The following is a 55,107-nucleotide window of genomic DNA, read 5'->3' as shown; positions in this document are numbered from 1 at the left end:
TTCGCGGCGAGCGCGGCCATATCGGCAACGCGTCTGAGTTCGCGCGCCATGCGCTCGCTGTCTCCGTCTAGATGAGCGTGCGCATACTCGCCGGTATGAAACTCGACCACCGGAGCCTTGAGCCGCAAGGCGGCATCGAGCTGACGCTCGCTGGCTTCGATGAACAGCGAGACGCGGATGCCCTCGTCGGTCAGCCGTGCGACGATCGGTGCGAGGTGATTGTGCTGTCCCGCTGCGTCGAGCCCGCCCTCGGTCGTGCGCTCCTCGCGCTTTTCCGGCACGATGCAGGCGGCATGCGGCTTGTGGCGCAGCGCAATCTCCAGCATTTCCTCGGTCGCGGCCATTTCGAGGTTCAGCGGCAGGTCGGTTGCTTCCTGAATGCGCTTGAGGTCGTCATCGCGGATATGCCGCCGGTCTTCGCGCAGATGCGCGGTGATCCCGTCGCCGCCCACCTGCGCAACGATTTCGGCCGCCCGCACGGGATCGGGGTGGTCGCCGCCGCGCGCGTTACGGATGGTGGCGACGTGATCGATGTTGACGCCTAGGCGCAGCGCCCCGCTCAAAGTTTCCGGCTCCCGGGCTTGGTCACAGGTATCGCAGCCAGGTCGCTCGGCACTTCATCCTCCGCATAGCTTGGGAAATTGATGTCGATCAGGGCGTGAAAGGGCACGCCCAGATCGGCGGAACCGTGAGAGCGGTCGACGAGCGCGCATTCGGCGATAACCTCGCCGCCTTCGGCTTCCGCTGCCGCAATCGCTTCGCGGCTGGAGAGCCCGGTAGTGACGACATCCTCTACCATCAGCAGTTTCTCGCCAGGTTCGATGGTGAAGCCGCGGCGCAGTTCGAACGTGCCGGAGGGGCGCTCGAGGAAGACCGCGTCCTTGCCGAGCACGCGCCCCATCTCGTGAGCGATGATGAGGCCGCCCATCGCAGGCGAGACTACCTTGTCGATCTTTTGCCGTAGATCGCGTGGCAATCTTGCTGCCAGCGCGATCGCTAGGCGGCCCGCCCGGTCGGGGTTCATCAGGACCCGCGCGCACTGCAGGTAATGGCCGCTATGCCTGCCGCTCGACAGCAGGAAATGTCCTTCCAGCAGCGCCCCGGCATCGCGAAATTCTTTGAGCAGGTCTTCGTCGGTCATCGCCAGTCTTTTCATCCATCGGAAATTTCAGCTGCGTCACGCTACGGAAACTTGACGCGGCGCCGCATGCGGCAGAAAATTCTCCTAGAAGCGCTTGAGGCTGCGGGCAAGCGGGCGTATAGGCGCCTTGAATTGCACCCGCATCATACGGCATCGTCCGCGCATTCTGCGCCGTAATCGCCGTGCGATCGGGACGCCAATACGCCTTTCGGCAAGCGGAATCGATCGAGCACAGGATATTTCGAGCCAATGAATTCGTCCAAGTCCATCGCCAGTTTCTTTGCGGCCTTGTTACTCATGCTCGCGCCGCAAGCGGTGTTCGCGCAGGCCAATCCGGCGAATATCGAGCCGATGGCTCCCGAAGCTGCGACCCCGCAGAACGACGTGTCGCCGCTGGTCGGTGCAGGCGAGCGGGGCGATGCGGCCGCGGGTGCCGATGCCTATGTTCCGATGGGCCCGGAAATGATCAAAGGACAGCCGGAATCGGGTGCCTTTGGTTTCCAGGAACAGTATTCGAAGGACGGCCAGTACGCGCTGTGGATGCACAACGCGATCCTGCTGCCGATCATTACCGTTATTAGCCTGTTCGTTCTGGCTCTGCTGCTGTGGGTCATCGTGCGTTACAATCGCAAGTCGCACCCGAAGCCTTCGCGCACGACGCACAATACGCTGATCGAAGTCATCTGGACGGTCGTGCCGGCGCTGATCCTGCTGGTTATCGCTGTTCCCTCGATCCGGTTGCTCGCGAGCCAGTACGAGGCTCCGCCGGCCGACGCGGTCACGATCAAGGCGACCGGCTACCAGTGGTACTGGACCTACACTTACCCCGACAACGGCGATTTCGAGATCATCTCGAACATGATGCCGGAAGACGAGGCGGAAGCTAAGGGCTTCCCGGCGCAGCTCGAAGTGGACAACCGGATGGTCGTTCCCGTCAACACGCCGATCCGCCTGCAGACGACTGCGGCCGACGTGATTCATTCATTCGCGGTTCCGTCCTTGTGGTTCAAGCTCGACGCTGTTCCGGGACGGATTAACGAGCGCATCTTCCAAGTTGAGGAACCGGGCATATATTATGGCCAGTGCTCCGAACTGTGCGGCGCACGTCACGCCTATATGCCGATCGCCGTCGAAGCATTGCCGCGCGACCGGTTCGAGGCATGGGTTCGCGCCCAGGGCGGGACCGTCGGTGATGAGCCTGCGGGCGAAACGGTCGAACTCGGCGAAGGCGCTGAAGCGGCCGACGGTGCAGGCGAAGATGCTGCGGACGGTACCGAAAGCGAAGCCGAAGGTGCCGAGAACGATACAGTAGCAGTTGGAGCGCGCGGCACCGGCCGCCGTTCCTGATAGAGATTAGTTGAAGAGACAGAACCGATGGCCACTACCGCTGACAGTTTCCAGGCTCATACCGAAGACCACGGGCACGCGCATGATGCGGACCACAAGCCGGGCTTCTTCGCCCGGTGGTTCATGTCGACGAACCACAAGGACATCGGTACGCTCTACCTGATCTTCGCGATCTGCGCCGGCATCATCGGCGGCGCGATCTCGGGCGTGATGCGCGCCGAGCTTGCCGAACCGGGCATCCAGGTCCTGAATTCGGTCACGCCGTTCATTGGCGTCGGCGATGCCGATCTCAACGCGGCGCTGCATCACTGGAACGTGTTGATCACGGCGCACGGCCTGATCATGGTTTTCTTCATGGTCATGCCGGCGATGATCGGCGGCTTCGGCAACTGGTTCGTACCGCTGATGATCGGCGCGCCGGACATGGCGTTCCCGCGCATGAACAACATCTCGTTCTGGCTGACGGTCGCCGGCTTCCTGAGCCTGATGTTCTCCATGTTCGTACCCGGCGGGCCGAGCGGCCTCGGCGCAGGTACAGGCTGGACGGTCTACGCACCGCTGTCGACCGACGTCGGCTCGCCAGGACCCGCAGTCGATTTCGCGATCTTCTCGCTTCACCTTGCTGGTGCTGGCTCGATCCTCGGCGCGACGAACTTCATCACCACCATCTTCAACATGCGCGCACCGGGCATGACGCTGCACAAGATGCCGCTGTTCGTGTGGTCGGTGCTCGTCACGGCGTTCCTGCTGCTGCTCGCTCTGCCGGTACTGGCGGCTGCGATCACCATGCTGCTGACCGACCGCAACTTCGGCACGACGTTCTTCAACGCTTCGGGCGGCGGCGATCCGATCCTGTACCAACACCTGTTCTGGTTCTTCGGTCACCCGGAAGTCTACATCATGATTCTGCCGGGCTTCGGCATGATCAGTCAGATCGTGGCGACCTTCAGCCGCAAGCCCGTGTTCGGCTATCTAGGCATGGCCTACGCCATGGTCGCGATCGGCGTGGTCGGCTTCGTCGTCTGGGCGCACCACATGTTCACCGTCGGCCTCGACGTGAACACGAAGATGTACTTCACCGCCGCGACGATGGTCATCGCCGTGCCGACCGGCGTGAAGATCTTCAGCTGGGTCGCGACGATGTGGGGCGGCAGCCTCGAGTTCAAGTCGCCGATGGTCTGGGCGCTGGGCTTCATCTTTCTGTTCACCGTGGGCGGCGTGACCGGCGTCGTGCTCGCCAACGGCGGGATCGACGACAACCTCCACGACACCTATTACGTGGTGGCGCACTTCCACTACGTGCTGTCGATGGGCGCGGTCTTCTCGCTGTTCGCGGGTTGGTACTACTGGTTCCCGAAGATCAGTGGCAAGATGCACAGCGAATTCCTCGCGCACCTGCACTTCTGGGTGTTCTTCGTCGGCGTGAACGTGATCTTCTTCCCGCAGCACTTCCTCGGAATGCAGGGGATGCCGCGCCGTTATCCGGACTACGCTGAAGCGTTCACCTACTGGAACGAGATTTCGTCCTACGGCTACATCATCATGGCTGCGTCGATGGTGATCTTCTTCGTCAACGTGTTCTACGCGCTGGCCGCAGGCAAGAAGGCGCCGGCGAACTACTGGGGCGAAGGCGCGACGACGCTCGAATGGACGCTGTCGAGCCCGCCGCCGTATCACCAGTTCGAAACGCTGCCCGTGATCGAGGAGCATCACGACTACCATAACCACCTGCCGCGTTCGGACGAACCGGCACGGGCTTGACCGAAGCGCCGGGGGATCGGGCGGCCCGCGCGGCCTTCTGTATCCCTCTCCCGCGGGGGTGGTGGCAGCCAAGCGCGACCGGGCTGCGGCATTCGATGATGCGGCAGCCGGCGCAATGAAGGAACCCAGGAACCGGCCGAGCGCCGGAGACAATGCAATGTTGACCGCGATTTCTCCCACGCTACCGGCCGACTGGCGCGATTTCTTCGCGCTGACGAAACCACGCGTGATGACGCTGGTGATCTTCACCGGCATTTGCGGGATGATTGCCGCGCCCGGCACCATCCACCCGGTCCTCGGATTTACCGCCATCCTGTGCATCGCGCTCGGCGCAGGCGGTGCAGCTGCACTCAACCAGTGGTGGGAAGCCGATCTCGACCGCGGAATGAAGCGCACGGCGAAGCGCCCGCTACCCGAAGGGCGCCTGCGCCGCGAGGATGCGCGCGACTTCGGCATTCTGCTTTCCGCAACGTCCGTCGGGGTAATGGGCCTCGCGATCGGGTGGCTTGCCGCTGCCATCCTGGCGCTGTCGATCGTCTATTACGCGGTTGTCTACACCATTTGGCTGAAGCCGCGGACGCCGCAGAACATCGTCATCGGCGGCGGCGCGGGAGCATTCCCGCCCCTGATCGGCTGGATCGCCGTCACCGGCGAGATAACGGCAATGCCGATCCTGCTGTTCGCGATCATCTTCTTTTGGACGCCGCCACACTTCTGGGCGCTCGCGCTGTTCGTGAAGAGCGACTACGCGAAAGTCGGCATTCCCATGATGCCGGTCGTACGCGGCGAGGCTTCTACCCGTCGGCAGATCGTTCTCTATGCCGCTCTGCTGGTACCGATTGCGGCTGCCCCTTGGTTCATCGGCGGGACCGGCGTGATCTACGGCGGCGCGGCCCTTGTCCTGTCGCTCGCGTTCCTGGCCCTGTCCATACCGGTGGGGCTGCGAACATCGGGCGAAGGCGATACGATGCGGCCCGAGAAGCGCCTGTTCGCCTTCAGCATCGTTTACCTCTTCGCCCTGTTCGCGGCGCTGGTTCTCGACCGCGTCGCGGCCAACCACGGATTACTGTCATGACGCCTGAGGAAGAGCGCGAATACAAGCGGCGCCGCAAGAGCCGGAACCTCGTGGTCGGGGTGGTTCTGCTCGCCTTCGTCGTGCTGTTCTACGCGATCACCATCGTGCGGATGGGGGACTGAACGGCCATGGACGCTAATATCCGCACGGGTTTGATGGCCGCGGGCATGGCGGCAGGGATGCTTGGCCTCGGCTATGCCGCAGTGCCGCTCTACGACATGTTCTGCCGCGTCACCGGGTTCGGCGGGACGACGCAGGTCGCCAGCGAGGCAGATGCGGACCTCGCCGCCGCGTTCGCGAAGTCGAGCGGCACGCGCACTATTTCGATCCGCTTTGACGGGAATGTCGCGCGGGACGTGCCTTGGCGCTTCAAGCCCGAGTATCCGACCGATACGGTCCAGATCGGCGAGCGCGACATGGCGTTCTATACCGCGCGCAACGACAGCGACATCCCGATCACAGGCACGGCCAGCTTCAACGTCGAACCCGAGTATACCGGCAAATACTTCAACAAGGTGCAGTGCTTCTGCTTCACCGAGCAGACGCTTCAACCGGGGCAGGAAGTCCGCATGCCGGTGCTGTTCTACGTCGATCCCGCGATCCTCGAGGACGAGAACGCGAAGGACGTCGAACAGATCACTCTGAGCTACACCTTTCACCGCACCGAGGATGCCGAGGCGGAAGCCGCCTCTTAACTTACTGGACCCCGCACGAAACGCTGTTTAAGGGCGGGGCGAACACCAACAGGACGCATGGACAATGGCTGGCAACGTCAATCACGAATATCACATTCTCCCGCCTGATATCTGGCCTTTTGTCGGATCGTTTTCCGCGCTGACGTTCACCACCGGCATGGTGTTCTACATGAACGAAATGGCCAATGCCTGGCTGATTCTCGGGCTCGGTGTCGCCGGTCTGATCGCGACGTTCTTCGCTTGGTTCTCGAACATCGTGAAGGAAGCCGAGCGCGGCGACCATACGCCAGTCGTGCAGCTTCACATGCGCTACGGCATGATCCTGTTCATCGCGTCCGAAGTGATGTTCTTCGTCGGATGGTTCTGGAGCTGGTTCGACTTTTCCCTGTTCCCGAGCGAGATCAACGAGATCATCGGCGGAACATTCCCGCCGGTCGCGATCGAGGCCGTGATCAATCCGTTCGAACTGCCGCTTCTCAACACGCTGATCCTGCTGTGTTCGGGCACCACGGTCACCTGGGCGCACCACTCGCTGATCCACGGCGACCGGGACGGCCTCAAGAAGGGCCTGTGGGCGACGGTCATCCTCGGCGCGGTATTCACCTGCATTCAGGCGTATGAATATGCGCATGCTCCGTTCGAGTTCGGCGGCAATACGTACAGCTCGGCCTTCTACATGGCGACGGGCTTCCACGGCTTCCACGTCCTCGTCGGTACGATCTTCCTGATCGTCTGCCTTGTGCGGACCTACAAGGGCCACTTTACGCCGCGCCAGCATTTCGGCTTCGAAGCGGCAGCGTGGTACTGGCACTTCGTCGACGTGGTATGGCTGTTCCTGTTCATCGTCGTCTACGTCTGGGGCAGCGCGGGCGTCGCTTACCACTGATGCCGGCAGGCGAAACACCGCCAGAACGCAAGGGGCAGCCATCCATCGCGGAGGCTGCCCTTTTCGGTTGCTGTCCGCGCTGCGAGGCTCGTACCCTCTTCGCGGGGCCGGTGAAGTTCTCGGAGAGATGCCGCGCCTGCGGGCTCGACTTCAGCCGTTTCAATGTCGGTGACGGACCGGCGGCATTCCTCACGCTCATCATCGGCGGCATTCTGATCGGGCTGGCGCTATGGCTCGATATCGCGGTTCGTCCGCCGCTATGGGTCCATGCGCTGATCTGGACGCCGCTCACCATCCTTTCGGTGCTCGGCGGGCTGCGGGTAGCGAAAGCGCTGCTGCTTATCAGCGAGTATCGCAACTCGGCGGGCGAAGCGGCCTCCCCGTCCTCGCGCTCGGACGATACGCCGTGAGCCGAAGCTTCCCCATCGGCGCGACCATCATCGTGGTCGCCGCGTGCCTCATCATGCTTGGCCTCGGCGTCTGGCAACTGGCGCGCGCGGAAGAGAAGGAGGCGCTTATCGCGACGGCGCTCGCAGCGCAGCAGATGCGCGAAGAGGCCGCATGGCCCGATACCGAGGAAGAGGCGGAAGCGGCGCTCTACCGCCGGACCTCGCTGACCTGTTCGCGCGTCGCCGCCTATGGTGCGGTTGCCGGCACGCGGGAAGACGGGGCGAAGGGTTGGGCGCAGAGAGCCACCTGTATCGATAATTCCGGGCGCGAGTTCATTGCCGATATCGGATGGTCGCGCGCGCCGCAGCAACCGGACTGGAACGGCGGGGCGCTGCTCGGCGTAATCGCACCGGGGCCGCGCCTCGTCGCCGATCCGCCGATCATCGGCCTTGAGCCGCTCGCGCTGCCCGATCCGCGCGAGCTTCCCAACAACCACGTCGCCTACGCGGTCCAGTGGTTCATCTTCGCTATCGTCGCTTTCGTGATCTACGTCATTTCGCTGCGCCGGCGGAACAGGTCAGATTGATACGCGCAAAGCCGCGCTCGCTTGCGGCAGGCATCCGGCGGGGCTAACCGCCTAGCCGCGATGGATTATATCTCGACCAGAGGCGGCGCGGAGCCGCTCGACTTCGAAGGCGTCACGCTGGCCGGGCTGGCGAGCGACGGCGGCCTGTTCCTGCCGCGTGAATGGCCGCAGTTCTCCGAAGGCGAGATCGCGGCGATGGCGGGCCTCCCCTACGCCGAACTCGCGGCGCTGGTCATGCAGCCCTTCGTCGGCACCAGCCTCACCGAAGACGAATTGCTCGAGCTATGCCGCGAAGCCTACGGCCGCTTCGCCCACGATGCGGTGACGCCGCTCGTGCAGTTAAATGAGCAGCACTGGCTGCTCGAACTGTTCCACGGACCGACGCTGGCGTTCAAGGACGTCGCGCTGCAACTGCTCGGCCTGCTGTTCGAGAAATTTCTTGCCCGCCGCGGAGAGAAACTGACCATCGTCGGTGCTACCAGCGGCGATACGGGGTCCGCGGCCATAGACGCCGTGGCAGGGCGGGAGGGCATCGATATCTTCATGCTGCATCCCTCGGGCCGGATCTCGGACGTCCAGCGGCGGCAGATGACGACGGTACGCGCGCCCAATGTCCACAACATCGCGATAGGTGGCAGCTTCGACGACGCGCAGGCGATGGTGAAGCGCATGTTCGGCGACGAGGAACTGACCGCGCGCTTCCGTATCGGCGCGGTCAATTCGATCAACTGGGCCCGGTTGATGGCGCAGGTCGTCTACTACTTCGCGGCCGCCTTGCAACTCGGGGCGCCGCACCGAAAGATCGCCTTTAGCGTACCGACCGGCAATTTCGGCGACGTTTTCGCGGGCTATGTCGCGGCGAAGATGGGCCTGCCGATCGAGCGGCTCGTGGTCGCGACCAACGTCAACGACATCCTGCACCGCGCTCTGTCCGACGGGGACTATTCCGCGGCGAGCGTAACTGCGACCACTGCGCCGTCGATGGATATCCAGGTCAGCAGCAATTTCGAGCGGCTGCTGTTCGACTGCGGCGGGCGCGACGGCGCTGCCATGGCCGAGCAGATGCGCGGCTTCGACACCACGAAAGCGATGCGGCTGACCGATCTCCAGCGCACCGGCGCGGCGGGTCTGCTCACGAGCGCGCGGGCCGACGAGGTGGAGATGGCGCAGGCGATGCGCTGGGCGTGCGAGAATACGGGCCAGGTTATCGACCCGCACACCGCCATCGGGCTTCACGCCGCGCGGCTGCAGGATTTGCCGCGGGCGGTTCCCATCGTGACGCTCGCCACCGCGCACCCATCGAAGTTCCGCGATCCGGTAGAACAGGCGACCGGGACGCGCCCCTCGCTTCCGCCGCGCGTCGGAGACCTCTTTGCGCGTGAGGAAAGCTGCGACGAGCTTCCCGGCGACTACGACGCGGTGAAGGCGCATATCATGGCCAACGCGACCCGGTCGGCAAGCTGATGGCGGAGCTGGTCCAGCAGCCTGCGTTGATGGTCGGCGAGGGGTGGGACGGCTACCGCTTGCTCGACAGCGGCGGCGGGCGCAAATGGGAATCGTTCGGCGGCCACCGCTTCATCCGTCCCGAACCGCAAGCGATGTGGAGCCCGCGCGAGGCGGACTGGGACGCAGCCAGCGAGTTCATCCCTGGCAGCGACGAAGACGGCGGCGGGCGCTGGACCGACGCGCCCTCGCTTCCGGCGGAGGGATGGCCGGTAAGCTGGAAAGACGTCACCTTCACCGCGCAGCCGACCCCCTTCCGGCACTTGCAGTTCTTCCCTGATATGGCGCCGGTGTGGGACTGGATGCGCGAGCGGCTTGCCGGTTTGAGCGAGGCGCAGACGCTCAACATGTTCGGCTACACCGGCGTCGGCTCGCTGGCGCTTAGCGAAAGCGGCCCGGTCGTCCATGTCGATGCCTCGAAGAAATCGGTGGCACAGGCGCGCGAGAATGCGGCGCTGTCGGACATGGAGGACCGTCCGATCCGCTGGCTCATCGACGATGCGGCGAAGTTCGCGGCGCGCGAGGTTCGGCGCGGGCGGCGCTACGACGGGATCATCCTCGACCCGCCCAAGTTCGGACGCGGTCCCAACGGCGAGACCTGGCGGATAGAAGAGGGTTTGCCCGGCCTTTTGCGCGATTGCCGCGCTCTGCTCGATAGCGAAAGCCGCTTCCTGTTCCTGACGGTCTACGCGGTGCGCCTGTCCTCGCTGGCGCTAGGCGGATTGCTCGAGGAAATCTGCGCCGATCTTCCCGGCACGATCGAGCATGGCGACCTCGCGGTGCGCGAGAGCGGCGAGGGCGGACGCCTGCTTCCGACCGCAATATTCGCACGCTGGTCGAATGACGGCTAGGACGGAGGCGATGAGCGATTCCCTAACCCTCACCGTCGCCGATCTGGAAACGAACGTGCTGACGGGCATCTATTCGGAAGAGACCGGCAAGCCGCAGCCGCTGCGGATCACCGTGTCCGCCGAACTGCGCGTGGCAAAACACTACGCGCCCGATACTCCGCTTGAGGAAAGCAAGAACTACATGGATCTCCGCGACGCGGCACTGAATTTGCCGGAAGGGGTGCATTTCAAGTTGATCGAGGCGGTGGGCGACCACATCTGCGATACGTTGATGGAACAAGACGACCGCATTTCCGCAGTCACGGTGAAGATCGTGAAGCTCGCCATTGCCGAGGCGAACGAGCAAATCGGCATGACGCTGCGGCGGGAACGCGGCTGAGGTGAAGCAGACGCGCCTCGATATTGGCGAACTGCCTGAAGCGCCGGTCGCTGCGACGGAGGCGTTCTACGCTGCGTGGCCTGCGCGCATATCGGACGCGCTCGATACTGCGGAGGCAGTAGTCCTCGTCCTGCCGCCTGCCGATCACACGCACCACGACTGGCGGCTTGGCGCAGTGCGCAGCCTTGCGCGGCAGCACGCGCCGAAGCGGGTCAACATGACCGCTGGGTCGGTTGCCGAAGCGGTCGACGGGATCGCCGACTACTTGGCAGCCGCACCGGGCGTCACCGGACAGTACCTGCCCGCGCGCGAAAACGAGGCCGCCGCGGCATGAGCGGAGAGACCGATCTCCAGACCCGCCCGATGGTCGACCAGTTCGCGCGGCGGATCACCTATCTGCGGCTGTCAGTCACCGACCGCTGCGACCTGCGCTGCACCTATTGCATGCCCGAAAAGATGCGCTTTCTGCCGAAGCGCGAGGTGCTTTCGCTCGAGGAACTGGAGCGGCTCGCCACCGCCTTCATCGCGCGCGGCGTTACCAAGATCCGCCTGACCGGCGGCGAACCGCTGGTGCGGCGCGACATGATGGAACTGGTTCGCCGGCTCGGCACGCGGATCGGCGACGAGCTCGACGAACTGACGCTGACGACCAACGCCACGCAGCTGGCCGATCATGCCGGCGCGCTGGCGGATGCGGGGGTGAAGCGTATCAACGTGTCGCTAGATACCCGCGATCCTGAGCTGTTCGCGAAGCTGACCCGGCGCGACGCCCTGCCGCGCGTGCTGCAAGGAATTGCCGCTGCCAAGGCTGCCGGGCTGAAGGTCAAGCTCAACACCGTCGCGCTGAAGGGCACGAACGAAGGCGAACTGCCCGAACTCATCCGCTGGGCGCATGGCGAGGGGCATTCGGTCACGCTGATCGAGGTGATGCCGCTGGGCGAAGTCGACGGCGACCGGCTCGATCACTACCTCCCGCTCGACGCGGTCCGCCGCGATCTGGAGCAGCGCTGGACACTGACGCCGAGCACGCACCGCACCGGCGGTCCGGCGCGCTATGTCGATATCACCGAGACCGGCGGACGGCTCGGCTTCATCACGCCGCTGACGAGCAATTTCTGCGCCGGCTGCAACCGGATGCGGGTCACTACGACGGGGCAGCTCTATCCCTGCCTGGGTGGCGGTGAGCAGGTCGATCTGCGCGCCGCGATGCGCTCCGAAACGCCTGACGCGGCACTCGAAGAGGCGATGAACCGCGCGCTGGCGATCAAGCCGGAGAAGCATCACTTCCGTATCGATGCGGCAGGGCAGGAACCGGCGCAGCCGCGCCACATGTCGGTAACGGGGGGCTGACGTGATCCGCCTCGTCTATCTGGGCAAGCTGGCCGATCTGGCGATGAACGACACGGCCGAAGTCGCGGGACCGCTCGACTGGAATAGCTTGCTCGCTGCCGTTCCGGAGGCGGTCGCCGCGCAGCTCGGCGAAGAAAGGGTCCACATTGCGGTCAACGGCGCGGTGCTGACCGACAGATGTTCGCTCACCGCACAGGACGGCGACGAGATCGCGCTGCTTCCGCCGGTCAGCGGTGGCTAGGCTCTCGCTTGATAACCCGCGCGACGTGCGGCTGCTGGACAAGGGCCTCTCCGTCGGGGAAGCGCTTGCCGCCTTTTCCGCGACCTACGAACGCGCGGGCGCTATCGCCAGCTTCCTTGGCAAGACACGCGACGACGGGGGGACGCAGGCGCTCGAACTAACGCATTACGAACCACTGACCCTGCCGGGCATGGAGCGGCTTGCAGACGAGGCACGCGCGCGGTTCGCGCTCGACGGCGTGCTCGTCTGGCACCGGGTCGGCGTGATGACGCCGCCGCAGCCGATCGTGCTGGTGGCCGCCGCCGCCCCGCATCGCCGCGCCGCCTTCGACGCGGTGGATTTCCTGATGGACCATCTCAAAAGCGCGAGCTGGCTGTGGAAGCGGGAGAAGCGCGGGGGCGAATGGCGCTGGATCGAACCGCGCGCCGACGATCACGACGCGCTCGCTCGCTGGAAGGCGGACTAGCGTAGTTCGGCGAGGATCGCGTCCTCTTCGGCCACCAGTGCCTCGACCTCTTGCCTCAACTCAGCAACAGCTTCGACCGGTTCGAGCGCGATCGCACGCTCGACCAGCAGCTTGTCGAGATCGACGAGCGAAACGGCGGTGGTGGACCGGGCCGATTCGAGGCTTGCCAGCGCAACTTCGGCTGCGGCGCCGGCGTTCGTCGCGATACTTGCGCTGCCGCCCGCACGAACGCGTTGCCGCGCAGCCGGAACCTCGGCCATGAAAGCCTGATGAGCGGCACGTGCCTGTTCGCCGATCTGCGCAAGGCGCTGGACGAAGTCAGCGGGCAGCGGCGGAGCGGGCGCGGGCGCTTCGTCTGCCGGGGCGGGGTCCATCGAGCCGCTGGCGCGCTCGGCGTCGCGAATCGCGAGGCTCGGATAATCGCCCGATGTGCTGGCGCAGGCCGAGGCGAGCAGCGCAAGGCAGGTTGCGGCGGCGAAATGAGGAAAACGGTAGATGCGCTTCATGGCCCGCCCGCCATAGCATTCCGCCGCTTTCCCGCTAGTGCCTTGCAAGGCACTAGCGCAAAAAAGGGCGGGGGCGCCGTTGACTTGAAGCTACGTATCGCTTAACGGCACCCTTCTTTCGAGGCGGCTGCGCATGCGCGGCATGGCTCGGCGCGTGGTTTCAGACCGAAGCCGCCAAACATTTTAGATTGAGAGTGAATTCAGCATGTTCGCAGTTGTGCGCACGGGTGGCAAGCAATACCGGGTTGCCGCCGGAGACAAGATCGCAATCGAGAGAATCGCAGGCGAAGCCGGCGACACGGTGAAGCTGGGCGACGTCCTGCTCGCAGGTGAGGGCGAAACGCTGTCCGATGCCGGCAAGGTTACGGTATCGGCAGAAATCATCGCGCAGGCGAAGAGCGAGAAGGTCACGGTCTTCAAGAAGCGCCGCCGTCACAACTACCGCCGCAAGGCCGGTCACCGGCAGCAGATGACGCTTCTGCGCATCACGCAGGTCGGCGACAGCAAGGCCGAGAAGAAGGCTGCACCGGCCAAGGAAGCCGCTCCGACCGAGACCAAGGCTGCCGATCAGAAGCCTGCCGAAACGAAGTCCGCTCCTGCGGCCGAGAAGAAGCCTGCTACGAAGAAGGCTCCGGCCAAGAAGGCAGAAGCTGGCGGCGACGAAGCGACCGCGAAGAAGGCAGCTCCGAAGAAGACCGCCGCCACGAAGAAGGCTGCGGACAAGACCGACGAAGCGAAGAAGTAAGGTAACGAACGATGGCACATAAAAAAGCAGGCGGTTCATCCCGCAACGGTCGCGATTCGGCAGGTCGCCGCCTTGGTGTGAAGAAGTTCGGCAGCCAGGAAGTCGTTCCGGGCAACATCATCGTGCGCCAGCGCGGCACGAAGTTCTATCCGGGCGTCAATGTCGGCATGGGCAAGGACCACACGCTCTTCGCTCTCGAAGGCGGCATCGTGCGATTCCATAAAGGCAAGCTCGGCCGTAAATTCGTGTCCGTGGACATGATGGCGGACGCAGCCGAATAACCGGACGACTCACGAACAGGGCCGTCCACCGGATGGCCCCGCCGAGCTAATGATTTCGGCGTTTCGAGGGAGAAGGGGCCACTCCGACAGAGGGGCCGCTTCTCCCTCGACGCATTTAAGACGCTCCCTCGCAATGAAACGGTCACTCGGCGACGCTACGGCGCGGCTGAAAAGAATGACCGGGAAGGAGTGCGAGATGTTTTACAAGAGCGAGCGGCTGTTCCTGCGGCCCGTCTTTGCCGAGGACTGGCAGGCGATCTACCGCGGCATCGCCGAGGAACAGGTCGTGCGCAACCTTGCGACCGCGCCGTGGCCCTACCGTGAGGAAGACGCGCAGGCCTTCGTGGCGCTGAAGCGCGATCCCATGCTTCCGAATTTTTCGGTACTGCTTCCCGGTAGCGGGCTGATCGGACAGGCCGGCCTCGGGATCGAGCCCGTCAGCGGCGACGTCCAGATCGGCTACTGGATCGCGCGGCCGTTCTGGGGACGGGGCTTCGCTGCGGAAGCCGCTCGCGGCGTGATCGAAGTGGCGCGCAGCATCGGCCATCGGCACCTGGTGGCCTCGCACTTTCTCGACAATCCAGCCTCGGGCAGGGTTCTCGAAAAGGCCGGCTTCACGAAGACCGGCACAATCCGGCCCGGCTTCAGCCTCGCGCGCGGGCGCGAAGACCCGGTCGCAGATTACGCGATCGACCTCGCCGCTGCTCATGCTTCGGAAGAGGACGTGCGACTTACACTCGAAGACTATCCCCGCGCCGCCTGAACCGGCGGCTCGGTAGAGATGCTCACTCCGCGGGCATTACCGCGTCGGGAAAGTCGCTTTCGTACTTCGCGATCAGCTTGCGGTCGTCGTGGTCCCACGGGTGGAAGCCCGGCTTGAAATAGGCGAGCCATGCGGGGAAGATGCGGCGCACGACGCCCGGCGACACGGTAAGGTATTTGAACATACCCCAGCGCGCGCGCCAGCCGGTGATGCCGTCCTGCCGCAGGAGCATCATCGCGTCGATCCAGCGGTTCTTGAAGAAACGCATCGTCACCATCAGCATCACGAGACTGCGTACGCGCCAGCGGCGCCACGCGCTCCAGTTCTTGGTCGCGTGCAGCCAGGTGTCGTATGCGACGCCCTTGTGCTCGATCTCCTCGACCGCGTGCCAGCGCCACATATCGCGCACTTCCGGATCCGAATCGGCGAAGTGCTGCGGGTTGGCGAGGAACTCGTGCGCCATCATGGCGGTGTAATGCTCAAGCGCCATGGTCACCGCGAGGTTCGCGATCGGCGGCCGGTTCTTGGTGAGGGCAAGAAGCTGCTCGGTACGCTTGTCGATCGCCTTGATGTCGTAGCCGCGTTCCTCCGCGAGCCGGTTGAAGGCGATGTGCTCGCGCGTGTGATTGATTTCCTGCTTCACGAAAGCGCGGATTTCCTCGGCCAGCTTGGGCGGTGCACCTTCGCGGTGCGCCTTCACCGCTTCGATGAAGAAAGCCTCGCCGCGCGGAAAGGTCGCGGACAGCGCATTATGCCATGCCGTGCCGAAGGGTTCGCCCGCCCACCAGCGTTCCGGCTGCGAATCGCGATTGAAGCGTTCGTCACGGATCGTGATGGTAAGATCGTCCGGCGTATGCGGCGACATCTTGCCGCTGCGGGGGTTTACCGAAAGGGTGTCCTGGTTGATCGGAGCGTTCATTTCTCTTCCTTACTGACATCTATGTAAGTAAAGTGTTAAGGCCCGATGTCAAGCATCTGCGCATTACCGGCGAAGGTCCGCGGCTTGCACAACCGCGCCGCGGAAACTACGCACGAAGCCAAGGAAGGAGCTGCCCGCAAACCGATGGCGACCCGTAAACGTCTGTCCCCCGAAGAATCGCGCACTGCCGCGCTTACGGCCGCGCGCGGTCTGCTGATGGAAGCGGGGCCGCAGGCGGTTACACTAAAGGCGGTCGCCGGGCGCATCGGGCGTACACACGCCAATCTCCTGCATCATTTCGGCTCGGCCGCGGGTCTGCAGAAGGCGCTCGCCGCGCATCTCGCCAAGGCCGTGTGCCACACGATCCGCGATGCCGTGACGGCGAGCCGGGCCGGGCTCGGCAGTCCGCGGGAAGTCGTGGACCTCGCCTTCGACGCGTTCGACCGAGAGGGGGCAGGCGCGCTCGCCAGCTGGATGCTGCTGACGGGGAACGAGGATGCGCTCGATCCCATCGTCGAGACGATCCATGAACTGGTCGACGAGATCGCGCCCGCAGAATCGGGCCATGAAGAGGTTTCACGCGTTCACGAGGAGACGCTGACGCTCGTGCTGCTGGCACTGGGCGATGCGCTGATGGGCGCGCAGCTTTCGCGCTCGCTAAAACTGCGCCGCGATACGGCGCGTGTCAGGGCGGAGCAGATGCTCGCCGATTCGATCCAGAAGGTCAATCCGCTGGCTTAGCCTGCAGCGACTTCGCCTGCCAATCGGGCAGCGCGTCGGGGTCGAGGTCGGCAACACGCAGGTGATCGACGGCCTTGTCCAACTCCGAATAGGCGACTTTCTGCCGCTTCTCTTCCGACTGCGCTAGCGGCACGACCACCAGCCGCCGGTTGACTTTCTGCCGCCAGTTCATGCGCGCGGTGTTTTCCTGCCCGACGTAGCAGCCCTTCTCGAAGCTGACCCCGCCGAGTTCGACCGCGTTCGTTTCCAACCACAAAATGTCGCCGAGTTCGGCGCGGCCTTCGGGCACGCCGAGCGACAACCGGTGCTTCAGCCATTCCGCGTCCGCCGCCTCGTCATTCTCGGAGACCGGCGACAGCCAGCGCTCACCGAGGCCCGGGTGCCGCGGATCGGGCGCACCGCCGTCGCCGAGTTGCTTCTGCCAGTAGACGCCGAGCTTCTCGTCCACCGCAATCTCGATCCCGCGCCGAAGCCGGTAGAGCGAGAGCTTCTTGACCAGTTCGTCCGCCGCGTCGGCTTCGCAATCGAGCAGCAGCTCGATCTCGCCCGCCGGCCAGACGATGAAATCGAACAGCGTCTTGCCCTGCGGCGAGAGCAGCCCGGCCCACACCGGCAGTCTTCCCTTCACGTCGCTCGTGACCAGGCCTTGCAGGAAATCGGCGACGTTTTCCTTCTCGTCTTTGGGCGAGAGGCGGATGATGGCGCGGCTAAACAGGCGGCTTTCGGTCATGCTTTCTCCAGTCGGCGGACGATGGCATCGGCGAGGCGGGGGCCGAGTTCCGGCCCTTGTACCGGGAAGAGATAGGGTTCGATCAGCTCGGCTTCCATGAGAAAGAGGCCGCCGTCTTCGCCGCGCACCATGTCGATGCGGGCGTAGAGGGGCGGATGGAAGGGCAGGGCGTTCACCACTTTCTCCGCGGATTCGGCGTCAGCATCGTTCGGGGAAGCCACGCTTTCCGTGCCGCCGTAAGACGACTGGATTCGGTAATCGCCCGCTGCCGCGCGTTTGACGAGCGTGTGCGACAGCACACCGTCGATGAAGATGAAGGAATATTCGCCTTCCTCGGCGATGGAGGGAAGGAACGGCTGGATGAGGGCGGGGCGGTCCATGGTGAAGTCGTGCGCGGCAGGGTCCGCCTTGTGGATGAGGCTCTGCCCTTCCCCGCCTGCGCCGATCCGCCGCTTCACCACGATCCGGTCGGTTTCGAAGTCCTCGAAAGCCGCGGCGAGGTCGTCCGGTCCGGCGTTGTCCGCCCAGTGCGTCGGGATGGTCGGCACGCCGCGTTCGGCCAGTTCGCGCAGATATCCCTTGTCCATGTTCCAGCGCACGACCGTCGCCGGGTTGAAGACGGCGGCTCCTGCTTCTTCCAGCGCTTCGAGGCGCTGCGCGAACTCGGCCGCATGGTCCTGGTAATCCCACGCCGTTCCAAGCAGGATCGCGTCCGCTCCGGCGAAATCCTCGATTGGCGCGCGCCAGTCCAGTTCCTCGGCCTTAAGGTCGTGTGCGGCCAGCCCCTCCTGCAAGGCTGCAAGCTGGTAGTCGTGCTCGAACGCATCGGGGCGGCGCTGCGGCGCGTCCGTCAACGTGTTGTGACAGGCGAGAAAGATGATCCGGGTCATGGCCCCGCCCTAACGCGGTGCGCGGGAAAAGGCCAAGCATGAGAGCGTTGGCGGCTGACATTCGTGCGCCTGCGCATTAGGACGCTGGGCATGGACACGATCACCATCCGCCGCCCCGACGACTGGCACCTGCATTTGCGCGACGGTGCGACAATGGCGGCCGTCTTGCCGTTTACCGCACGCCAGTTCGCCCGCGCGATCGTCATGCCCAACCTTGCGCCTCCGGTGACGAGCGTGGACGCGGCGCGCGCCTACCGCGAGCGGATCGTGGCCGCCTTGCCGGACGACGCGGAGTTCACGCCGCTCATGACCTGCTACCTTACCGACGACACCCAGCCGGGGGAAGTTGCGCGCGGGTTCGAGGAAGGCGTGTTCACCGCAGCGAAGCTCTATCCCGCCAATGCCACGACCAACTCCGCGCACGGCGTCAGCGAGGTCCGGCATCTCGATCCGGTCTTCGCCTGCATGGCAGAGATCGGAATGCCGCTGCTGGTGCACGGCGAGGTAACCGACAGCGACGTCGATATCTTCGACCGGGAAGCGGTCTTCATCGAGCGGGTGCTCGCACCGCTGGTCGAGCGGCATCCGGCGCTGAAGCTCGTGTTCGAGCATATCACGACCGAAGACGCGGTGTGCTTCGTCGAAAGCGCGGGCGTCAATGTTGGCGCGACCATCACGCCGCAGCATCTCGAAATCAACCGCAACGCGATCTTTGCCGGCGGCATCCGGCCGCACGCCTATTGCCTGCCGGTCGCCAAGCGGGAGAAGCACCGGCTGGCTCTGCGCAAGGCCGCGACCTCGGGCAGCCCGAAGTATTTCCTCGGCACCGACAGCGCGCCGCATCACCGGCATTTGAAGGAAACATCGTGCGGCTGCGCGGGCATCTTCAACGCGCCGCATGCGCTCGAAGTCTATGCGAGCGTCTTCGAAGAGGAAAACGCGCTGGACCGCCTCGAAGCCTTCGCGTCCGAAAACGGACCGCGCTTTTACGGACTGCCGCTCAACGAAGGCACAGCGACGCTGGTGCGCGAAGACGTCACGGTCGCGGAGGAGGTGTCGGGTGGCGAAGCGCCGATCGTGCCTTACCGGGCGGGCGAGACACTGCGCTGGCGGCTGAAGAACTGAAACCTCAGTCGGCGGGCGGCGGGATCGGGCGGGCCCGGCCGCGCGCGTAGAGGTCCCACATGAAGATTGCCGCCGCGCTCCAGATGCAGATGAAGCAGCCGAGCTGAACGGGGCGCAATTCCTCGCCGAATACCGTGAGGCCGAGCACGAAGACGATCGTGGGCGCAAGAAACTGGATGAAGCCGAGCGTCGAATAGGCCATGCGCCGCGCCGCGATGGCGAACATCAGCAGCGGGATCGCCGTGAGCACTCCGCCCGCCATGATCGCAAGCGACAGCCACGGGGCAATAGTGAAGGACGATCCGCTCGCCGACTGCGCATACCGCCACACGACACCGCCCGCGGGCAGGATGAGCAGCAGCGATTCGATCGTGAGGCCGGGCAGCGCGCCGACTGCCACCTGCTTGCGGACGACTCCGTAAGTTCCGAAGCTGAACGCGAGGCCAAGGCTGATCCATAGCGTCGTGATCGCGCCCGCGGCGAGGATGGCAACGCCGATCCCTGCCAGCGCGACCGCAGCCCATTGCAGCCGGCTCAGCCGCTCGCCCAAGAGGAGCGTGCCGAGCAGGACGTTCAGCAGCGGGTTGATGTAATAGCCGAGGCTCGCGGCATAGACCGCCTCGTTCTGGATCGCCCAGACGTAGATGAGCCAGTTCGCCGCGATCAGCGCCGCGCTCAGCACCAGCCAGCCGAGCACGCGCCAGTCGGCGAAGGCAGTTCGAACTTCCGCGCCCTGACCGCGAAACCAGACGATCGCGAGACAGATCGGCACGGTCCAGATGATTCGCCAGCCGACCAGTTCGAACGCCGGGACTGCGGCGACAAGCAGCAGGTATAGGGGAAGGAACCCCCAGGTGATGTAAGCCCCAAGCGCTGCGGGAAGGCCGCTCTTGGCGGGGGCTCGGTGCTCTTCGGGGTTCATTGAGGGCCCTTAGACCCCTCTTGTGTGCGCTTCAAAGTGCAATTCGCCGGGCGATTTCATTCGATTCGTCGCAAACTTCAAATCTGACATCGCAGTTGCGATCTGTTCAGCTTCATCGCTCTAAACATGAACGCACTGGATCGGTCGAGACCCGGATCATCCAGGGACCAGTACAAGGTTTCACCGGGTTCGATTGGAAAAGGAAGGAATAGAGCCATGAATATCAAGCCACTGAAAATCGCCGCCCTCACCGTCGCAGCGTCGGGCCTTACCGTTGCTCCGTCGGCGATGGCGGCCCCCGCTTCGCACAGCGCCGCGGTTTCGACCTCCGCCTACACCGAACTGGCACCGGCCTGGGCGGATACCACTGCCGAACACAAGAAGCGTGGCCGCGGCCATGGTCACGGACACGACCGTTACTACGACGACGATCGTTATGGCCGGAGCGATTACGGTGAGCCGATCCGCCGGGACACGCGCATCTGGCGCGCCCGCGATGGTCGCTACTACTGCAAGAAGGACGACGGTACGACCGGTCTCCTGATCGGTGCAGGCGTCGGCGGTCTCATCGGTCATGAAGTGGCCGGACGCGGCGACCGCACGCTCGGCGCAATCCTCGGCGCGGCCGGTGGCGCGCTACTCGGCCGCGAAATCGACCGCCGCAGCTCGCGCTGCCGCTAACCTATCAACGATCTTCGGCCGTGCCCACCCACGGCCGCGGACGTGACCTTCGGGTCGCAAAAACTAGGCGTCTTCTCGAGCGATCGGGAGGGCGCCTTTTTTGTCTTCGGGCAGGCCGGACAGGAAGCAGTCAAGCGTCTGCCAGTCCTACTCCGATGGTAGCGCGCGGCTGCTCCATTTCCGTGCTGCATACGGGATAAGCACAGTAATCCGCAGCGTAGAACGCAGCCGGACGGTGATTGCCGGACAGGCCGATGCCGCCGAACGGCGCGGCGGAGGATGCTCCGTTCGTCGGCCGGTTCCAGTTGACGATGCCGGCGTTGATCTTCGTCCAGAAGGTCTCGAACTGCGCGGGATTACCGCCGAGCAGCGAGGCGGACAGGCCGTAGCGCGTGTTGTTCGCTTCCCTGATGCCCGCTTCCATATCCGGCACCCTGATTACCTGCAGCAACGGCCCGAACAGCTCGATGTCGGGCCGTTCTTCGAGCTCGGTGGTGTCGATGATACTCGGGCTGAGGAAGGGAAGGTCGGCCTTCGGACGCTTCATATGCTTGATCGGCTTGCCGCCCCGGCTCATCAGCGCGAGGAAACTTTCTCCGAGGAGCTCGGCCGTCGCGTTGTCGATTACCGGCCCCAGGAATGGTGCCGGATCGGCAAACGGTTCGTCGAGGATGAGGCGGTCCGCCAATGCCTTCACCGCAGGGATCAGTTCGTCGTAGAAATCTTCGGTCACGATCAGGCGGCGGGCGGCGGTGCAACGCTGTCCGGCGGTCGTGAAGGCCGACTGGATCACGGTCGCCGCGGCATCGTCCACCTTGGGCGTTTTCAGTGCGAGGATCGGATTGTTGCCGCCCATTTCGAGGGCCACGATCTTGGCCGGATTGGTCGCAAGCGAGCGATTGATGGCGATACCGGCACGGGCCGAACCGGTGAACAGCACGCCGTTCACATCGTCATGCTTGACCAGCGCCTTGCCTTCCTCAGGTCCGCCGTGAAGGCACTGCACGATGTCTTCGCCGATGCCCGCCTCGTGAAAACAGCGCACGAGAAATTCGCCGACCACCGGGGTTTTCTCGCTCGGCTTGAACACGATCGTGTTGCCCGCGATCAGCGCCGGGACGATGTGGCCGTTGGGCAGGTGCGCTGGGAAGTTGTAGGGGCCGAGGACCACCATGACACCGTGCGGCTTGTGGCGCAGCGATGCCTTGCCCTGAAGCGCGCTGTCGAGCTTCTTCTGCCCCGTCCGCTCGGCATAGGCGGTCACCGAAATGTCCACCTTGGCGATGACCGCCTGCACTTCGGTCTGCGCTTCCCACAGCGGCTTGCCGGTTTCGCGGGCGATGAGTTCGGCGAAATCGTCCGCGTGTTTGCGCACGACGTTGGCGAACCGCCGGGTGAGCTCGATCCGCCGCGCGACGGGCTGCGTCGCCCAATCGGGGAACGCCTCGCGGGCACGGGCGACGGCGCGGTCCACGTCACCGGCCTCTCCGCGCCAGAATTCCTTGCCGGTTGCCGGCTCGTGAGATGTCAGTTGTTCGCTCAAACCGCCTCGTTCCTATTCTTCGTATTAGCCGGAGCTTCCCTCAACCGGGGCATCTGGCATACCCCCGCGCGGTTTCCAAATGGAAAGCGGCGCCCCCGGTGTCCCGCGGCAGGGCAGGTTTCAGCGGGAAAGTCGTCACCGCCGATGTCCGGCCGGTTCGGGCGCTGTGCCGAGCGCTTCCTTCAAGCGGGCAATGTGATCGAGCTTGTCCCACAGCGGCTGCCAGTCGTCGTCCGATGCGATCGCGGCCCAGATGCGCTCGACCTCGCTATGGACGAGCGTGGGCGGAGCGTCCTTTTCCCACACCGCATGGTTGCCGTTCGTGCTCTCGTAGCCGCGCATGGCTTCGGCGAGGGGACCGTCGGCATCGCGGCCGCCGCGATGGCGGTGGAAGAAGAGGTCGGGCGCCATTCCCTGCTCGCGCATATGCCGTTCGCTTGCGGCGATGAGCGCACCGTCCGCTTCGGCTCCGCGCGACTTCAGACCGAGCCGCCAGCACCAGCGCCGTCCGGCGGCCTTTATGTAAAGAGGACCGAAGCGTTCGAGCGCGGCGATCAGCGGTTCGGAATCGGCCAGCGCCCGCAACGACACGGCGAGCTGGCCGCAGTTCCAGTGGATCGATTCGGGCTGGCGGGCGAAGGCGTAGAGACCGGCGTGATCGAAATAGGCCGCGGTGAAGCCGCCGTTCCATTCGGGCAGGAAGCGCCACGGCCCATAGTCGAAGCTCTCGCCGGATACGTTCATGTTGTCCGTATTGAGAACGCCGTGAACGAAGCCGCTGGCGATATAGCTGGCGGCGAGGTCGGCCATGCGTTCGACCACCTGGTGCATCAGGATGACGGCTGGCTGGTCTCGTCCCGGCGCATCTTCGGGCGGGAGGGGGCCGGGAAACTGTTCGAGGCAGTAGTGGACCAACTCTTCCATATGCTCGGTTTGCTCAAGCGCGAGCAGACGCTGGAATGTGCCGATGCGGATATGTCCGTGGCTCAGGCGAGTCAGCACGGCCGAGCGGGTGGGCGAGGGTTCGTCGCCGCGGGTCAGCGCTTCTCCGGTCTCGATGATCGAAAAGGTGCGGGAGGTGTTCACGCCCAGCGCGCCGAGCATTTCGGTCGCCAGCAGCTCGCGCACCGCACCTTGAAGCGTCAGCCGGCCGTCGCCCTGCCGGCTATAGGGGGTCTGGCCCGATCCTTTCGTACCGAGATCGAGCAAGCGTCCCTCACTGTCGCGCATCTGCGCGAACAGGAAGCCGCGCCCGTCGCCGATGTCGGGATTGTACACCCGGAACTGATGCCCGTGGTATTTGAGCGCGAGCGGCTCGGGCAAGTTATCGGGTAGCGGCTTGAACCGACCGAAATGCGCGGTCCACTCCTCGTCGCCTAGGTCGGCGAGGCCCACGTCTGCTGCCGCGTCCTTCGCCCGGTAGCGCAGCCGCGTCTCGGGAAAGTCGGCGGCTTCGACCGGATCGGCCAGCCACGAGGCGAGCTCGCTGATCGGCGTGTCGGGCCGGTAGGAGGAGCCGAGCGGGCGGGCGGGTTGTTGACTGTCCATCGCCTTGTGACGTGGCGCTTGGCGGGACGGGCTGCAACCCCGCGATTGCGCACGGGCGGGCTTGGGGCTAGCGCATCTGCCATGACGGACCGGCCCTATCAGAACCGACACTGGACCAGCGAAGACGGCCTCACGCTGCATTTCCGCGACTACACGGGCGTAGAGGCGGCGCAGGACCGGCCGCCGGTATTGTGCCTCCACGGCCTCACGCGAAACGCGCGCGACTTTTCTCATTTGGCGGAGCGTCTTGCGCCCGAATGGCGGGTGTTGGTACCCGAGATGCGCGGGCGGGGCGACAGCAACTATGCGCCCGATCCGCAGACCTACGCGGTTCCGCAGTATGTCGCCGACCTTACCGCGTTGCTGGAGCAGGAAAAGATCGACCGCTACGTCGCCATAGCCACGTCGATGGGCGGCATCATGACGATGGCGCAGGCGGCGCAGGATGCCTCGCGCATCGCGGCGGCGGCGCTCAACGACATCGGACCGGTCGTGGAGCCGGAAGGGCTGGAGAAAATCCGCACCTACGTCGGGCAGGGGCGCAGCTTTCCCACATGGATGCACGCGGCGCGTTCGCTTGCCGATACGCACGGAGAGGCGCATCCCGCCTTCGCGCTCGACGACTGGCTGGCGATGGCAAAGCGCAATCTCGTGATCGGCAGCAACGGCAGAATCGTGTTCGATTACGACATGAAGCTGGCGGAGCCGATGCTGGAAGCGGACGACAGCGCCGTTCCGCCCGATCTGTGGCCGGGTTTCGATGCACTGAGCGACCGACCCTTGCTCCTCATCCGCGGCGCCTTGTCGAACCTGCTGTCGGAAGAGACGTTCGCGGAGATGCAGCGCCGAGCGAGCGACGTGGAAGCGATCACGATCGACAATACCGGACACGCGCCGACCCTGATGGAGCCCGAGGTACTGGCCGCGATCGACCGCCTGCTCGCGAAGGTTCGTTAGGCACCTATGCCGAAGTTCGCCGTTCGCAGTCCCCGCCTTCTGCATGTCGCCGGGCGGTTCGGAGACCCCGAGGCCGATGCGCGCGTCATGCAGGTAATCGAGGCTTTGGGACCGAAGCTCGACCATACCTTTGTCCGAGCCGATGGATCGGCTGATGGCGACGCGCAAGCTCGACCTCCCAGTACGAAATTCGTCTACCGGACTGATTTTCCGCAGGTTACGGGAAAGCCAACCCCCGGCAAGCTCGCGCGGCTGGCGAGCGCGATGACGGATTACGACCTCGTGCTGACTTATGGCTGGGCGGCGACGAATGCGGCCATGGCCCATACGCTGTTCAAGGATGCGAAGAGCCTCCCGCCGCTTGTCCACCACGAATACGCTTTCGCAGCCGACGAGCGTAGCGGATTGAAAACGCGGCGAAATTGGCTGAGGCGGCTTGCTTTCGGGAAGTCGGCTGGACTGGTAGTTGCGACGGAGGCTCTGGAAGAGGCGGCGCTCGTCGCGTGGCAACAGCCGATGGGCCGAGTGAAGCACATTCCGGGCGGTATCGCGGTGCGCGACTATTCCGTCCGCCCTAAGCCCGACAGCCTGCTCGCGCTTATCAAGCACAGCGGCGAGAGATGGCTGGGCTGCTTCTCGGCGGATGAAGGGGATGACGATCTGACGGCGCTTGTGCAGGCCTGCGCCAAGCTCGGCGAGGAATGGAACCTTGTCGTCGCCGGTGAGGTGCGCGACCCCGACCCCTACCGGGCTGAGGCCGACCGGCTTCACATCAACGACCGCGTGCATTTTATCGGCACCGTGCGCGACACGCCGAAATTCCTGGGACTGTGCGATATCTACGTATTTCCCTCTTCGGAACCGCCTCATCTGCGCGAAGCGATGGCCGCGGCACTGCCGGTAGCGGGCATCGGCAGCGAGCCAATCCGCGCACTGCTGGCGGAAGAGAACCTGCCCTTCGTCGCCGGCGGTACGGCAGGCGTGGAAGAGGCGTTGAGCAGGCTGGCCCACGACAAGCGGCTGCGCAAATCCGTGGGCGAGGCGAACCGGCAGCGCGCTCTGGCCGAGTTCGATGCGAAGCGCATGATCGACCGGCACCGCCAGCTTTATGCGAGCGCGATGCGCCGCGACGACTGGTAATCGGCGGGGGCAATTTCCTTAAGCCGCTATTCACGCTGCGGGGGACAGGAAATGCGGCGAAAGCGGCAGGCATTGCCCTTGCCGCGCGGTGTCCGTAAGGACGCAGCCGATCAGAAACCATAGCAGACGGAATGCGCCCGAAAGTGGCTACCACACCTCCGAATAACCCTCCGCCAGCGAAATCGCGTCCCCTCGACGAAAAGCGCGCCAAGAAGCAGGCCGCCACCGACGACGCGTTGCTGCGCGAAATCGACGACGCTGTCCGGCAGGACGATCTCAGCCGCTTCGGCCGCAAGTACGGGATCGTCGTCGGGCTCGGCCTTCTCGCGGCGCTTATCGCCTTCGGTGCTTTCCTGTTCTGGCAGAACAACCGGGAACGCGCGATGGAGCGCGATTCCGAAGTCCTCGTGACCGCGATGGACCAACTCGAAGCCGGCAATCTCGCGACCGCATCGCAGAACGTCGAGGCGCTCGCGCAAGGCGACCGGCCGGGCGTGCGTTCGCTCGCGCGGATGATGCAGGCGGGTATCGCGCTCGAAGAAGGCAAGGCGCAGCAGGCGTCGGAACTCTTCGCAGCGGTCGCCGAAGACGGCGATGCTCCGGCTGAAATGCGCGATCTCGCGCGGATCAGGCAGGTCGCCGCAGTCTACGACAGCATGGAGCCGGCTGAAGTCGTACGGATCCTGAGCGGCGTCGCGAACCCCGACAGCCCGTTTTTCGGCAGCGCCGGCGAAATGGTCGCCATGGCACAGCTCAAACTGGGCAACCGCGACGAAGCCGGCCAGTTGTTCTCGCAGATCGCCAAGGCGGAGGACGTACCGGAAACGCTACGCTCGCGCTCGCGCCAGATGGCCGGATTGCTGGGCGTCGACGCGATCGCCAATCCGCAAGATATTCTCGACGCGCAGGAAGCCGCGACTTCCGCGCCGTAATGACCTTCAGAACAAGGGCCGATTGTCAGTGAACTCTCTCAAGCAGACCATTTTCCGCGCGGGCGTGGCCTCGACGCTCGCCCTCGGCGTTGCCGCATGCAGCGGCGGCCTGTTCGGCGGCGGTGACGGCGCGAAGAAGACGCCGACCATCGGCGAGCGGATGCCGGTACTCTCGCGCATCGAAAGCGGCGCGCAGGTCGATCCGGCGCTGGCCGGAACGCCAGTGACGCTGCCCGCACCGCGCGTGAACGCCGATTGGGCGCAGACCAGCGGCGGCGCCAGCAAGGCTAACGGGCACCTCGCCCTCGCCGAAACGCCGACGCTCGCATGGACCGCGAACATCACCGGATCGAGCAACCGGCGGCGCCTCGCATCCGCGCCGGTCGTGGGCGGCGGGAAGCTGTTCGCTGCCGATACTGACGGTACGATCCATGCGTTCGATGCGCAGACAGGCGGGAAGCTATGGCAGTACCAGGGCGATGTCGGCGGCAATCTCGCCAACTCGGCCTTCGGCGGCGGCGCGGCGTTCGACAACGGACGGGTCTATGCGACCAACGGTACCGGCGAAGTTACCGCGCTCGACGCGAACGACGGGAGCGTGATCTGGACCGTCAAACCTTCGGGTCCGCTGCGCGGCGCGCCGACGATCGCTTTCGGCAGCGTCTTCGTCATGACGCAGGACAACCAGATTTTCGCGCTCGATGCCGCCACCGGCGAGCAGCAGTGGCAGGAATCGGGTTCCAGCACGCAGGCCGGCGTGTTCGGCGTGGCCGCTCCCTCCGTGGGCCAAGGCACCGTGATTGCCGGCTACAGCTCGGGCGAACTCGCCGCCTACCGCTACGAGAACGGACGCACCCTGTGGTCGGACGCACTTGCGCGGACCTCGATCTCGACCGAGGTCGGCTCCCTGACCGACATCGACGCCGACCCGATCATCGACAATGGCCGGGTTTATGCGCTGGGGCAGGGCGGCCGTATGGCAGCCTACGAACTCGTCACCGGGCAGCGGCTGTGGGAACTTAACATCGCGGGTATTTCGACCCCGGCGATTGCCGGCGACTGGATCTTCGCGCTCTCGAACGAAGCGGAACTGCTCGCCATGGCGCGCGCGACGGGCAAGGTGCGCTGGATCGCCGATCTGCCCGCCTACCGCGACGAGGAAGACAGGAAGGGTCCGATCTTCTGGTCGGGTCCGGTGCTGGCCGGCGGTCAGTTGTGGATCACAAACTCCGAAGGGCAGATTTACCGCGTAAGCCCCGGCGAAGGCTCGGCCTCGGTGTTTACCGAGCTCAAGGCGCCGATCAGCCATGCGCCGATCGTCGCGAACCAGACACTGTATGTGCTCGACGATAGCGGGAAGATTTCAGCTTTCCGTTAGGAATACCGCGCCGGACTAGAAGCTGTACTTGTAGACCCGGCTGATATCGCCGTTCCACTCGCCGTAATACTTGTCGAGCAGGCGCTGGGCCGGGACCTTGCCGCTCGCCACGATTTCGTCGAGCGTTTCGAGGAATCCAGTTTCGTTGTCGCCGCTCGCGCCTAGCCGCGCGCGGTTGGACAGGCCCTTGCGCGCAATCGCGAGCGCGTCCTTCGCTACGTCCTGTAGCCGCCCGCCGCCCGGCACGGGTGCGCCCAGCGCCAGCTTCGGCACGGCGTTCCTCAGCGCCTCGCGCTCTTCCATCGACCAGTCCTTGACGAGATCCCAGGCGGCATCGAGCGCTTCTTCGTCGTAAAGCAGGCCTACCCAGAGCGCGGGCAGGGCGCAGATGCGGCTCCATGGCCCACCGTCGGCTCCGCGCATTTCGAGGAAGCTCTTGAGGCGCACTTCTGGGAAGGCGGTCGACAGATGGTCCCACCAATCGCTCTGCGTCGGCTTTTCGCCCGGAAGCACTTCGAGTTTGCCTTCGAGGAAGTCGCGAAAACTGAGCCCGGCGGCGTCGATGTATTTTCCGTCGCGGAAGACGAAATACATCGGCACGTCGAGCATGTAGTCGGTCCAGCGCTCATAGCCGAAGCCGTCTTCGAAGACGAAGGGCAGCATGCCGGTGCGGTGGGGGTCGGTATCGGACCAGATGTGGCTGCGGTAGCTCAGATAGCCGTTCGGCTTGCCTTCGGTGAAAGGCGAATTGGCGAAAAGGGCAGTCGCGAGCGGTTGCAGCGCAAGGCCGGTGCGGAACTTCTTCACCATGTCCGCCTCGGACCCGTAGTCGAGATTGACCTGGATGGTGCAGGTGCGCAGCATCATGTCGAGGCCCAGATTGCCGACCCGCGGCATATGCCGCATCATGATGGCATAGCGCCCCTTGGGCATGATCGGTAGCTCTTCGCGCGTCTTGTCAGGCCACATGCCGAGCCCGAGGAAACCGACTCCGTGCTCGCTGCCGACAGCCTTCACTTGCGCCAGATGGCGGCCCGTCTCGTTGCAGGTTTCATGCAGGTTCTCGAGCGGCGCGCCCGACAGTTCGAGCTGGCCCGCAGGCTCTAGGCTGACCGTCCCGTCCTTGCCGCGCATGGCGATGATCTCGCCGCCCTCTTCGACCGGCTCCCAACCGAACTGCTTCAGCGACAGGAGGATGTCGCGAATTCCGCCGGGTTCTCCGTGGCTCGGCGCGGCATGGTCCTTCGTCCTAAAAACGAGCTTCTCATGCTCGGTCCCGATGCGCCAGTCCGCCTTCGGCTTCTCGCCGTTGGCCATCGGCGCGATCAGCTGGTCGCGCGATTCGATGATCGGATCGTCCGTGGCGGAGGTGTCGCGGGTGCTCATGGCGGCGCGTTAGGAAACCGCGCCGCGCGTGAAAAGAAAATTATTCCTCGCCGCGCCAATCGCCGGCTTCGGCCATCCACAGCGCGGTCGCCGCAATTGCCGCGGTTTCGCCGCGCAGAATGCGGGGACCAAGAGAAATGGCTACCGCTTGCGGGTGCGCGCGGATGAGGGCGCGCTCGGCATCGTCGAACCCCCCTTCTGGACCTGTCAGGAGCGCTGATGGTCCCTTGTGTGCAGCGAAAGCTTCGGCGGCGTTTGCTCCGCCTTCCTCATCCGCGAAGAACAGCGCGCGGCCTTCGGGCCAGCCGTTCAGCAGCGCGTCGAGCTTCGTGACAGGCGCAAGTTCGGGCAAGGCGGTGCGAGCGCATTGTTCCGCGGCCTCGGTCACCAAGGTACGCGCGCGGTCCGGGTTGAGCTTATCGGCGACGCAGCGCCGCGTCAGGACCGGCACGATCTTTCGCGCTCCGATTTCGGTCGCCTTTTCGAGCACCAGATCGTAGCGGTCTTTCTTGAGCAACGCCGCGCAAAGCCAGATATCCGGCACTGCTTCGCGCTCGCGCAGCTTCCGGCTCGTGTTCAGCGCGATACGGCGCTTTCCCGCATCAACGACTTCCGCGGCCCACTCGCCCGTAATGTCGTCGCACAGTATGACGGCATCGCCGAACGAGACGCGCATCACTTTTGCGAGGTAGTGCCCCTGCGGTCCGCCAATATCGATGCGCAAACCTTGCGACAATTCCTGCTCCACGAACAGGCGAGGAGCGCTTTTGGGCGGCCATGCGGGAGTTGCGGGCATGGGTTCCCACTAAGGCGAGTGCGGGATAATAGGCAAGCGATGTCCGACCCCGCCACCGTTCCCGACACCCAGCGTTCGAGCCTTTCGGGTGCCGTCGTCGCGCGCTTGCCGCAACTGCCGCGTGATCTTGCGATGCTGGCGCGCTTCGACCGGCCCATCGGCTGGTGGCTGCTGTTTTGGCCCTGCGTCTGGGGCGTCTGGCTGGCGGGAGCGGGATGGCAGTTCCTGCTGCTCGCTTGGCTGCTCGCCGGAAGTATCGCAATGCGCGGCGCAGGGTGCGTCTACAACGACATCGTCGATGCCGACCTCGACCGGCAAGTGGCGCGAACAGCCAGCCGTCCGCTGGCGAGCGGGCGCGTATCCCGAAAACTTGCTTGGGGCTGGCTGCTTGCGCTGTGCCTCGTCGGTCTTGGCGTGCTGTTGTACTTGCGCATGACCGCACAGCTGGTCGCGCTCGGCAGTCTTGCACTCGTCGCCGCCTATCCCTTCATGAAGCGGATCACCTGGTGGCCGCAGGCATGGCTCGGCATGGTGTTCACCTGGGGTCTGCTCGTCGGTTGGACGCAGTTTCGCAGCGACAACTGGGATGCGCTTGCCGCCATGTACGCAGGCGCGATTTGCTGGGTGATCGGTTACGATACGATCTACGCGCTGCAGGACCGGGAGGATGACGCGCTCGTCGGTATAAGGTCCTCGGCGCTCAGGATGGGAAAGCGCGTCACCGGCGGTATCGCGGCTTTCTATACGGCCGCGGTCCTGTTCTGGGCGCTCGCTTTCTGGCTGTACCGAGAGGACTGGCTGGCACTGCTCGCTCTGCTACCTGCGGCTGCGCACCTGCTATGGCAGGTCGCCACGCTCGATGCAGACGATCCGGTAAACCCGCTCGACCGCTTTCGCAGCAATCGCCTGGCGGGCGCGCTGGTCGCGGCAGCCTGTTTCGTGGTCGGTAACGCGGGCGCCTGAAGACCGGTCTTACTCGGCGGCCATTACTCTGCGGTACTTCTCGATCCAGCGCCGCGCATTTTGCAGCGCCTCTTCGCTGCAGCCTTCTTCGGTCACGGCCTCCAGCCTGTCCGCGGCCTGCGCCAGCATGGAATGCAGCGCATCGCGTTCGGCGAGAACATTGCGAAGTTCGTGGCGCAGCTGGTTGGGATCGTCGGCGGCGGTGTCACTCATGGAATCGCTATATGCGCTCGCTCGCGCCGTCAGTCAAAACCGGTTCGATCAGGCTTCGGGTCCGAGGTCCGCATCAAGATCGCGGGGACGGGCGAAGTAGGCGATTTTCCCGCATTCAGGGCGAATGTCTTCCCAGCGTTCGATGTCGAGTTCTAGCACTGCATAGCTCGCAGTCGGAAACTTCACCTTTGCCTCGTCGAACAGGTCGTTCTCCTGATCCCGCGCAACCAGCATCAGGATCGTGTCCTGCAGCCCGGGGTTATGACCCGATACGATGACGCGGGAAGGATCGCCGTCAATTCCTGCCAGCACTTCGCAGATCGTGTCCGCCGATGCGAGGTAGAGCTGCCGGTCGTACTCTGGCTCCATCTCGGGCAGCGCCTGCTCGAGCGTTCGTTTCACCCGGTGCGCGGGGCTGGCGAGCAGCCGCTCCCACTTTATCCCGTGTCCCTTGATATGCTCGCCGATGAGCGCCGCACCGCGCAGCCCGCGCTCGTTCAGCCCGCGGTCGAAGTCGGATCGGTCCGAATCTCCCCAGTCGGATTTGGCATGGCGCAGCAGGCCAAGGATTTTCACGTTTCGAACGCTCCTGAGTTTTCGTCTTCGCGCACATCAGTTTCGACCGATGCATCGGTGCCGTCCTGCGCTCCCGACAATCGCGCCAAGGCCTCGTCCAATGTCAAGCGAATGATCGGAGTCCCTACCGGAAAAACGCTTTTTAGTCGGCTGGGAAAGGCCGGGGAGAGGACGATGAAATGGCCGCGATCGTCCTTGCTGCGAATGAGCCGCCCGAACGCTTGTGCGAGGCGGGCGCGAATGATCGCGTCGTCGAATGCCTGCCCCGTGCTCCCGCTTGCCGCAGCCGCACTGCGGCGTGCGCGGTGAAGGATCGTCGGGCGCGGCCAGGGAACCTGCTCCATGACGACGCAGCGCAGCGATTCTCCCGGAACGTCGACCCCGTCGCGAAGGGCATCGGTGCCGAGCAGCGAAGCTGCGGGGTCGTCGCGGAAGATGTCGGTCAGCGTGCCGGTATCGATCGGATCGACATGCTGCGCGTAAAGCGGCAGTCCCTCGCGGGCGAGCCGGTCCGCGATCCGGCCGTGTACTGCCCGCAGCCGCCGAATCGCGGTGAACAGGCCGAGCACCCCGCCGCCCGACTTCTCGATAATCCGCGCGTAGGCGCCGGCGAGCCCGGCAAGGTCACCGCGCTTGATGTCGGTAACGATCAGCACTTCGGCCCGGTTCGCGTAATCGAACGGGCTTTCCGCATTGACGAGCAGCGGCTTCGCATCCGTATGCGCTGCGCCGCTTTTTGCAATCGCGCCCTCCCAGTCGGGTCCGTCCTCGTGGCGGTCGGCGAGCGTCGCCGATGTCAGCATCACCCCGTGCGCGGTGTCGAGCACGGTGCGGGCGAACGGTTCCATCGGATCGAGCCAGCGCCGCTGAATGCCGGTATCGAATTCGCGGGAATCGTTGCGCTCGACCATCAGCCAGTCGACGAACCGCTCGTCCACCGGCCCGCCTAGGCGGTCGAGCAGCGCGATCCACGCCGCCAGGAGGTCTATTCGCCAGGCAAGCGAGTGACGCGCGCCCTCGATCCGGGCGCGGCCCTGCGCGTCGAGCCAGTCAGGCGCCGCTTCCATGACCGCTTCGAGGCGGCCCGCAAGCTTCACGAGCGGCATCCGTATCTCGTTCAGCGCGGATAGCGAGTGGCCCGCCGCCTCGACCAGTTCGCCCGGCAATTGCGCAGCTTCGGTTTCGATCCCGTAGCCGGCTTCCTGCCCGCCGCTTTCGTCACGGGCGTAGGTTGCGGCGCGAACCTGATAGAGAAGCGCCTCGACGGGGCCATCGGGCAGCCCCTCGGCCATGCGCTCAAGCCAGCCGTCGGAGGGAAGCACACGTGCGGCTTCGATGGCGGCCTCGATCGCTGCGCCGCCTGCTTCGTCGTAGCTCGATACATCGGCGAGCCGCGCGGCAAGCCCCCGCCGCCGCCCGCGGTTTTTGCGCTCCGGTCCGAGTATCCAGCGGCGCAGTTCTATCGTCTCGCGACCAGTCAGCGCGGCCGCGAAAGTGCTGTCGGCGGCATCGAACACGTGATGCCCCTCGTCGAAAACGATCCTGCGGGGCACGCTCGCAGCGTCGCGGGCGCGGGCGGCGTTGATCATGACGAGCGCATGATTGGCGATAACGAGATCGGCCTGCGCCGCCGAGCGTACGCTGCGCTCGATGAAGCATTTCCGGTAATGCGGGCAGCCGGCGTAGATGCACTCGCCCCGCTGGTCGGTCAGCGCCGCGATCCCGCGCTTGCGGAACAGAGTGCCAAGCCAGCCGGGCAGGTCGCCGCCGATCATGTCGCCGTCGGCGCTGTAGGCCGCCCACCGCGCGACCAGTTGTGCGAGGATCGCGGGACGTCCGGCGAAACCGCCCTGCAAAGCATCTTCAAGGTTCAGCAGGCACAGATAATTCTCGCGCCCCTTTCGGACTACGACCGGACGCGATCCGTCACTGCGCCGGGCAGGCCATGCGCGGCCGCTTTCCTGCCGCAACTGGCGCTGCAGGTTCTTTGTAAAGGTCGAGACCCAGACCGTGCCGCCCGCCGCGTGCGACCAGAGCGATGCCGGGGCCAGATAGCCGAGCGTCTTACCGATGCCGGTACCCGCCTGAGCAAGAAGGAGATGCGGCGCGCTGCGCTTCTCGCGCGGGGCGAAGATGCTTGCGGCTTCGCTGGCGAAGTGCCGCTGCCCCTCGCGCCGCTCTGAGCCTTCGCCGGTCAGATGATCGAGCTGCGCGGTGACCTCGTCGCCCGATAGCTTTATCTGGCGCGGCTGCGGACGCTCCGGTGCCTCTTCCCATTCGGGTAGGCGCGAGAACAGCCATTTCTCTGCGCGTTCCGGCTTCCTCACATGCTCGCGCAGCAGCGGCGCCCACGGCCAGCGCAGGCGGGTGAGCGATTGCAGCGTGCTCCAGGCGCCCTCGCGCTCCGCCCAATCGTCGCTGCGGCATGTTTCCATGAGCCGTGCCGCGGCGCGCTGAAGCATGGCCGGCGTGTCGGCATCGCTTTCGGGAGGGGGAAGGCCAACTGCCTCCGCCAGACCCTTGGCCGTCGGAACGCAGAACTTCGCCGGACGCACGAAAGCATAGAGTTCGAGGAGATCGAGACCCGACAAGTCGGGATAGCCCAGCCGGGTCGCGACGAGCGGCGCGTTGACCATCAGCAAGGGCGTATCGGCTGCCGCCATCACCGCGTCACCCTTGGACACGCCGCGCGTCTGGCCGCTCCCTTCACGCAGCCACGTGCCCGCGTGGCTCGCATGAAGTGCCGGAAGTTGAAGGGGTTCGGTCACGGTGAAGCCGTTAGAACACAAACGGAACGCAGGGCAAGAGCGGGCGCGGGCGTGCGCGCCGGTTTCTACTTCGCACTTGCAGCATAGGCTGGGGTTTCTTAGGTAAGGGACATGCCCGACTGGATAGCCGCGCATCTTTCGTTTTTGCCGACCTGGGCTGCGATCCTGCTGGTCGCCGCAGCGGCTGTCATCGCTGCGTTGTGCCTTCACTACATCGTTTTTCGCGTGCTCGGGCGGGTCGCGCGCGGGACCGAAAGCCGTTCCGACAATATCGTTGTTGCCAAGCTTATCCGGCCGAGCCGCTGGGCAATTGTCATGCTTTCCTTGGTGGCGGTTGCCGCATTCATTCCGGCGCTCGGAGAGGTGTGGGAAAGGATCGGCGCGTTCGTCATGCCGTTCTTCATCGGCTGGACGATAATCGCCGTCCTGCATGCGCTGGTCGAAGTCATGATCCTGCGCAACGACGATTCCATGGCGGACAACCGCGCCGCGCGCCGGCGGCGCACGAAACTTGCCATCTTCAACCGGATCGCGACCTTCATCATCGTTTTCGTGACCTTCGGCCTGATGCTGCTCGCCATTCCGGGCGTGCGAGACATCGGGGTGACGCTGGTCGCATCGGCAGGTCTTGCGGGCCTTGCCGTCGGCGCAGCGGCGCAGCCTGCGCTCAAATCGCTCATCGCGGGCATTCAGATGGCGCTGACCGAGCCGGTGATCGTGGGAGATGCGGTCGTCATCGGCGGAGAATGGGGCTGGATCGAAGAGATCCGCACGACCTACGTAGTTGTAAAGGTGTGGGACGAACGACGGCTGGTCGTGCCGACGTCCAAGTTTCTGGACGAAACTTTCCAGAACTGGACGAAGACGACAGCGCAGCTCCTCGGCACCGTGATGCTGTATGTCGACCCCGCGGCCAAGCTCGATCCGATCCGCGCGAAGTTCGAGCAGCTTGTCGAAAGCAACAGGCGGTGGGATGGCCGGGTCAAGCACATGCAGGTGACCGAACTGACGCGCGACGCGGTCGAGGTTCGCTTCCTCGTCACCGCCAAGGATTCCCCGACGCTGTTCGACCTGCGCTGCGATATTCGCGAGGCGCTTATCCAGTGGCTCGCTGACGAAATGCCCGAAGCGATCGTGCGCAGCCGCATCGCGCCCGTCGCGCCGCTCGAAGTTGCGGGCGCTCCGTCCGGCGAAGCGCTTCAGCAGATGGCAAGCGCCCGCTAAGGGGGTAACCTACGCTGACTTCGCGCTTGCGAAAAGCGGTAGGCTCGGCGACATGACGCGGTATGAGCATGACCGAACTGATCGACGCCGCACGTACTTCCAAGGCCTGGCCGTTTCAGGAGGCGCAGCGCCTGCTGAAGCGCTATCCCGATGGCGCGAAACCGGACGGTTCGCCGGTTCTGTTCGAGACCGGCTACGGACCCAGCGGCCTGCCGCATATCGGCACGTTCCAGGAAGTTCTGCGCACGACCTTCGTTCGCCGCGCGTTCGAAGCGCTGATCGGTGCGAAGCCGGAAGACGGCAGAACGCGGCTGGTGGCATTCAGCGACGATATGGACGGCTTTCGCAAGGTGCCAGACAACCTGCCGCAGCAGGAGATGCTGCGCGAAAACTTGCACCTTCCGCTGTCCCGCGTTCCCAATCCCTTCGGCACCGACCACGAGAGTTTCGCCGCGCACAATAATGCTATGCTGCGCGCCTTTCTCGACCGCTTCGGCTTCGATTACGAGTTCGTCAGTGCGTCCGAGCGGTACAATTCGGGCGCGTTCGACGATGAACTCAGGAATGTGCTGCGCCGCTTCAACGACATCATGGACATCATGCTTCCCACCTTGCGCGAAGAGCGGCGCCAGACCTATTCGCCGGTCTTGCCGGTCTCGCCGTCCAATGGGAAGGTGCTGCAGGTTCCTGTCGAGGTCGTGGACGCCGAAGCGGGTACCATCCGCTTTACCGACGAAGACGGTTCGGTAGTCGAGCAATCCGCGCTGGGGGGTAAGTCGAAGCTGCAATGGAAGGTCGACTGGGCGATGCGCTGGGTCGCGCTCGGCGTCGATTACGAGATGTACGGCAAGGATCTGACCGACAGCGGCGTGCAGTCGGGAAAGATCGCGCGCGTACTCGGCGGCAAGAAGCCGGAAGGATTGATCTACGAGCTGTTCCTCGACGAGAAGGGCGAGAAGATTTCCAAGTCGAAGGGCAATGGGCTGACCATCGAGCAGTGGCTCGACTACGGCACACAAGAGAGCCTCGGCTTCTACATCTTCCCGAACCCCAAGAGCGCGAAGCAGCTTCATGCGGGCGTGATCCCGCGGGCCGTGGACGACTATTGGCAGTTCCGCGAACGGCTGGACGAGCAGCCGCTCGACAAGCAACTCGGCAATCCGGTGTGGCATCTTGCGCGTGCGAACGGCGGCTACGACGGTGCGGAAGCACCCGGCGCGGGCGACCGGTTGCCGGTGACCTACAGCCTCCTCCTCAATCTGGTCGGCGTTCTCGGCTCAGAAGCTACGGCGGAACAGGTCTGGTCCTACCTCGGCAATTACGTCGATGACGTCGATCCCGCGAAAAGTCCGGAACTGGCGACTCTTGTCGAACGCGCATTGGCCTACAACCGGGATTTCATTGCTCCCACGCTTAATCGCAGGGCGCCCGATGCGCGCGAGGAGGCCGCCTTGAACGAACTGCTCGAACGGTTGTCGGAGCTGCCCGAGACCGCAGAGGCCGAAGAAATCCAGACGATCGTTTACGAAATCGGCAAGTCGGAAGAATACGGCTTCGATAATCTGCGCGACTGGTTCCGCGCCCTTTACGAGATACTGCTGGGTTCGGAGCAAGGCCCGCGTATGGGCAGTTTCATCAGCCTCTATGGTCTTGCAAACTCACGCGAACTCATAAAGAATGCACTGAATTCGAGGTGAGGTTGCGGAATGAGCGAACTGGACGCGGGCGACGTTCCCGAAAAGCAGCCGCCTGACGATCAGGAAGAGCGGGAAATCGATGCGCGGCGCGTCGATGACAGTGCGAACCTTTCCCCCGACAAAGCGAAGCTCGATAGCGCCAGGCTATTCACGCAGGCGATGGAACAGACCCGCATGGCGCTGTGCATCTCCGATCCGAATCAGGACGACTGCCCGATCGTTTACGTCAACGAGGCGTTCGTTCTTCTGACCGGCTACGACCGCGACGAGATCGTCGGTCGGAACTGCCGCTTCCTTCAGGGCGAAGACACGAGCGAGGAGGCGGTCGAGAAGATCCAGGCCGCGATCGACGAGCGGGAGGTGAGGGTGATCGACATCCTGAACTACCGCAAGGACGGGTCTGCGTTCTGGAATGCGCTGCACATTGGTCCGATCTTCGACGACGACGGGAAGCTGGTCTATTTCTACGGTTCGCAGTGGGACGTGACCGAGATCCTTTCCGAGCGCGAACGGCAGGCGCTGAACGACAATCTGATCCGCGAATTGCAGCACCGGTTGGATAATCTCTTTTCCGTCATCATAGCGATCATCCGGCTCTCCGGCCGGAACGAAACCGACCCGCAGGCGATGTCCGACAAGATCATCAAGCGCATTCAGGCGCTGTCGGCAGCGCACCGGGCCTCGATCGCGCCCGACGTCGGCACCGAAGGCGCGGACCTGTGCGCCCTCGTCGAGGAAGTCCTGCAACCTTATCGGACCTCGCGCAGCGACCGGATCGGTATCGTGGGACCGGAGACGACGCTGCCGCGCAATGCAGTGACGCCGGTCGGTCTGGCGCTTCACGAACTGGCGACGAACGCAGTGAAATACGGATCGCTTTCCACGCCGCGCGGCGAAGTGAAGGTCGACTGGGAAAACGCCCCGGACTGTTTGCAACTGCACTGGATCGAGCAGGGCGGGCCGCCAATCGATCAGGGAATCAGGGTCGAAACCAAGGGCAGCGGTATCGGCGCGCGGCTGATCGACAACGTCCTGCGCGGAATCGACGCCAGTATCGAGACAGACTTCAGGGAAAGCGGCTTCGCGGCGACTATCACGCTACCGATAGCGGGCGGTTCCGGCGAACAGACGCCGGCCTAGCCTCCGCGGCGGCTCGGCTTCCAGGGCCGGACGCGGTACCAGCGGGTCAGCACGTATTTCTGCCCGGCGACGACCGGCGTGCCCGCGTGTAGCGTCCCTTCGTTCGGAGCACCCTCGGGCGTCGCGTTGTTCCACACCAAGAGGACACCCTGCGTGGGCGGAATGGAAATGCCGGCTTCGGGAAAACCAGTCGCTCCGCCTTCTGCGACTTCGTTGAGATAGGCCATCGCCGTCCAGCTGCGCTGCCCGCCGTGCTTCCGTTCCTGCTTCCAATAGGGTTCGCTCGTATGGAAGTAGTCGTAGTGATCCTTGAATTCCTGTCCGGGCGCATAGCGCTGCCCCTGGATGGTCTCGCCTAGCTCGGAGCGTATGCCGAGACGGTCGTCGATCCGGCGCGAAATGCTTTTCACGAACGGGTCGCTGGGATCGAAATTGCCCGAGTAGGAGGTGCGAAACGCGTCCTTCATCGGACTGTCGAACAGTTCGCTCGGCGTAGCGACAGCGTCGATCATCTCGATCAGCCGCGCGCATTCGGCCGGCGAGAAAAACCCGCCGATGGCGTAGATTTCCGCCGTGTCGGTGGGAATCTTGTACGCCTGTTCGTCGCGCGCCAGCCGTTCACGCACGGATGCGCCAATGCGCCTGAGGGCATCCTGGTCTGGTATTGCTACGGTAGTCGCCATACGGCCGAGATTAGTGATCGCGGCGGCCACCGCAACCGGGAATGCTTGCCCGTAGTGCAATGCAGGTTAAGAAACGCATCAGTGCCTCAACCGGCAGAAGGGGAAGCCAATATGCTGAACGACGTGCAGAAGCGCTATTCCAAAGGCGCGATGGCCTTTCACTGGATCATCGCGGTACTGGTCATCGTGAACTGGCGATTGGCGGAAACCGCACACCATCTGGAAAGCGGCGCGGGTTGGTACTGGAGCCAGCACAAGTCGGTCGGCATCAGCATCCTCGTGCTGACGATCGGGCGGCTACTCTGGCGGCTCGGTCATCCTGTACCGCCGCTGCCCGACACCATCCCCTCGTGGCAGCGCGTCGCATCGCGCAGCCTGCATTTCCTGTTCTACGTGCTGCTCATCGGATTGCCGCTGGGTGCATGGATAGCGAACTCGCTAGGCGACCGGCCCGTCGACTTCTTCGGTCTGTTCACCATTCCGCCGCTACCGGTCGGCACGAACGAAGGCATGTCCGAAACCATCTTCGGCATTCACGCTACCGGCGCAGAAATCTTTATTTACCTGATCGGAATCCACATTCTCGCGGCGCTCTACCACACGTTCCGCAAGGACGGAGCCGGCCTCGGCCGGATGCTGCCGCTCGGCAGGACCTGAGACTCCGCATGAAACAACCCCCGCCAGCGTTCGGCCGACGGGGGAGGTGGTGCCTGCAGCCCGGCGGTTCCGGTCCGGCAGGCAGGGGAAGGGCGAATTACCAGAAGAAGTCGTGGATCACGTCCACCACTTCGCCACTGTAGATGTCGACCAGCAGCACGTCGTCGTAATAGCGCACCCAGCGGTAGGGTCCGTAGACTTCGGGCAGGCGGTACTGCCAGGGATCGTTGATCCAGTAGCGGCTGCCGTAGAACCCGCGGTCGAGGTAGAAGCCGATGTTGATGCGGCTGTAACGATAGCTCTGGTAGGGCGAGTAGTAGCGGCCCAGCGAGAAGATGCTGCGGTGATCGCGCCGGTACCGGTGCCAGTCGTAGCGCGAGTTGTTGCGCCAAGCGCGCCGATCCCAGCGCCGGTGGTCGCGGTAGTGACTGCCGCGGTCGTTATCACGGTAGTCCCCCCGCCGGCCGTCGTAGCGCCGGTAGTCGTTGCGGTCGTAGCGATCTCCGCGCCGGTCATAGCGGCTCCAGTCGCGCTGATCGCGGTTCTCGTAGCGGTCGCCGTCGCGCCGATCGCGCCAGTTGCGATCACCGTCGCGCCTGTCGCGCCATGAACGGTCACCGTCGCGGTCGCGGTGCCCGGTTCGTGCGTCGCGCTCGCCTGCCTGCCGCAAAGCCTCGGCGCGTGCGCGTTCAATCCGCTGGCGCTGTTCGCGCACGCCGGCATCGCCGCGATACCGCTCGATTCGTGCCTCCCGCGCATCGCGAGCAGCGTCCCTGCGGTCGCCGCGTACTGCGGCGCGGTCAGCCTGCTGCTGACGCATTTGCTCGATCCGCTGAGCTTGCTGCTGGCGGGCATCACGCCTGTCCGAGCGAACGTCGCGCCTGTCCGAGCGAGCTTCCCTGCGGTCCGACCGAGACTCGCGAATGGTCGAGCGCACTTCGCGGCGATCGGAGCGTGCCTGCTGCCGCTGAGCCCGCTGTGCGCGGGCCTCACCGCGCTCTTGCTGCACTTCGCTGCGAACCGGTCGCTCGGCTGCAGCCGCGGAAGCGGGGAGGGCGGTAAGGGCAAGAACCGCGCCGACTGCGCCGAGTGCCGTTCCCTTGAGCAATTGTGCGATTGTCATATTCGCAAATCCTTTTGCAGTGCCGCTCCCACCGATACGGCTCGTTTATTCTTATGATGAACCGTTCTTATCGCGCGGTCGCTGACCGCAATCTGAACCGCGTATGAGACCTTCCATTCATATTAGTCGCTAATAACGTGAACGAACCGGTGATTGACTTTCGCTCCCAGCAAGTGCTGTTCGCATAGCCATGCAGGATGATCTCGAGGAAGTGCGCCGCGATGTAATCGGCAGGTTGTCGCAGGCGGCTAACGACCGGAAGTCGGCGATGCACACCCCCGTTTTCGCGACGGCCGATGCCGATACGCGCATCCTCGTGCTGCGCGCATTCGACGACGAGCAGTGGACTCTGCGGTTCCACACCGACTCGCGCTCGCCCAAAGTCTCGGTGATCGAGAGCGATCCCGCCGTTAGCGTACTTTTCTACGACCGCGAGGAGAAGGTGCAGATCCGCTGCCGCGGCGTTGCCCGCATCGAGCGGAGCAGCGTGGCGGCCGACACGGCATGGCAGCAAAGCGACAACTATGCGCGTCGCTGCTATCTGGGGAGCGGCCCGAGCGTGCTGTCGGACGAGCCGACTTCAGGACTTCCCGAATGGATCGAGGGCGAGAAACCGACCGACGAGCAACTTGCCCCCGCGAGGGAGAATTTCGCCGTCTTACTGGTCGAAATCATAGAGGCCGACTGGTATCATCTTGCACACGACGGTCATCGCCGTGCGCTCGTAAAGCCGGGCGGCGAGGCGCACTGGCTTACGCCCTGATGCGCGCTGTCAAACCTCTCGGCCCGGCGTCATGCGCTTTATGACGCGGCGTACCGTTCGGTACAGAATCGCGACCGTCGCCGCGAACATCGCCACTGTCAGCACGGTCGCGGCGAACATCCCTTCGTAGAGATAGATGTACCACCTCGGCGGCAGCGTATCGAACTCGCCTACCGGCAAGGTAAAGGCGAGAAGCACGGCAAGACCGCTTGCCATGGTGAACGATGCGAGGAGCGCGATGAGGTCGACATCGCGGTAAGTCTGTTCGTTGAACTCGCTCTCCATGCGTTTGAGCATGCCGATCAGTGTTAGCATGAGCGCCAGCGTCGTGGCGGCGGCGGTCACGATTGCCGATGCCAGATACAGACCCGCGCGGCTGAGCGCCTGGATCAGGTCGGTCGCCTCCGCGCTCGAATAGATGTCGCCGATAGCCCAGCGCGCGCCATAACCGATCGCGCAGGTGCACAGAAAAAAGCCGATGGCCCACAGATGGCTGCGAAGAACTTCAGTTACCCTCATGCAGCAATAACGGGCCGGCCAGCCCCGCGTTTCGCCGGATCGGGCTGATAAAAGTGAAGCCGGACCGGCGGGCCGTCACGTCAAGGGCGCGGCGGCCCACCGGTTGGCGGTCAGGCTGCCTGCTTGATGTCGCGCAGCGTCAGGTCGAAGGTCACGTCTTCGCCCGCGAGTGGGTGGTTGCCGTCTGCCTTGATGGTCTGGTCGCCGACCTCGAGGATGTGCAGCGTCATCGGCTGACCGTCGGGCGACTGCGCCTGCAGCGCCATGCCCGGCTGCGGGGTGGGCTCGGGCGGCAGGTTGGAGCGCGGAATATCGATCACGAGCTGCTCGTTACGCGCACCGAACGCCTGGTCGGAGGGAATGGAGACCGTCTTTTCCTCGCCGACTTCCATACCGGTCAGTGCCTGTTCGATCTGCGGGAAGATCTGTCCGCTGCCGAGTTCGACCGCCTGCGGGCCGACCTGCTGCGTGTTGCCGACGACTTCGCCGTCGCTTTTGCGCAGGACGTAGTCGATTGTCACGGTGTCGCCGTTCGTGCGAGTTGTCATGGTAATCCTCTGGGATTTGGTGTTCGCGGCGCGGATCGTGCGCCGTCTGGGGATGCACCCGCGAACCGGGCGCCTTCACGCGCGAGTCTCGCAAACGCGGCAACACCTGTCAAACATGGCAGTTTGCGGGCTTTCGAACTGGCTAAAGGCGCGGTAACCACTCTTCAATCCAGACGCGCTAGGCGGGATCGTTGTCTAGAACGCCGCTTGCCGGCCACGCATGGAAAACCAATGTCCTTTGAGAACTTCCGCAAGTCCTTCGCCGGTGTCCTGCGCAGGGAGACGGAGCAGAAAACCTACCGGTCCAGCTCCGACCTGTCGGTCCTGCGTGAAATAGAACGCGTCGGGGTCGGATGCTTCTGGGCGACCGACGAGACCGGCAAGATCATCTATGTGTCCGAGAACGCCGAACGATCGCTGGAGCGCGACGGGTTTCAGATCATCGGCCGTCCGCTCGTCGAAGTCTTCAAGGACGCCAGCCACGGCGCAGAGAAAACCGAAAGCCGCAACCTGGCTTTCCGCATTCAGTCGCGTTCCGATCTCGACAATCTCATCGTCCGCATCGACCATGAGGAAGCGGCTTCGAACCGCCACGGGCGATACTGGAGAATTTCCGGCGCGCCGCTGGTGGACGACGAGGGGAATTTCCGCGGCTACCGCGGCAATGCAGCCGATATTACGGACGAGTTTCGCGAACAGTGCGCGGTTGCGCGACAGTCCCAGTTCGACGAACTGACAGGTCTCGCGAATCGCCGCCGCCTCGACGAGAAGCTGTCCAGCATTATCACTTCGCGCAAAGGGCGCTGCTGCGCGCTCATGATGCTCGATCTAGACCGCTTCAAGCAGGTGAACGATTCGATGGGCCATCCGGCCGGCGATGAACTGCTCAAGCAGGTCGGGGACCGGCTCGCCGCTCTCGTCAAGGACAAGGGCGAAGTCGGGCGCCTTGGCGGAGACGAATTCCAGATCCTGCTGCCCGATGTCGAGGACCGTGGCGACCTTGCCGAGCTGGCCGGCCGCGTCATCCAGATGCTGTCGCAGCCCTACTCCATCAACGGCAGGCGCGCGATAATCGGAGCCTCCGTCGGTATAGCCATCGCTCCCTTCGACGGCATTTCCGCGTCCGAACTGATCGGTTCCGCCGACATGGCGCTCTACCGGTCCAAGGAAGACGGGCGCGGCGTCTTCCGCTTCTACACGGCGGAGCTCCGCGCCGCCGCCAGTTTCGGTGTCCAGCTCGAAGAGGATTTGCGCGATGCCCTCGAAAAGGGCGAGCTCAGCATGGCCTATCAGCCGCTCGTCGATCCGCTGGACAACCGCGCGAAATGTTTCGAAGCTCTCATGCGCTGGGATCATCCGCAAAGGGGCCGCATTTCGCCGGCGGCCTTCATCCCGATCGCCGAGCGGAGCGACCTGATCCTTCACCTCGGAGAATGGGCGTTGAGGCAGGCATGCAAAGACGCGGAACAGTGGCCGGACGATGTCCGCGTGGCAGTCAACGTATCGGCGCGGCAGTTCATGCAGGCCAATATGCCGAAGCTCGTCGCATCGGCCCTCAGCAGCAGTGGAATCAAGGCTTCGCGGCTGACGCTGGAAGTGACCGAAAGCGTCTTCATCGGGGGCGTGGAGGCTGTCGACGAGATATTCGCGCGACTGGACCGGTTGGGCGTTCGCCTGGCTATGGACGACTTCGGAACCGGCTATTCCTCGCTCGGGTATCTGAAACGCGCACCGTTCAAGAAGATCAAGATCGACCAGAGCTTCGTGCGCGGCTGTACCGAAAGCGGCGACACCAATCCTGCGATCATCTCCGCTGTCGTCGCTCTCGCGCGGGCGCTCAAGATGGAAACGGTGGCGGAGGGCGTCGAGGCGATGGACGAGCTCGAACTCGTCACGCAGCGCGGCGCCAACCTCGTCCAGGGATACATCTATTCGCCGCCCCTGGAGCAGCACAAGATCCTGGAGAACTTCGCCAAGGCCGAATGGATCTTCAAGCCGGATGGTCCTCCGCGCCACCGGGCAGACCGAATTTCACTGTACCGCAGGGTAGGCCTCATCCACGAGGATCATTATTACGACGTGATGCTGCGCAACCTGTCTAAGACCGGCGCGCGGATCGAGGGTCTGGAAGGCGTGCCGACCGGTGCCGAGGTCGTGCTCGATCTGGGCGGCGGCCAACTGGTCGTCAGCAATGTCATTCACAGCGCCGAGCGCAGTCAGGGTCTGCAGTTCGAAACCTCGCTCATCAGCGACGGTTACAACGGTCTGATGACGCGGCACCGGGTCTCGCCCTATCTGCTGGCGGAGGCCGGGATGCCGCTCGCTGCGTTAGGGCAGGGCAACACGCCGTTCGTCATGCGCAGCGACGGGCAGAAGCGCCCGCCGAAATTCGTGCAGCACGATATAGGTCAGTAGATCGGCTCCTCAGTGTAAATTCTCGTGCATGAAAATAGAGCGCCAATCCTGCGCAGAACGGGGTTCTAACCGCGAGAATCTTAGAAAGTGGAAGCGGTTAAAACCGTATAGGCTTGCGCAGTAAAATGGCGCCGTCTTTACAAATGTAAGTCATTTCCCAGCGCGCTTTGAGGAACAAACCGGCGCAGTTGCTCATACCAATTACGGTCGTATGTCGATTTCGGCCGAAGTGTGGAGAGCAATTTGACCGAGAACGCTTGGCTTTGGTTCTACCTAGCGTGCATGGCCGCAGGCGCGGTATTGTTCTTCGTATGGAGCCGAAATCCGCGCGGCGTTCCGCAATACGAATACGCGGTCGCAATCATCATACCTGTCTGGTCGGGCCTCGCGTATACGGCGATGGCGCTCGGCCAAGGGACGGTCGATGTCGGCGGACAGACGGTATATTTCGCTCGGTACCTCGATTGGCTGGTGACGACCCCGCTCATCCTGTTCGTGCTCGCTTCGACCGGGATGTTCTTCAGACCGCTCGACAAGACGACCATCGCCACGCTCGTCGCGCTGGACGTCATCATGATACTTTCCGGCCTGTTCGCCGACCTGTCTGGCGACGATCCGGCAAAATGGTTCTGGTATGCAACCGGATGCGTCTGCCTCGCCCTTATCCTCGGTATCTTGTGGGGGCGGGTAAGGCGCGAAGCTTACGCGCATAACAAGGAGATCGGGGACGGCTTCACCCGGGTGAACACCTATTTCACTGCGATGTGGCTGGGGTACCCCATAGTCTGGGCGCTTGGCCCCTCGGGACTTGGCGTCATCGACCAGCTTACGGAAGTGGCGCTGTTCGTCATCCTGCCGATATTCTCGAAGGTCGGGTTCTCGATCTACGATCTCTACGAATTGCGCAAACTCGCGCCGAAATTCCCCGAGTTCGACGAACCGAACCCCAAATCGCGATTGCGGACGGCCCGTCATTAGCCGAGCACCACGAGCGATCAGCTGAAGAAAAGTGGCTGAAGTCTGACCCCAGCGCGCAGCAAAGCGGTCAAAGGGCGTCGCGGAAACAGGAGGTTACCGATCGAACAGCGCGATGGAAAAGGCGATGCCAGGTTCGTACGCCGTTTGGTCCTGTCGATCCTGATCATCGGTGCCGCGTTACTGGCATGGGAACTGCGCTCCATACTGGTGCTCGCGTTCGGCGCGTGCCTTTTGGCCGTTCTGTGGCGCGCTGCGGTGACTTCGTTACGGGAGCACGCCAACATTCCCGAAGGATTCGGGCTGGCGATCACAGTGACTTCGGTATTCGCGCTCGTGGCCGGCATGATGTTCCTGTTCGGGTCGGAAGTCGCCAGTCAGGCCGAGGCGATTGCCGCAGCCCTACCGGCGGCGATCGATCAGCTTCGTGCAACGGCGCGCAGTTTCGGAGCTGGCGGCATCGTCGACCAGCAACTCGACAGACTGACCGGCGCTTTCGCGGAAGGGGGAAGCATCGGCGGCATGCTGATGACGATCGGCAACGGCCTCACGGATTTTATCGTGGTGGTCGTCGCCAGCATCTTTCTGGCTGCACGGCCCGATCTTTACAGGACCGGCCTGATCAAGCTCGTCCCCTCCGCCAGAAGAGACGAGGCCGGAGCGACGCTCGACGATATGCAAACCGCGCTGAGCCTGTGGTTCAAGGGGCGGCTCGTCGCAATGATAGGGGTGGGGCTGCTTACCGGGATCGGCCTGTGGCTGATCGGCGTTCCGTCCTTCTTCGCGCTCGGCGTGCTCGCAGGACTGCTGGAAATCATTCCCTTCTTCGGCCCTATACTGGCGGCGGTGCCGGGGATTTTGCTGGCGTTGCTGGCAGGGCCCACCAACGCGCTGTTCGCGACGGCACTCTACCTCGCGATCCAGCAGGCGGAAGGAAACCTGATAACGCCCATCATTCAGCAGCACGCGGTCGAACTTCCGCCCGCGCTGCTTCTGTTCTCGCTGCTGGTCTTCGCGTACCTATTCGGCGTGCTTGGAGTATTGCTCGCCGCGCCGCTTACCGTGGTCTTCTATATCCTCGTCAAGAAGCTCTACGTTCGCGAAGCGCTCGATACCCACACGCCCATTCCGGGCGAGGATAAATAGGCCCGCCCGGCGCTATCGGACGAACTCACCGCTGCGAAAAAACGTGCAGGGGGTCGCATGCAGACGCTCCGCTTGCGACCCCGACAAGGCTTACCGTGTAAGCTTCTTGTACTGCATTCGCGTCGGCCGGTCTGCGGCGTCGCCCAAGCGGCGGCGTTTGTCTTCTTCGTAGGCTTCGAAGTTGCCTTCGAACCATTCGACGTGGCTGTTGCCTTCAAAAGCGAGGATATGCGTTGCCAGCCGGTCGAGGAAGAAGCGGTCGTGCGAGATTACCACGGCGCAGCCGGCGAAGTTCTCGATCGCGTCTTCGAGTGCGCGCAGCGTTTCCACGTCGAGGTCGTTGGTCGGCTCATCGAGTAACAGGACGTTGCCGCCTTCTTTCAGCATCTTCGCCATGTGGACGCGGTTGCGCTCGCCGCCTGACAGCTTGCCGACGTTCTTCTGCTGGTCCGGACCCTTGAAGTTGAACGCGCCGACATAGGCGCGCGTCGACATGTCGTGGCCGTTGACCTTCATGTAATCGAGCCCGTCGGAGATTTCCTCCCATACGTTGTTCTTGTCGGTCAGGTGGTCGCGGCTCTGATCGACATAGCCAAGGCGCACGGTTTCGCCGATGGCGACGTCGCCGCTATCGGGTTCTTCCTGTCCGGTCAGGATCTTGAACAGCGTGGACTTGCCCGCGCCGTTGGGACCGATGACGCCGACGATACCGCCGGGCGGCAGCATGAAGGACAGGTCTTCGAACAGCAGCTTGTCGCCGTAAGCCTTGGTAATGTTCTTCGCTTCGATAACCTTGCCGCCAAGCCGTTCGGGAACCTGGATGACGATCTGCGCCTTGCCGGGCTTGCGGTCGCCCTGCGCTTCCTGAAGCTGTTCGAACTTGCGGATACGCGCCTTGGACTTGGTCTGGCGTCCCTTCGTGCCCTGTCTGATCCATTCGAGCTCTTCGGAGAGAGCCTTCTGCCGTCCGCTTTCCTCGCGCTCTTCCTGGGCGAGCCGCTGCGATTTCTTCTCAAGGTAGGTCGAGTAATTGCCCTCGTAGGGGAAGTAGCTGCCGCGATCGAGTTCGAGGATCCAGCCGACGACGTTGTCGAGGAAGTAGCGGTCGTGGGTGATCATCAGGACCGCGCCGGCGTATTCCTTCAGATGGTTTTCGAGCCATTCGACGCTTTCCGCATCGAGGTGGTTGGTCGGTTCGTCGAGGAGCAGAATGCTGGGCTTCTGGATCAGCAGCCGGGTCAGCGCCACGCGGCGCTTTTCGCCGCCCGACAGGTTCGATACGTCCGCATCGCCCGGCGGGCAGCGGAGCGCTTCCATCGCGATTTCGAGCTGGTTGTCGAGCGTCCAACCGTCGACCGCATCGATCTTCTCCTGCAACTCGCCCATCTCGGTAATGAGGTCGTCGTAATTGGGCGCATCGGGATCGGCCATCGCCATCGAGACTTCGTTGAAGCGCTCGACCATGTCGGCGGTTTCGCGCGCGCCGTCCTTCACGTTTTCGAGCACCGTCTTGTCGGGATCGAGTTCCGGCTCCTGCGCCAGATAGCCGACGGTGATGTTCTCGCCCGGCCACGCTTCGCCCGCGTAGTCGTTGTCGATGCCCGCCATGATCTTCATAAGGGTGGACTTACCCGCGCCGTTGGGACCGACGATACCGATCTTCGCGCCCTGGTAGAATTGCAGGTTGATGTTCTCCAGCACCGGCTTTTTCGCGCCGGGGAAGGTCTTGGTCATGTTCTTCATGACGTAGGCGTATTGAGCGGCCATCGCGTCGATCCTTTGTGATTGCGGCCCGCGCCTGCCCCCCTGGGCGGCGCCGATCTGGCTGAAATGGAATTTGCCGGTCAGATAGGTCGTGCGGGGGAAAGGGGCAAGCGCTCGTATGGCATGGCGGGGCGGGGCGCTTTATTGCTTGCCCCCATGGAGCGCGCTGGCGGCAGGGATGGGGGGAAGGTCGCGATACTTTTCGCGCAGTTCGCACCCTATCACGTCGACCGGATCGCGGCAGCGGCGGAGAGGCTCGCGGGGCGTGCCGAAGTCATCGGGATAGAGGTCGCGGATAGCTCGGCAACCTATGGGTGGGAGCGCGCGGGGGGTGTGGCGGGCGCTCGGAAGGTCACGCTGTTTCCGGAGCAGCGTTACGAGGACATCGGCAGCGCGGTCAAACTGCGCCGAGCGCTGCGGACCCTGCAAGAGGCAAACACGGTCTTCGTTGGCATCCCCTATTCGGAAAGCTGGATCATGGCTTTGACCGCCGTGCTGCGACTTCGCGGCTGCCGCGTGATCCTCATGACCGAGAGCAAGGCGGATGATTTTCCGCGCAAGGCGTGGCTGGAAATGCTGAAGCGCGCGGTGCTCGCGCCATACGATTGCGCGCTGGTCGGCGGGGAGCGGCAGGCGCATTACATTCGCCATCTCGGATTCAGGACGCGTCCGGTGCTCGAGGGATACGATACGATCGGCAACGAGCGGGTCCGGGCATTGGTGACGGGAAAGCGGCAGCCGCAATGGAGGGAGCGCCCGTTTCTCTATGTCGGGCGCTTCGTCGAAAAGAAGAACCTCGCCGTGCTGCTCGAAGCCTTCGCGCTTTATCGCAAAGGTGCCGGACCGGACGCGCGGCGGCTCGTCATGGCGGGCGACGGTCCGCTTGGCGGCGAACTCCAGAACCTTGCCAAGCGGCTGGGCGTAGCGAAAAGCATCGACTGGCCCGGTTTCCTTGGCGCGGCAGGCGTGGCGGAAGCGATGCACGATGCGCTGGCCCTGAGCCTCGTCAGCACGACCGAGCAATGGGGTCTGGTCTTGAACGAAGCCGCCGCGCTCGGCCTGCCGGTCATCGTGTCGCCGAACGTCGGCGCCTGCGACCGGCTGGTCAGGGACGGCGAAACCGGCCGCATCGTTGCGACGACCGACCCAACCGCGATTGCCAACGCGATGCGCAATCTTGCGAAAAGCGAAGCGCAGTGGGTCGCGATGCGCGCGGCTTCTCTCGCTATCTCCGAAGCGGGCGATGTTCGCCATTTCGCGGACGCGGTGGAGAAGCTGATTGCTCCCACGAAAACGGCAAGCTAGCAGACGCATCATGCTGAAACATATCCTCTCGCTGTCCGCAGCGCTCGTCTTCGTCGCCGCTCCCGCTCATGCCCAGCAGTCCGCGCCGAACCCGGCGGATCAGGCACGCACCTCCGATACCTACGCCTGGGACTTCGTCGAAGGTCTGACGACCGAAGTCGGACCGCGTCAGGCCGGTACCGAAGCGGAAAAGCGCGGGCGCGAATGGGCGATGGCGTGGCTGCGCGAACACGGGTTCCAGAACGTCGCGGACGAGCCGTTCCAGATGCGCACCTGGGTGCCCGGCGATACGCACAAGGCGGAAATCCTCGCGCCGTTTCCTCAGCCGCTCGTGGTCCAGCCGCTCGGCGGAACACCTTCGACCGGGCCGGATGGCATTACCGGCGAAGTTGTGTATTTCCCCAATATCGAGGCGCTCAGGAATGCCCCTGAAGGCAGCCTGACAGGCAAGATCGCCTTCATCAGCCATTCGATGTCGCCGACGCAGGACGGCTCGCAATACGGGTTTGCCGGCCCGGTTCGCTGGGTCGGCGCCGGGATCGCGGCCAGCAAGGGCGCGGTCGCCACCGTCATCAAGTCGGTCGGGACCGATCGCCACCGCAATCCGCATACCGGCGGCACGTCCTTCCCCGAAGGGGTTACGCCGACGCCGGTCGGAGCGCTTTCCGTGCCCGACGCCATGAATCTCGAGCGGATGTTCGCGCGCGCGGACGGCCAGCCTATTCGCATGAAGCTTACCCTGACGCCGCGCGACCTCGGCATGACGACGAGCGGCAACGTAGTGGGCGAAATCGTCGGGACCGATCCCTCGCTTCCCCCGGTACTGCTCGCCTGCCATATCGACAGCTGGTGGAACTCTCCCGGTGCGTTCGACGACGGCGCAGGCTGCGGCATCGCCGCTTCGGCGGCGCTGAACGCAAGCCGCATGGGTAAGCCGCTCCGCACGATCCGCGTGCTGATGGCGGGCGCCGAGGAAGTCGGCCTGATCGGCTCCGAAGCCTATAGCGCCGCGCATATCGACGAGCCGATCGGTGTCGCGCTCGAAAGCGATTTCGGCGCAGACCGTATCTGGCGGTTCGAGACGAATTTCACCGAAAGCAATCCGGCGCTCTTCGCGAAGCTCGCATCGGCGGTGCAGCCTTACGGCGTCGCGCCGTCTCCCATCGTGGCAACCGGCGGGGCGGACATCAACATCGCCCGCGATCAGGGTACCGCGATCATCGACCTGCAGCAGGACGGGACGCGCTATTTCGACCTGCATCACACACCCGACGACACACTCGACAAGATCGATCCCGATCAGCTGCGCCAGAACGTCGCGGTATGGACGGCCGTGGTCGGCGTGCTCGCGAACGAGCGCGGCGCGATCAAGCCGAAGGACTGACCGCGCTCAAGAGGCTGCGAAGGTCTTTCGCGTAAGTCGGGGCAGCAGAACCGCCTGGAAACAGGCGCGGGCGATCAGGAAGATGGTGAACGACAGCCACAGCCCGTGGTTGCCGAGCGGCCACGTCAGCCATAGCGCCAGGGCGTAGACCATAGCTGCACCGACCATCGTGACCAGCAGCGCCCGCGTCCAGCTCGCGCCGACGAACACGCCGTCGAACACGAAGCCCGCGACCCCGGCGAAGGGTATGACGATCAGCCAGATCGAAACCTCGCGCGCGGCGCTCTCGACGGCTGCAGTCGCGGCGAAACTGGCGAGGATCGGACCCGAAAGCAGCAGGAAGAGAGCCGCTACCAGCGCGGCGGCCCCGATACCCCGCCAGATCAGTGCGCGCACATAGCCTGCGAACCCGTGCCGGTCATGCGCACCGATACGCTCACCATTGAGCACCTGCGCGGCATTCTCGAACCCGTCGAGCAGCAGCGCCGTCAGTACGAACAGCTGATAGATGATGCCGTTGGCGGCGAGGACCACTTCGCCCCGGTCGGCACTGAGTCGCGTGATCGTAGCGAGCGCGACCGTCAGGATGACCGTCCGTAAGAACAGGTCGCGATTGACCGACAGGAACGGCCTCAGCGAACGCCAGCGCAGCACTGTGCCTTTGCTCAAAACCTTGAGTGCATGACCCGTCACACTGCCGCGAAACACGAACAGGACGACTGCGGCGAGCTTTGCGTATTCGGCGATGAAGCTCGACCAGCCGATCCCGGCAATGCCGAGGTCGAGGCCGAGCACGAACCACAAGCCGAGGCCGACATTGGTAAGGTTGTAGGCCACTTCGATAATCAGCACCGCGGTCATCTGCCGCCGTCCGACGAGGAAACCTACCAGCGCGAGATTCAGCATGACACCGGGCGCGGTCCAGTAGCGGATGCCCGCATAGACGCGTGCAGCTTCGAGCACGTCGCCGTCCGCGCCGAGCAGCGACAGGCACAGCGGCAGCAGGACAGGCTTCGCGATGAGCAGCAGGGCGGCGATTGCCAGCCCGACCGTCATACCGCGCAGCAGGACCGAAACCTGCGCCTCTGCGCCCGCCCGCGTGCCTTCCTGCGCGACGAGCCCCGTGGTCCCCGTCTTCAGGAAATTCATTACGGTGAAAAGAACCGCGAACAGCCGCGCACCGACATCGACGGCACCCTGCGCGCTCGCATCGCCCAGCCGGCCGACGATCCACATATCGCCGAGCCCGATCAGCGCGGTCGCGACATTGGTGATCATGGCAGGAAGCGCGATCGCCCAGATGGCGCGGGTATCGAGATTGGCGGAGGGGGCGGCGGAGATTGCGCTGGCTCCTTGCATCCTCCCGCCCCTAGCGGTTGGGAGCTTTCCGGTCGCAAATGCCCTTAGGGATATTTGCAGGCCTCTGGAAATATGGTCGGGGAGACTGGATTCGAACCAGCGACCCCCTGTACCCAAAACAGGTGCGCTACCAGGCTGCGCCACTCCCCGACCGTGGGAAGCCCTTAGGTTTCGTGGGATTTGGAAGCAACCTGTAAAATCGTTTCGCGGCAAGGAGCGGCGGAACAAAGCATGAATCGGCATCGGGAGTCACAAATTATTCCCGAACCGAAAAGAACGGACCGGAAACGAGAGGTCGCATTCTCGCACCGGTCCTAACCACAAACGCAAGGAAGTGCGCACATGGCTGACCCGTTCCCTAAACCGATACTCCCATATCTTGAAGGCAAGATTGGTGAACTGAGAATGCTCCGCTTTTGGAGCAAGGTGGATATTCGAGCGCCGGAGGAATGCTGGGAATGGCAAGCAAGCCTGACCACCAGCGGCTACGGGCGCTTCAAGATCGCAAGCCACGTTCAGGTCACTGCCAGTCGGCTTGCTCTGATTGCTCACAAGAAAGACGAGGGCGGCGGGCTGCACGTTCTGCACCATTGCGACAATCCGAAGTGCTGCAATCCGCATCACCTGTATTTCGGCACAGTGCAGGACAACGTGAACGATAAGGTTGAACGCGGACGCTGCCGGAGCGGAGACCAGTCCGGCGCGAACAATGGCGCGGCGAAGATCAACGAGCAGCAACTCGAACTTATTGTGTCCCGCTTTAAGAAGGGCTGGAACAATAAGCAGATCGCTGCGGACTTACCGATCGGTCACGCGATGGTGAGTAAGATACGGTGCGGCAATATGTGGCAGGAGCAGGCGGCGAAGTTAGGCTGGAAGCCCGCGCCGCAGTTTAAGCGGAAAGCAGCGTAATGGATGAACCAGCACCACACGACGCACACGTTCAAGCAGCGACGAAACTGTTCCGTGACTGCGGCTTCACGCTCCATGCCATGCAGTTTCCGCGTTCACCGGAAGCCCTTGTAGGCTTGAAGCGGTTCAACGGCCTAGCGGACGACGCGAAGGTTCCGTTTGCGTGGGGCTATCATCCGAACGCCTACATGCGGGACAACTGGCAGCGGTATTATGGTGAAGCCGAGAGGAAGGTAGCATGACTGACCTATCACGCGATGAAAAGTATGAATAGGGGTCAGGTGTGGCGCCTGACCCCGTTTCATTCCACCTTTGGCTG

At 64.0% G+C, this 55,107-nt stretch carries 58 protein-coding genes and 1 tRNA gene (1 of these 59 only partly in view); 38 read left to right on the top strand and 21 right to left on the bottom strand.

Annotated elements, in window-relative coordinates:
* Nucleotides 1–563: the 5' portion of a pyridoxine 5'-phosphate synthase gene (locus HUV48_RS11360; RefSeq protein WP_176267916.1), read on the bottom strand. The gene continues 178 nt to the left of window position 1, outside the view; only the first 563 of its 741 coding nucleotides appear in the window; the start codon lies at nt 561–563; the stop codon falls past the left edge of the window.
* On the bottom strand, nt 560–1,141 hold the full coding sequence (gene pyrE, locus HUV48_RS11355; protein WP_176267915.1) for an orotate phosphoribosyltransferase: 582 nt from the start codon (nt 1,139–1,141) through the stop codon (nt 560–562). The genes HUV48_RS11360 and pyrE overlap by 4 nt, the downstream gene beginning before the upstream one ends.
* A 249-nt stretch (nt 1,142–1,390) precedes the next feature.
* Here pyrE and coxB point away from each other — a divergent pair, with 249 nt between their 5' ends.
* The 15 genes from coxB to HUV48_RS11285 all read left to right on the top strand — a co-directional run bounded on the left by coxB (nt 1,391) and on the right by HUV48_RS11285 (nt 12,671).
* The gene (gene coxB / locus HUV48_RS11350; protein WP_176267914.1) at nt 1,391–2,488 is read left to right on the top strand and encodes a cytochrome c oxidase subunit II; all 1,098 of its coding nucleotides are present in this window, start codon (nt 1,391–1,393) and stop codon (nt 2,486–2,488) included.
* A 27-nt stretch (nt 2,489–2,515) separates the two neighbouring features.
* Nucleotides 2,516–4,249 (top strand): cytochrome c oxidase subunit I, encoded by a 1,734-nt coding sequence (gene ctaD / locus HUV48_RS11345; protein WP_176267913.1) that lies wholly within the window; start codon nt 2,516–2,518, stop codon nt 4,247–4,249.
* Between the two features lie 157 nt (nt 4,250–4,406).
* Nucleotides 4,407–5,324 carry a heme o synthase gene (locus HUV48_RS11340; RefSeq protein WP_176267912.1) on the top strand — a complete coding sequence of 306 codons (918 nt, stop codon included), beginning with the start codon at nt 4,407–4,409 and terminating at the stop codon, nt 5,322–5,324.
* Nucleotides 5,321–5,446: a cytochrome c oxidase system small membrane protein gene (locus HUV48_RS14530; RefSeq protein ID WP_263970500.1), complete on the top strand. Its 126-nt coding sequence runs from the start codon at nt 5,321–5,323 to the stop codon at nt 5,444–5,446. The genes HUV48_RS11340 and HUV48_RS14530 overlap by 4 nt, the downstream gene beginning before the upstream one ends.
* A gap of 6 nt (nt 5,447–5,452) precedes the next feature.
* Nucleotides 5,453–6,019 carry a cytochrome c oxidase assembly protein gene (locus tag HUV48_RS11335; protein ID WP_176267911.1) on the top strand — a complete coding sequence of 189 codons (567 nt, stop codon included), beginning with the start codon at nt 5,453–5,455 and terminating at the stop codon, nt 6,017–6,019.
* Between the two features lie 64 nt (nt 6,020–6,083).
* The gene (locus tag HUV48_RS11330; protein WP_176267910.1) at nt 6,084–6,905 is read left to right on the top strand and encodes a cytochrome c oxidase subunit 3; all 822 of its coding nucleotides are present in this window, start codon (nt 6,084–6,086) and stop codon (nt 6,903–6,905) included.
* Nucleotides 6,905–7,315, top strand: coding sequence for a DUF983 domain-containing protein (locus HUV48_RS11325; RefSeq protein ID WP_176267909.1), 411 nt, complete (start codon nt 6,905–6,907; stop codon nt 7,313–7,315). Before HUV48_RS11330 ends, HUV48_RS11325 begins: the two co-directional genes overlap by 1 nt.
* Nucleotides 7,312–7,881 carry an SURF1 family cytochrome oxidase biogenesis protein gene (locus HUV48_RS11320; RefSeq protein WP_318656093.1) on the top strand — a complete coding sequence of 190 codons (570 nt, stop codon included), beginning with the start codon at nt 7,312–7,314 and terminating at the stop codon, nt 7,879–7,881. Before HUV48_RS11325 ends, HUV48_RS11320 begins: the two co-directional genes overlap by 4 nt.
* Nucleotides 7,882–7,941: 60 nt before the next feature.
* Nucleotides 7,942–9,345 (top strand): threonine synthase, encoded by a 1,404-nt coding sequence (gene thrC, locus HUV48_RS11315; protein WP_176268026.1) that lies wholly within the window; start codon nt 7,942–7,944, stop codon nt 9,343–9,345.
* Nucleotides 9,345–10,235, top strand: coding sequence for a class I SAM-dependent rRNA methyltransferase (locus HUV48_RS11310; protein ID WP_176267908.1), 891 nt, complete (start codon nt 9,345–9,347; stop codon nt 10,233–10,235). The genes thrC and HUV48_RS11310 overlap by 1 nt, the downstream gene beginning before the upstream one ends.
* 10 nt (nt 10,236–10,245) lie before the next feature.
* The gene (locus HUV48_RS11305) at nt 10,246–10,614 is read left to right on the top strand and encodes a dihydroneopterin aldolase (RefSeq protein ID WP_176267907.1); all 369 of its coding nucleotides are present in this window, start codon (nt 10,246–10,248) and stop codon (nt 10,612–10,614) included.
* Nucleotide 10,615: 1 nt separating this feature from the next.
* Nucleotides 10,616–10,948, top strand: a complete 333-nt coding sequence (locus tag HUV48_RS11300) for a Rossmann fold domain-containing protein (RefSeq protein WP_176267906.1) — start codon at nt 10,616–10,618, stop codon at nt 10,946–10,948.
* Entirely contained in the window at nt 10,945–11,964 is a 1,020-nt protein-coding gene (gene moaA, locus HUV48_RS11295; protein WP_176267905.1) for a GTP 3',8-cyclase MoaA, read from the top strand. The genes HUV48_RS11300 and moaA overlap by 4 nt, the downstream gene beginning before the upstream one ends.
* A 1-nt stretch (nt 11,965) precedes the next feature.
* Nucleotides 11,966–12,205 carry a MoaD/ThiS family protein gene (locus HUV48_RS11290; RefSeq protein ID WP_318656092.1) on the top strand — a complete coding sequence of 80 codons (240 nt, stop codon included), beginning with the start codon at nt 11,966–11,968 and terminating at the stop codon, nt 12,203–12,205.
* A complete protein-coding gene (locus HUV48_RS11285; RefSeq protein ID WP_176267904.1) occupies nt 12,198–12,671 on the top strand; it encodes a molybdenum cofactor biosynthesis protein MoaE in 474 nt (157 codons plus the stop codon). Before HUV48_RS11290 ends, HUV48_RS11285 begins: the two co-directional genes overlap by 8 nt.
* Here HUV48_RS11285 and HUV48_RS11280 read toward each other — a convergent pair.
* Nucleotides 12,668–13,177, bottom strand: coding sequence for a hypothetical protein (locus HUV48_RS11280; RefSeq protein ID WP_176267903.1), 510 nt, complete (start codon nt 13,175–13,177; stop codon nt 12,668–12,670). The genes HUV48_RS11285 and HUV48_RS11280 overlap by 4 nt on opposite strands.
* Before the next feature lie 205 nt (nt 13,178–13,382).
* On the opposite strand from HUV48_RS11280, the gene rplU reads away from it, so the two are divergent.
* The 3 genes from rplU to HUV48_RS11265 all read left to right on the top strand — a co-directional run bounded on the left by rplU (nt 13,383) and on the right by HUV48_RS11265 (nt 14,966).
* Nucleotides 13,383–13,922 (top strand): 50S ribosomal protein L21, encoded by a 540-nt coding sequence (rplU, locus tag HUV48_RS11275; RefSeq protein WP_176267902.1) that lies wholly within the window; start codon nt 13,383–13,385, stop codon nt 13,920–13,922.
* A gap of 11 nt (nt 13,923–13,933) precedes the next feature.
* Complete coding sequence (gene rpmA / locus HUV48_RS11270) at nt 13,934–14,203, top strand: 50S ribosomal protein L27 (RefSeq protein ID WP_176267901.1); 270 nt, start codon at nt 13,934–13,936, stop codon at nt 14,201–14,203.
* A 196-nt stretch (nt 14,204–14,399) separates the two neighbouring features.
* Complete coding sequence (locus HUV48_RS11265; RefSeq protein WP_176267900.1) at nt 14,400–14,966, top strand: GNAT family N-acetyltransferase; 567 nt, start codon at nt 14,400–14,402, stop codon at nt 14,964–14,966.
* Nucleotides 14,967–14,988: 22 nt separating this feature from the next.
* Here HUV48_RS11265 and HUV48_RS11260 read toward each other — a convergent pair whose 3' ends face one another.
* Nucleotides 14,989–15,831, bottom strand: coding sequence for a metal-dependent hydrolase (locus HUV48_RS11260; protein WP_225871675.1), 843 nt, complete (start codon nt 15,829–15,831; stop codon nt 14,989–14,991).
* 198 nt (nt 15,832–16,029) lie between these two features.
* Between HUV48_RS11260 and HUV48_RS11255 the strand changes: the two genes are divergently transcribed.
* Nucleotides 16,030–16,626, top strand: a complete 597-nt coding sequence (locus HUV48_RS11255) for a TetR/AcrR family transcriptional regulator (RefSeq protein WP_176267898.1) — start codon at nt 16,030–16,032, stop codon at nt 16,624–16,626.
* On the opposite strand, the gene ygfZ is transcribed toward HUV48_RS11255, so the two are convergent.
* Entirely contained in the window at nt 16,610–17,356 is a 747-nt protein-coding gene (gene ygfZ, locus HUV48_RS11250) for a CAF17-like 4Fe-4S cluster assembly/insertion protein YgfZ (RefSeq protein ID WP_176267897.1), read from the bottom strand. The two genes, HUV48_RS11255 and ygfZ, sit on opposite strands and share 17 nt — an antisense overlap.
* The gene (locus HUV48_RS11245; RefSeq protein WP_176267896.1) at nt 17,353–18,246 is read right to left on the bottom strand and encodes an ATP-grasp domain-containing protein; all 894 of its coding nucleotides are present in this window, start codon (nt 18,244–18,246) and stop codon (nt 17,353–17,355) included. The genes ygfZ and HUV48_RS11245 overlap by 4 nt, the downstream gene beginning before the upstream one ends.
* A gap of 90 nt (nt 18,247–18,336) precedes the next feature.
* Here HUV48_RS11245 and pyrC point away from each other — a divergent pair, with 90 nt between their 5' ends.
* Nucleotides 18,337–19,371: a dihydroorotase gene (gene pyrC, locus HUV48_RS11240; RefSeq protein WP_176267895.1), complete on the top strand. Its 1,035-nt coding sequence runs from the start codon at nt 18,337–18,339 to the stop codon at nt 19,369–19,371.
* A gap of 4 nt (nt 19,372–19,375) precedes the next feature.
* Here the strand turns inward: pyrC and rarD are convergent, their stop codons facing one another.
* On the bottom strand, nt 19,376–20,293 hold the full coding sequence (gene rarD, locus HUV48_RS11235; protein ID WP_176267894.1) for an EamA family transporter RarD: 918 nt from the start codon (nt 20,291–20,293) through the stop codon (nt 19,376–19,378).
* A 216-nt stretch (nt 20,294–20,509) separates the two neighbouring features.
* Here rarD and HUV48_RS11230 point away from each other — a divergent pair, with 216 nt between their 5' ends.
* Nucleotides 20,510–20,974: a glycine zipper 2TM domain-containing protein gene (locus HUV48_RS11230; RefSeq protein ID WP_225871663.1), complete on the top strand. Its 465-nt coding sequence runs from the start codon at nt 20,510–20,512 to the stop codon at nt 20,972–20,974.
* 130 nt (nt 20,975–21,104) lie between these two features.
* On the opposite strand, the gene astD is transcribed toward HUV48_RS11230, so the two are convergent.
* On the bottom strand, nt 21,105–22,517 hold the full coding sequence (gene astD, locus HUV48_RS11225; RefSeq protein ID WP_176267893.1) for a succinylglutamate-semialdehyde dehydrogenase: 1,413 nt from the start codon (nt 22,515–22,517) through the stop codon (nt 21,105–21,107).
* Nucleotides 22,518–22,652: 135 nt separating this feature from the next.
* The gene (locus HUV48_RS11220; protein ID WP_176267892.1) at nt 22,653–24,065 is read right to left on the bottom strand and encodes a protein adenylyltransferase SelO family protein; all 1,413 of its coding nucleotides are present in this window, start codon (nt 24,063–24,065) and stop codon (nt 22,653–22,655) included.
* An 81-nt stretch (nt 24,066–24,146) separates the two neighbouring features.
* Between HUV48_RS11220 and HUV48_RS11215 the strand changes: the two genes are divergently transcribed.
* The 4 genes from HUV48_RS11215 (at nt 24,147) to HUV48_RS11200 (ending at nt 28,472) form a co-directional block, all read left to right on the top strand.
* Complete coding sequence (locus tag HUV48_RS11215) at nt 24,147–25,022, top strand: alpha/beta fold hydrolase (protein ID WP_176267891.1); 876 nt, start codon at nt 24,147–24,149, stop codon at nt 25,020–25,022.
* Between the two features lie 6 nt (nt 25,023–25,028).
* Nucleotides 25,029–26,162, top strand: coding sequence for a glycosyltransferase family 4 protein (locus HUV48_RS11210; protein ID WP_176267890.1), 1,134 nt, complete (start codon nt 25,029–25,031; stop codon nt 26,160–26,162).
* A gap of 143 nt (nt 26,163–26,305) precedes the next feature.
* Nucleotides 26,306–27,094: a tetratricopeptide repeat protein gene (locus HUV48_RS11205; RefSeq protein WP_176267889.1), complete on the top strand. Its 789-nt coding sequence runs from the start codon at nt 26,306–26,308 to the stop codon at nt 27,092–27,094.
* Nucleotides 27,095–27,122: 28 nt separating this feature from the next.
* Nucleotides 27,123–28,472: an outer membrane protein assembly factor BamB family protein gene (locus tag HUV48_RS11200; RefSeq protein WP_318656091.1), complete on the top strand. Its 1,350-nt coding sequence runs from the start codon at nt 27,123–27,125 to the stop codon at nt 28,470–28,472.
* A 15-nt stretch (nt 28,473–28,487) separates the two neighbouring features.
* Here HUV48_RS11200 and HUV48_RS11195 read toward each other — a convergent pair whose 3' ends face one another.
* Both HUV48_RS11195 and HUV48_RS11190 read right to left on the bottom strand, forming a co-directional pair.
* The gene (locus HUV48_RS11195; RefSeq protein ID WP_176267888.1) at nt 28,488–29,858 is read right to left on the bottom strand and encodes a glutamate--cysteine ligase; all 1,371 of its coding nucleotides are present in this window, start codon (nt 29,856–29,858) and stop codon (nt 28,488–28,490) included.
* Between the two features lie 40 nt (nt 29,859–29,898).
* Nucleotides 29,899–30,654 carry a 16S rRNA (uracil(1498)-N(3))-methyltransferase gene (locus HUV48_RS11190; protein ID WP_176267887.1) on the bottom strand — a complete coding sequence of 252 codons (756 nt, stop codon included), beginning with the start codon at nt 30,652–30,654 and terminating at the stop codon, nt 29,899–29,901.
* A gap of 39 nt (nt 30,655–30,693) precedes the next feature.
* Between HUV48_RS11190 and ubiA the strand changes: the two genes are divergently transcribed.
* Nucleotides 30,694–31,617 (top strand): 4-hydroxybenzoate octaprenyltransferase, encoded by a 924-nt coding sequence (gene ubiA, locus HUV48_RS11185; protein WP_176267886.1) that lies wholly within the window; start codon nt 30,694–30,696, stop codon nt 31,615–31,617.
* 9 nt (nt 31,618–31,626) lie between these two features.
* Here ubiA and HUV48_RS11180 read toward each other — a convergent pair whose 3' ends face one another.
* The 3 genes from HUV48_RS11180 to HUV48_RS11170 are packed head-to-tail and all read right to left on the bottom strand — an operon-like array spanning nt 31,627 to nt 35,174.
* Complete coding sequence (locus HUV48_RS11180; protein WP_176267885.1) at nt 31,627–31,830, bottom strand: hypothetical protein; 204 nt, start codon at nt 31,828–31,830, stop codon at nt 31,627–31,629.
* Nucleotides 31,831–31,878: 48 nt separating this feature from the next.
* Complete coding sequence (locus HUV48_RS11175) at nt 31,879–32,406, bottom strand: SixA phosphatase family protein (RefSeq protein WP_176267884.1); 528 nt, start codon at nt 32,404–32,406, stop codon at nt 31,879–31,881.
* Nucleotides 32,403–35,174 (bottom strand): ATP-dependent DNA helicase, encoded by a 2,772-nt coding sequence (locus tag HUV48_RS11170; RefSeq protein WP_318656090.1) that lies wholly within the window; start codon nt 35,172–35,174, stop codon nt 32,403–32,405. Before HUV48_RS11170 ends, HUV48_RS11175 begins: the two co-directional genes overlap by 4 nt.
* A 111-nt stretch (nt 35,175–35,285) precedes the next feature.
* Here HUV48_RS11170 and HUV48_RS11165 point away from each other — a divergent pair, with 111 nt between their 5' ends.
* From HUV48_RS11165 to HUV48_RS11155, 3 genes are all read left to right on the top strand, one after another.
* Nucleotides 35,286–36,398 carry a mechanosensitive ion channel family protein gene (locus HUV48_RS11165; RefSeq protein WP_176267882.1) on the top strand — a complete coding sequence of 371 codons (1,113 nt, stop codon included), beginning with the start codon at nt 35,286–35,288 and terminating at the stop codon, nt 36,396–36,398.
* Nucleotides 36,399–36,460: 62 nt separating this feature from the next.
* Entirely contained in the window at nt 36,461–38,095 is a 1,635-nt protein-coding gene (locus HUV48_RS11160; RefSeq protein ID WP_176267881.1) for a lysine--tRNA ligase, read from the top strand.
* Nucleotides 38,096–38,104: 9 nt separating this feature from the next.
* On the top strand, nt 38,105–39,235 hold the full coding sequence (locus tag HUV48_RS11155; protein WP_176267880.1) for a PAS domain-containing protein: 1,131 nt from the start codon (nt 38,105–38,107) through the stop codon (nt 39,233–39,235).
* Here HUV48_RS11155 and HUV48_RS11150 read toward each other — a convergent pair.
* Nucleotides 39,232–39,918, bottom strand: a complete 687-nt coding sequence (locus tag HUV48_RS11150; RefSeq protein ID WP_176267879.1) for a prolyl hydroxylase family protein — start codon at nt 39,916–39,918, stop codon at nt 39,232–39,234. The genes HUV48_RS11155 and HUV48_RS11150 overlap by 4 nt on opposite strands.
* Nucleotides 39,919–39,999: 81 nt before the next feature.
* On the opposite strand from HUV48_RS11150, the gene HUV48_RS11145 reads away from it, so the two are divergent.
* Nucleotides 40,000–40,575 carry a cytochrome b gene (locus HUV48_RS11145; RefSeq protein ID WP_318656089.1) on the top strand — a complete coding sequence of 192 codons (576 nt, stop codon included), beginning with the start codon at nt 40,000–40,002 and terminating at the stop codon, nt 40,573–40,575.
* 97 nt (nt 40,576–40,672) lie between these two features.
* Here HUV48_RS11145 and HUV48_RS11140 read toward each other — a convergent pair whose 3' ends face one another.
* Nucleotides 40,673–41,698, bottom strand: coding sequence for an RcnB family protein (locus HUV48_RS11140; RefSeq protein WP_176267878.1), 1,026 nt, complete (start codon nt 41,696–41,698; stop codon nt 40,673–40,675).
* A gap of 190 nt (nt 41,699–41,888) precedes the next feature.
* Here HUV48_RS11140 and HUV48_RS11135 point away from each other — a divergent pair, with 190 nt between their 5' ends.
* The gene (locus HUV48_RS11135; RefSeq protein ID WP_176267877.1) at nt 41,889–42,461 is read left to right on the top strand and encodes a PNPOx family protein; all 573 of its coding nucleotides are present in this window, start codon (nt 41,889–41,891) and stop codon (nt 42,459–42,461) included.
* A gap of 9 nt (nt 42,462–42,470) precedes the next feature.
* On the opposite strand, the gene HUV48_RS11130 is transcribed toward HUV48_RS11135, so the two are convergent.
* Nucleotides 42,471–42,980, bottom strand: a complete 510-nt coding sequence (locus HUV48_RS11130; RefSeq protein ID WP_176267876.1) for a hypothetical protein — start codon at nt 42,978–42,980, stop codon at nt 42,471–42,473.
* A gap of 110 nt (nt 42,981–43,090) precedes the next feature.
* Nucleotides 43,091–43,528, bottom strand: a complete 438-nt coding sequence (locus HUV48_RS11125) for an FKBP-type peptidyl-prolyl cis-trans isomerase (RefSeq protein WP_176267875.1) — start codon at nt 43,526–43,528, stop codon at nt 43,091–43,093.
* A gap of 231 nt (nt 43,529–43,759) precedes the next feature.
* Between HUV48_RS11125 and HUV48_RS11120 the strand changes: the two genes are divergently transcribed.
* The 3 genes from HUV48_RS11120 (at nt 43,760) to HUV48_RS11110 (ending at nt 48,064) form a co-directional block, all read left to right on the top strand.
* Nucleotides 43,760–45,943 carry a putative bifunctional diguanylate cyclase/phosphodiesterase gene (locus tag HUV48_RS11120; protein WP_176267874.1) on the top strand — a complete coding sequence of 728 codons (2,184 nt, stop codon included), beginning with the start codon at nt 43,760–43,762 and terminating at the stop codon, nt 45,941–45,943.
* A gap of 243 nt (nt 45,944–46,186) precedes the next feature.
* On the top strand, nt 46,187–46,921 hold the full coding sequence (locus tag HUV48_RS11115; protein WP_176267873.1) for a bacteriorhodopsin: 735 nt from the start codon (nt 46,187–46,189) through the stop codon (nt 46,919–46,921).
* A 144-nt stretch (nt 46,922–47,065) separates the two neighbouring features.
* Complete coding sequence (locus HUV48_RS11110) at nt 47,066–48,064, top strand: AI-2E family transporter (RefSeq protein WP_176267872.1); 999 nt, start codon at nt 47,066–47,068, stop codon at nt 48,062–48,064.
* A gap of 90 nt (nt 48,065–48,154) precedes the next feature.
* Here HUV48_RS11110 and ettA read toward each other — a convergent pair whose 3' ends face one another.
* A complete protein-coding gene (gene ettA / locus HUV48_RS11105; protein ID WP_176267871.1) occupies nt 48,155–49,831 on the bottom strand; it encodes an energy-dependent translational throttle protein EttA in 1,677 nt (558 codons plus the stop codon).
* 153 nt (nt 49,832–49,984) lie between these two features.
* Between ettA and HUV48_RS11100 the strand changes: the two genes are divergently transcribed.
* Together HUV48_RS11100 and HUV48_RS11095 are read left to right on the top strand one after the other, a co-directional pair.
* A complete protein-coding gene (locus HUV48_RS11100; protein ID WP_176267870.1) occupies nt 49,985–51,133 on the top strand; it encodes a glycosyltransferase in 1,149 nt (382 codons plus the stop codon).
* Between the two features lie 10 nt (nt 51,134–51,143).
* On the top strand, nt 51,144–52,517 hold the full coding sequence (locus HUV48_RS11095) for a M20/M25/M40 family metallo-hydrolase (protein WP_176267869.1): 1,374 nt from the start codon (nt 51,144–51,146) through the stop codon (nt 52,515–52,517).
* Between the two features lie 6 nt (nt 52,518–52,523).
* Here HUV48_RS11095 and HUV48_RS11090 read toward each other — a convergent pair whose 3' ends face one another.
* Nucleotides 52,524–53,876: an MATE family efflux transporter gene (locus HUV48_RS11090; protein WP_176267868.1), complete on the bottom strand. Its 1,353-nt coding sequence runs from the start codon at nt 53,874–53,876 to the stop codon at nt 52,524–52,526.
* 73 nt (nt 53,877–53,949) lie between these two features.
* A tRNA-Pro gene (locus HUV48_RS11085) sits at nt 53,950–54,026 on the bottom strand.
* Between the two features lie 192 nt (nt 54,027–54,218).
* Here HUV48_RS11085 and HUV48_RS11080 point away from each other — a divergent pair.
* Together HUV48_RS11080 and HUV48_RS11075 are read left to right on the top strand one after the other, a co-directional pair.
* Nucleotides 54,219–54,788: an HNH endonuclease family protein gene (locus HUV48_RS11080; RefSeq protein WP_176267867.1), complete on the top strand. Its 570-nt coding sequence runs from the start codon at nt 54,219–54,221 to the stop codon at nt 54,786–54,788.
* Nucleotides 54,788–55,030, top strand: a complete 243-nt coding sequence (locus HUV48_RS11075; protein WP_176267866.1) for a hypothetical protein — start codon at nt 54,788–54,790, stop codon at nt 55,028–55,030. The genes HUV48_RS11080 and HUV48_RS11075 overlap by 1 nt, the downstream gene beginning before the upstream one ends.
* Nucleotides 55,031–55,107 lie beyond the last annotated feature (77 nt).

It is taken from the genome of Qipengyuania atrilutea (assembly GCF_013370205.1).
Classification (GTDB): Bacteria; Pseudomonadota; Alphaproteobacteria; order Sphingomonadales; family Sphingomonadaceae; genus Actirhodobacter; species Actirhodobacter atriluteus.
Note: the sequence above shows the minus strand (reverse complement) of the source record. Positions and strands in the feature narration are given on the sequence as shown.

Bases quoted from the DNA above. Each gene is read 5' to 3' on its own strand.
- pyrE (WP_176267915.1), bottom strand. From the start codon at position 1,141: ATGACCGACGAAGACCTGCTCAAAGAATTTCGCGATGCCGGGGCGCTG.
- coxB (WP_176267914.1), top strand. From the start codon at position 1,391: ATGAATTCGTCCAAGTCCATCGCCAGTTTCTTTGCGGCCTTGTTACTC.
- ctaD (WP_176267913.1), top strand. From the start codon at position 2,516: ATGGCCACTACCGCTGACAGTTTCCAGGCTCATACCGAAGACCACGGG.
- HUV48_RS11340 (WP_176267912.1), top strand. From the start codon at position 4,407: ATGTTGACCGCGATTTCTCCCACGCTACCGGCCGACTGGCGCGATTTC.
- HUV48_RS14530 (WP_263970500.1), top strand. From the start codon at position 5,321: ATGACGCCTGAGGAAGAGCGCGAATACAAGCGGCGCCGCAAGAGCCGG.
- HUV48_RS11335 (WP_176267911.1), top strand. From the start codon at position 5,453: ATGGACGCTAATATCCGCACGGGTTTGATGGCCGCGGGCATGGCGGCA.
- HUV48_RS11330 (WP_176267910.1), top strand. From the start codon at position 6,084: ATGGCTGGCAACGTCAATCACGAATATCACATTCTCCCGCCTGATATC.
- HUV48_RS11325 (WP_176267909.1), top strand. From the start codon at position 6,905: ATGCCGGCAGGCGAAACACCGCCAGAACGCAAGGGGCAGCCATCCATC.
- thrC (WP_176268026.1), top strand. From the start codon at position 7,942: ATGGATTATATCTCGACCAGAGGCGGCGCGGAGCCGCTCGACTTCGAA.
- HUV48_RS11310 (WP_176267908.1), top strand. From the start codon at position 9,345: ATGGCGGAGCTGGTCCAGCAGCCTGCGTTGATGGTCGGCGAGGGGTGG.
- HUV48_RS11305 (WP_176267907.1), top strand. From the start codon at position 10,246: ATGAGCGATTCCCTAACCCTCACCGTCGCCGATCTGGAAACGAACGTG.
- moaA (WP_176267905.1), top strand. From the start codon at position 10,945: ATGAGCGGAGAGACCGATCTCCAGACCCGCCCGATGGTCGACCAGTTC.
- HUV48_RS11280 (WP_176267903.1), bottom strand. From the start codon at position 13,177: ATGAAGCGCATCTACCGTTTTCCTCATTTCGCCGCCGCAACCTGCCTT.
- rplU (WP_176267902.1), top strand. From the start codon at position 13,383: ATGTTCGCAGTTGTGCGCACGGGTGGCAAGCAATACCGGGTTGCCGCC.
- rpmA (WP_176267901.1), top strand. From the start codon at position 13,934: ATGGCACATAAAAAAGCAGGCGGTTCATCCCGCAACGGTCGCGATTCG.
- HUV48_RS11265 (WP_176267900.1), top strand. From the start codon at position 14,400: ATGTTTTACAAGAGCGAGCGGCTGTTCCTGCGGCCCGTCTTTGCCGAG.
- HUV48_RS11260 (WP_225871675.1), bottom strand. From the start codon at position 15,831: ATGTCGCCGCATACGCCGGACGATCTTACCATCACGATCCGTGACGAA.
- HUV48_RS11255 (WP_176267898.1), top strand. From the start codon at position 16,030: ATGGCGACCCGTAAACGTCTGTCCCCCGAAGAATCGCGCACTGCCGCG.
- ygfZ (WP_176267897.1), bottom strand. From the start codon at position 17,356: ATGACCGAAAGCCGCCTGTTTAGCCGCGCCATCATCCGCCTCTCGCCC.
- HUV48_RS11245 (WP_176267896.1), bottom strand. From the start codon at position 18,246: ATGACCCGGATCATCTTTCTCGCCTGTCACAACACGTTGACGGACGCG.
- pyrC (WP_176267895.1), top strand. From the start codon at position 18,337: ATGGACACGATCACCATCCGCCGCCCCGACGACTGGCACCTGCATTTG.
- rarD (WP_176267894.1), bottom strand. From the start codon at position 20,293: ATGAACCCCGAAGAGCACCGAGCCCCCGCCAAGAGCGGCCTTCCCGCA.
- HUV48_RS11230 (WP_225871663.1), top strand. From the start codon at position 20,510: ATGAATATCAAGCCACTGAAAATCGCCGCCCTCACCGTCGCAGCGTCG.
- HUV48_RS11220 (WP_176267892.1), bottom strand. From the start codon at position 24,065: ATGGACAGTCAACAACCCGCCCGCCCGCTCGGCTCCTCCTACCGGCCC.
- HUV48_RS11215 (WP_176267891.1), top strand. From the start codon at position 24,147: ATGACGGACCGGCCCTATCAGAACCGACACTGGACCAGCGAAGACGGC.
- HUV48_RS11210 (WP_176267890.1), top strand. From the start codon at position 25,029: ATGCCGAAGTTCGCCGTTCGCAGTCCCCGCCTTCTGCATGTCGCCGGG.
- HUV48_RS11195 (WP_176267888.1), bottom strand. From the start codon at position 29,858: ATGAGCACCCGCGACACCTCCGCCACGGACGATCCGATCATCGAATCG.
- HUV48_RS11190 (WP_176267887.1), bottom strand. From the start codon at position 30,654: ATGCCCGCAACTCCCGCATGGCCGCCCAAAAGCGCTCCTCGCCTGTTC.
- ubiA (WP_176267886.1), top strand. From the start codon at position 30,694: ATGTCCGACCCCGCCACCGTTCCCGACACCCAGCGTTCGAGCCTTTCG.
- HUV48_RS11180 (WP_176267885.1), bottom strand. From the start codon at position 31,830: ATGAGTGACACCGCCGCCGACGATCCCAACCAGCTGCGCCACGAACTT.
- HUV48_RS11165 (WP_176267882.1), top strand. From the start codon at position 35,286: ATGCCCGACTGGATAGCCGCGCATCTTTCGTTTTTGCCGACCTGGGCT.
- HUV48_RS11160 (WP_176267881.1), top strand. From the start codon at position 36,461: ATGAGCATGACCGAACTGATCGACGCCGCACGTACTTCCAAGGCCTGG.
- HUV48_RS11155 (WP_176267880.1), top strand. From the start codon at position 38,105: ATGAGCGAACTGGACGCGGGCGACGTTCCCGAAAAGCAGCCGCCTGAC.
- HUV48_RS11150 (WP_176267879.1), bottom strand. From the start codon at position 39,918: ATGGCGACTACCGTAGCAATACCAGACCAGGATGCCCTCAGGCGCATT.
- HUV48_RS11140 (WP_176267878.1), bottom strand. From the start codon at position 41,698: ATGACAATCGCACAATTGCTCAAGGGAACGGCACTCGGCGCAGTCGGC.
- HUV48_RS11135 (WP_176267877.1), top strand. From the start codon at position 41,889: ATGCAGGATGATCTCGAGGAAGTGCGCCGCGATGTAATCGGCAGGTTG.
- HUV48_RS11130 (WP_176267876.1), bottom strand. From the start codon at position 42,980: ATGAGGGTAACTGAAGTTCTTCGCAGCCATCTGTGGGCCATCGGCTTT.
- HUV48_RS11125 (WP_176267875.1), bottom strand. From the start codon at position 43,528: ATGACAACTCGCACGAACGGCGACACCGTGACAATCGACTACGTCCTG.
- HUV48_RS11120 (WP_176267874.1), top strand. From the start codon at position 43,760: ATGTCCTTTGAGAACTTCCGCAAGTCCTTCGCCGGTGTCCTGCGCAGG.
- ettA (WP_176267871.1), bottom strand. From the start codon at position 49,831: ATGGCCGCTCAATACGCCTACGTCATGAAGAACATGACCAAGACCTTC.
- HUV48_RS11100 (WP_176267870.1), top strand. From the start codon at position 49,985: ATGGAGCGCGCTGGCGGCAGGGATGGGGGGAAGGTCGCGATACTTTTC.
- HUV48_RS11095 (WP_176267869.1), top strand. From the start codon at position 51,144: ATGCTGAAACATATCCTCTCGCTGTCCGCAGCGCTCGTCTTCGTCGCC.
- HUV48_RS11090 (WP_176267868.1), bottom strand. From the start codon at position 53,876: ATGCAAGGAGCCAGCGCAATCTCCGCCGCCCCCTCCGCCAATCTCGAT.
- HUV48_RS11080 (WP_176267867.1), top strand. From the start codon at position 54,219: ATGGCTGACCCGTTCCCTAAACCGATACTCCCATATCTTGAAGGCAAG.
- HUV48_RS11075 (WP_176267866.1), top strand. From the start codon at position 54,788: ATGGATGAACCAGCACCACACGACGCACACGTTCAAGCAGCGACGAAA.